The organism is Paracraurococcus ruber (genome assembly GCF_004353985.1).
Lineage (GTDB): Bacteria > Pseudomonadota > Alphaproteobacteria > Acetobacterales > Acetobacteraceae > Paracraurococcus > Paracraurococcus ruber.
In genome coordinates, this window is record NZ_SMOA01000010.1 from 1 (window position 1) to 56,882 (window position 56,882).

At 71.4% G+C, this 56,882-nt stretch carries 50 protein-coding genes and 1 pseudogene (1 of these 51 running past the window's edge); 30 read left to right on the top strand and 21 right to left on the bottom strand.

The window, feature by feature from the left end; all coding sequences use genetic code 11:
• Positions 1-292, bottom strand: a 292-nt coding sequence (locus tag E2C05_RS04090) for a hypothetical protein (RefSeq protein WP_205082710.1), incomplete at its 3' end; no start/stop codon positions are given.
• The gene (locus tag E2C05_RS04095) at positions 289-1,194 is read right to left on the bottom strand and encodes an AraC family transcriptional regulator (protein WP_133218332.1); all 906 of its coding nucleotides are present in this window, start codon (positions 1,192-1,194) and stop codon (positions 289-291) included. The genes E2C05_RS04090 and E2C05_RS04095, both read right to left, overlap by 4 nt.
• Before the next feature lie 658 nt (positions 1,195-1,852).
• Here E2C05_RS04095 and E2C05_RS04100 point away from each other — a divergent pair.
• The 4 genes from E2C05_RS04100 (at position 1,853) to dnaJ (ending at position 6,696) form a co-directional block, all read left to right on the top strand.
• Positions 1,853-2,113, top strand: coding sequence for a hypothetical protein (locus E2C05_RS04100; protein ID WP_158291939.1), 261 nt, complete (start codon positions 1,853-1,855; stop codon positions 2,111-2,113).
• Positions 2,114-2,461: 348 nt separating this feature from the next.
• A complete protein-coding gene (locus E2C05_RS04105; protein ID WP_133218334.1) occupies positions 2,462-3,043 on the top strand; it encodes a nucleotide exchange factor GrpE in 582 nt (193 codons plus the stop codon).
• A 232-nt stretch (positions 3,044-3,275) separates the two neighbouring features.
• Entirely contained in the window at positions 3,276-5,210 is a 1,935-nt protein-coding gene (gene dnaK, locus E2C05_RS04110) for a molecular chaperone DnaK (RefSeq protein ID WP_133218335.1), read from the top strand.
• A gap of 325 nt (positions 5,211-5,535) precedes the next feature.
• Positions 5,536-6,696 carry a molecular chaperone DnaJ gene (gene dnaJ, locus E2C05_RS04115; RefSeq protein ID WP_133218336.1) on the top strand — a complete coding sequence of 387 codons (1,161 nt, stop codon included), beginning with the start codon at positions 5,536-5,538 and terminating at the stop codon, positions 6,694-6,696.
• Between the two features lie 83 nt (positions 6,697-6,779).
• Here the strand turns inward: dnaJ and E2C05_RS04120 are convergent, their stop codons facing one another.
• Positions 6,780-7,868 carry a glycosyltransferase family 2 protein gene (locus E2C05_RS04120; RefSeq protein WP_158291940.1) on the bottom strand — a complete coding sequence of 363 codons (1,089 nt, stop codon included), beginning with the start codon at positions 7,866-7,868 and terminating at the stop codon, positions 6,780-6,782.
• Positions 7,869-8,085: 217 nt separating this feature from the next.
• On the opposite strand from E2C05_RS04120, the gene E2C05_RS04125 reads away from it, so the two are divergent.
• Positions 8,086-9,522 (top strand): oligosaccharide flippase family protein, encoded by a 1,437-nt coding sequence (locus E2C05_RS04125; protein WP_158291941.1) that lies wholly within the window; start codon positions 8,086-8,088, stop codon positions 9,520-9,522.
• A 7-nt stretch (positions 9,523-9,529) separates the two neighbouring features.
• Here the strand turns inward: E2C05_RS04125 and E2C05_RS04130 are convergent, their stop codons facing one another.
• The gene (locus E2C05_RS04130) at positions 9,530-10,513 is read right to left on the bottom strand and encodes a glycosyltransferase family 2 protein (RefSeq protein ID WP_133218339.1); all 984 of its coding nucleotides are present in this window, start codon (positions 10,511-10,513) and stop codon (positions 9,530-9,532) included.
• A 327-nt stretch (positions 10,514-10,840) separates the two neighbouring features.
• On the opposite strand from E2C05_RS04130, the gene E2C05_RS04135 reads away from it, so the two are divergent.
• From E2C05_RS04135 to E2C05_RS04160, 6 genes are all read left to right on the top strand, one after another.
• A complete protein-coding gene (locus E2C05_RS04135; protein WP_133218340.1) occupies positions 10,841-11,167 on the top strand; it encodes an acyl carrier protein in 327 nt (108 codons plus the stop codon).
• On the top strand, positions 11,164-12,087 hold the full coding sequence (locus E2C05_RS04140; protein ID WP_133218341.1) for an amino acid--[acyl-carrier-protein] ligase: 924 nt from the start codon (positions 11,164-11,166) through the stop codon (positions 12,085-12,087). The genes E2C05_RS04135 and E2C05_RS04140 overlap by 4 nt, the downstream gene beginning before the upstream one ends.
• Positions 12,088-12,095: 8 nt before the next feature.
• Positions 12,096-13,823, top strand: a complete 1,728-nt coding sequence (locus E2C05_RS04145) for an alpha/beta fold hydrolase (protein ID WP_133218342.1) — start codon at positions 12,096-12,098, stop codon at positions 13,821-13,823.
• A complete protein-coding gene (locus tag E2C05_RS04150; RefSeq protein ID WP_133218343.1) occupies positions 13,820-14,986 on the top strand; it encodes an acyltransferase family protein in 1,167 nt (388 codons plus the stop codon). Before E2C05_RS04145 ends, E2C05_RS04150 begins: the two co-directional genes overlap by 4 nt.
• Complete coding sequence (locus tag E2C05_RS04155; RefSeq protein ID WP_133218344.1) at positions 14,983-15,699, top strand: GNAT family N-acetyltransferase; 717 nt, start codon at positions 14,983-14,985, stop codon at positions 15,697-15,699. Before E2C05_RS04150 ends, E2C05_RS04155 begins: the two co-directional genes overlap by 4 nt.
• A gap of 653 nt (positions 15,700-16,352) precedes the next feature.
• Positions 16,353-17,576: a hypothetical protein gene (locus E2C05_RS04160; RefSeq protein ID WP_133218345.1), complete on the top strand. Its 1,224-nt coding sequence runs from the start codon at positions 16,353-16,355 to the stop codon at positions 17,574-17,576.
• A 272-nt stretch (positions 17,577-17,848) separates the two neighbouring features.
• On the opposite strand, the gene E2C05_RS04165 is transcribed toward E2C05_RS04160, so the two are convergent.
• Together E2C05_RS04165 and E2C05_RS04170 are read right to left on the bottom strand one after the other, a co-directional pair.
• Positions 17,849-18,280, bottom strand: coding sequence for an ABA4-like family protein (locus E2C05_RS04165; protein WP_133218346.1), 432 nt, complete (start codon positions 18,278-18,280; stop codon positions 17,849-17,851).
• 116 nt (positions 18,281-18,396) lie between these two features.
• Positions 18,397-19,404, bottom strand: coding sequence for a LysR family transcriptional regulator (locus E2C05_RS04170; RefSeq protein ID WP_456306472.1), 1,008 nt, complete (start codon positions 19,402-19,404; stop codon positions 18,397-18,399).
• Positions 19,405-19,469: 65 nt separating this feature from the next.
• Between E2C05_RS04170 and E2C05_RS04175 the strand changes: the two genes are divergently transcribed.
• The 10 genes from E2C05_RS04175 to E2C05_RS04220 all read left to right on the top strand — a co-directional run bounded on the left by E2C05_RS04175 (position 19,470) and on the right by E2C05_RS04220 (position 28,245).
• Positions 19,470-19,655, top strand: coding sequence for a (2Fe-2S)-binding protein (locus tag E2C05_RS04175; protein WP_133218347.1), 186 nt, complete (start codon positions 19,470-19,472; stop codon positions 19,653-19,655).
• An 11-nt stretch (positions 19,656-19,666) separates the two neighbouring features.
• Complete coding sequence (benA, locus tag E2C05_RS04180) at positions 19,667-21,016, top strand: benzoate 1,2-dioxygenase large subunit (RefSeq protein ID WP_133218348.1); 1,350 nt, start codon at positions 19,667-19,669, stop codon at positions 21,014-21,016.
• 13 nt (positions 21,017-21,029) lie between these two features.
• Positions 21,030-21,551, top strand: coding sequence for a benzoate 1,2-dioxygenase small subunit (benB, locus tag E2C05_RS04185; protein ID WP_133218349.1), 522 nt, complete (start codon positions 21,030-21,032; stop codon positions 21,549-21,551).
• 16 nt (positions 21,552-21,567) lie between these two features.
• A complete protein-coding gene (gene benC / locus E2C05_RS04190; protein WP_133218350.1) occupies positions 21,568-22,596 on the top strand; it encodes a benzoate 1,2-dioxygenase electron transfer component BenC in 1,029 nt (342 codons plus the stop codon).
• 7 nt (positions 22,597-22,603) lie between these two features.
• Positions 22,604-23,383 (top strand): 1,6-dihydroxycyclohexa-2,4-diene-1-carboxylate dehydrogenase, encoded by a 780-nt coding sequence (locus E2C05_RS04195; protein WP_133218351.1) that lies wholly within the window; start codon positions 22,604-22,606, stop codon positions 23,381-23,383.
• A 31-nt stretch (positions 23,384-23,414) separates the two neighbouring features.
• Entirely contained in the window at positions 23,415-24,341 is a 927-nt protein-coding gene (catA, locus tag E2C05_RS04200; RefSeq protein WP_240046559.1) for a catechol 1,2-dioxygenase, read from the top strand.
• Between the two features lie 103 nt (positions 24,342-24,444).
• A complete protein-coding gene (locus E2C05_RS04205) occupies positions 24,445-25,605 on the top strand; it encodes a muconate/chloromuconate family cycloisomerase (protein WP_133218352.1) in 1,161 nt (386 codons plus the stop codon).
• Positions 25,606-25,615: 10 nt separating this feature from the next.
• Positions 25,616-25,894 carry a muconolactone Delta-isomerase gene (gene catC / locus E2C05_RS04210; RefSeq protein ID WP_133218353.1) on the top strand — a complete coding sequence of 93 codons (279 nt, stop codon included), beginning with the start codon at positions 25,616-25,618 and terminating at the stop codon, positions 25,892-25,894.
• Between the two features lie 99 nt (positions 25,895-25,993).
• Positions 25,994-27,337, top strand: coding sequence for an MFS transporter (locus E2C05_RS04215; protein WP_133218354.1), 1,344 nt, complete (start codon positions 25,994-25,996; stop codon positions 27,335-27,337).
• A gap of 59 nt (positions 27,338-27,396) precedes the next feature.
• Complete coding sequence (locus E2C05_RS04220) at positions 27,397-28,245, top strand: BKACE family enzyme (protein WP_133218355.1); 849 nt, start codon at positions 27,397-27,399, stop codon at positions 28,243-28,245.
• Positions 28,246-29,149: 904 nt separating this feature from the next.
• Here E2C05_RS04220 and E2C05_RS04225 read toward each other — a convergent pair.
• Positions 29,150-29,572, bottom strand: a complete 423-nt coding sequence (locus tag E2C05_RS04225) for a septal ring lytic transglycosylase RlpA family protein (protein WP_133218356.1) — start codon at positions 29,570-29,572, stop codon at positions 29,150-29,152.
• A 177-nt stretch (positions 29,573-29,749) separates the two neighbouring features.
• Here E2C05_RS04225 and E2C05_RS04230 point away from each other — a divergent pair, with 177 nt between their 5' ends.
• Entirely contained in the window at positions 29,750-30,619 is an 870-nt protein-coding gene (locus E2C05_RS04230; RefSeq protein ID WP_133218357.1) for a DUF429 domain-containing protein, read from the top strand.
• 261 nt (positions 30,620-30,880) lie between these two features.
• On the opposite strand, the gene E2C05_RS04235 is transcribed toward E2C05_RS04230, so the two are convergent.
• Positions 30,881-32,023 carry an MDR/zinc-dependent alcohol dehydrogenase-like family protein gene (locus E2C05_RS04235; protein ID WP_133218358.1) on the bottom strand — a complete coding sequence of 381 codons (1,143 nt, stop codon included), beginning with the start codon at positions 32,021-32,023 and terminating at the stop codon, positions 30,881-30,883.
• A gap of 50 nt (positions 32,024-32,073) precedes the next feature.
• Positions 32,074-32,910, bottom strand: coding sequence for an HpcH/HpaI aldolase family protein (locus E2C05_RS32805; RefSeq protein WP_158291943.1), 837 nt, complete (start codon positions 32,908-32,910; stop codon positions 32,074-32,076).
• 216 nt (positions 32,911-33,126) lie between these two features.
• Here E2C05_RS32805 and E2C05_RS32810 point away from each other — a divergent pair, with 216 nt between their 5' ends.
• Both E2C05_RS32810 and E2C05_RS04245 read left to right on the top strand, forming a co-directional pair.
• Positions 33,127-34,242 carry a phytanoyl-CoA dioxygenase family protein gene (locus E2C05_RS32810; protein WP_158291944.1) on the top strand — a complete coding sequence of 372 codons (1,116 nt, stop codon included), beginning with the start codon at positions 33,127-33,129 and terminating at the stop codon, positions 34,240-34,242.
• Between the two features lie 307 nt (positions 34,243-34,549).
• Complete coding sequence (locus tag E2C05_RS04245; RefSeq protein ID WP_158291945.1) at positions 34,550-35,809, top strand: CinA family nicotinamide mononucleotide deamidase-related protein; 1,260 nt, start codon at positions 34,550-34,552, stop codon at positions 35,807-35,809.
• A gap of 428 nt (positions 35,810-36,237) precedes the next feature.
• Here the strand turns inward: E2C05_RS04245 and E2C05_RS04250 are convergent, their stop codons facing one another.
• From E2C05_RS04250 to E2C05_RS04260, 3 genes are all read right to left on the bottom strand, one after another.
• A complete protein-coding gene (locus E2C05_RS04250; protein ID WP_133218361.1) occupies positions 36,238-37,326 on the bottom strand; it encodes a fatty acid desaturase in 1,089 nt (362 codons plus the stop codon).
• 111 nt (positions 37,327-37,437) lie between these two features.
• A complete protein-coding gene (locus E2C05_RS04255; protein WP_133218362.1) occupies positions 37,438-38,325 on the bottom strand; it encodes a YsnF/AvaK domain-containing protein in 888 nt (295 codons plus the stop codon).
• On the bottom strand, positions 38,322-38,774 hold the full coding sequence (locus E2C05_RS04260; RefSeq protein WP_200305213.1) for a YsnF/AvaK domain-containing protein: 453 nt from the start codon (positions 38,772-38,774) through the stop codon (positions 38,322-38,324). The genes E2C05_RS04255 and E2C05_RS04260 overlap by 4 nt, the downstream gene beginning before the upstream one ends.
• Positions 38,775-38,985: 211 nt before the next feature.
• On the opposite strand from E2C05_RS04260, the gene E2C05_RS04265 reads away from it, so the two are divergent.
• From E2C05_RS04265 to E2C05_RS04285, 6 genes and pseudogenes are all read left to right on the top strand, one after another.
• Positions 38,986-39,900, top strand: coding sequence for a hypothetical protein (locus E2C05_RS04265; protein ID WP_133218363.1), 915 nt, complete (start codon positions 38,986-38,988; stop codon positions 39,898-39,900).
• A gap of 82 nt (positions 39,901-39,982) precedes the next feature.
• Entirely contained in the window at positions 39,983-40,186 is a 204-nt protein-coding gene (locus E2C05_RS04270; RefSeq protein WP_133218364.1) for a hypothetical protein, read from the top strand.
• A gap of 911 nt (positions 40,187-41,097) precedes the next feature.
• A complete protein-coding gene (locus E2C05_RS04275) occupies positions 41,098-41,934 on the top strand; it encodes a hypothetical protein (RefSeq protein WP_133218365.1) in 837 nt (278 codons plus the stop codon).
• Between the two features lie 132 nt (positions 41,935-42,066).
• A complete protein-coding gene (locus E2C05_RS04280; protein ID WP_133218366.1) occupies positions 42,067-43,398 on the top strand; it encodes a hemolysin family protein in 1,332 nt (443 codons plus the stop codon).
• Positions 43,388-43,523, top strand: a pseudogene (locus E2C05_RS34515) (IS3 family transposase); the annotation flags it as partial. The gene E2C05_RS04280 and the pseudogene E2C05_RS34515, both read left to right, overlap by 11 nt.
• 482 nt (positions 43,524-44,005) lie before the next feature.
• Complete coding sequence (locus E2C05_RS04285) at positions 44,006-48,736, top strand: FG-GAP-like repeat-containing protein (RefSeq protein WP_133218367.1); 4,731 nt, start codon at positions 44,006-44,008, stop codon at positions 48,734-48,736.
• A gap of 578 nt (positions 48,737-49,314) precedes the next feature.
• On the opposite strand, the gene E2C05_RS04290 is transcribed toward E2C05_RS04285, so the two are convergent.
• From E2C05_RS04290 to E2C05_RS04330, 9 genes are all read right to left on the bottom strand, one after another.
• Complete coding sequence (locus tag E2C05_RS04290) at positions 49,315-49,845, bottom strand: cytochrome P460 family protein (RefSeq protein WP_133218368.1); 531 nt, start codon at positions 49,843-49,845, stop codon at positions 49,315-49,317.
• A 128-nt stretch (positions 49,846-49,973) separates the two neighbouring features.
• On the bottom strand, positions 49,974-50,939 hold the full coding sequence (locus E2C05_RS04295; RefSeq protein WP_158291947.1) for a catalase family peroxidase: 966 nt from the start codon (positions 50,937-50,939) through the stop codon (positions 49,974-49,976).
• A gap of 178 nt (positions 50,940-51,117) precedes the next feature.
• Entirely contained in the window at positions 51,118-51,624 is a 507-nt protein-coding gene (locus tag E2C05_RS04300; RefSeq protein ID WP_133218370.1) for a DUF983 domain-containing protein, read from the bottom strand.
• Between the two features lie 136 nt (positions 51,625-51,760).
• Complete coding sequence (locus E2C05_RS04305) at positions 51,761-52,300, bottom strand: c-type cytochrome (RefSeq protein WP_200305211.1); 540 nt, start codon at positions 52,298-52,300, stop codon at positions 51,761-51,763.
• Positions 52,301-52,307: 7 nt separating this feature from the next.
• Positions 52,308-53,495 carry a sulfite dehydrogenase gene (gene soxC / locus E2C05_RS04310; protein ID WP_205082712.1) on the bottom strand — a complete coding sequence of 396 codons (1,188 nt, stop codon included), beginning with the start codon at positions 53,493-53,495 and terminating at the stop codon, positions 52,308-52,310.
• A gap of 124 nt (positions 53,496-53,619) precedes the next feature.
• Positions 53,620-54,012 (bottom strand): DUF302 domain-containing protein, encoded by a 393-nt coding sequence (locus E2C05_RS04315; RefSeq protein WP_200305207.1) that lies wholly within the window; start codon positions 54,010-54,012, stop codon positions 53,620-53,622.
• Between the two features lie 256 nt (positions 54,013-54,268).
• Positions 54,269-55,180: an MBL fold metallo-hydrolase gene (locus E2C05_RS04320; protein WP_200305205.1), complete on the bottom strand. Its 912-nt coding sequence runs from the start codon at positions 55,178-55,180 to the stop codon at positions 54,269-54,271.
• A 265-nt stretch (positions 55,181-55,445) separates the two neighbouring features.
• On the bottom strand, positions 55,446-56,201 hold the full coding sequence (locus E2C05_RS04325; protein WP_133218374.1) for an SDR family oxidoreductase: 756 nt from the start codon (positions 56,199-56,201) through the stop codon (positions 55,446-55,448).
• A gap of 96 nt (positions 56,202-56,297) precedes the next feature.
• On the bottom strand, positions 56,298-56,882 hold the 3' portion of the coding sequence (locus E2C05_RS04330) for an alpha/beta fold hydrolase (protein WP_133218375.1). Its footprint extends 234 nt past the window's final position; 585 of the gene's 819 nt are visible here — the last part of the coding sequence; its start codon lies off the right edge, out of view; it ends in the stop codon at positions 56,298-56,300.

Genomic DNA, 56,882 nt, shown 5'->3' on the forward strand with positions numbered 1-56,882 from the left:
CGGGCGGCGCCGGGCCGTCCGCCAGCGGCGGCCCCGGCGGGGGCGCGCCGGGCAGCGGCCAGCCTGCCATCGGCAGTTCGGGCAGTGGCCAGTCCAGCCCGGCGGGGATGCGCACAGGGCAGGCGAGTTCGGCCGCCGCGGTGGCCATGTGGCTTTCGGCGAGGAGCAGCAGGCGCAGCCGGGCGGGCCGCCAGGCCAGCCTCCAGGCCTCCGCCGCCAGGGCGGCCGCGGGCGGCTCGGCCATCGGCATCTGGGCGGCGAGGGCGCGGATGGCGGCGCCGAGCGCCGTCACAGCGCCCGGCGCCAGGCCCCGGGGGGCAGGCCGGCATGCCGCCGGAAGATGGTGGAGAAATGCGCCTGGTCGGCGAAGCCGCAGGCCTGCGCCACTTCCGACAGCGGCAAATCCCCATCCGCCAGCAGCGCCTTGGCGCGCTCGACCCGCCGCGCGGTGACGAAGGCGCGCGGGGTCCGGCCGGTGGCGGCCTTGAAGGCCCGGCTGAAATGCCAGGGCGAGAGGCCGACCACCGCCGCGAGGTCGCCGATCCCGAACGCCTCCGCCAGATGCGCGTCCACATAGGCCCGCACCCGGTCGATCCGGCCGCGCGACAGGGCCGGCCCGCGCGGGGCCGGGGCGAGGTCCGGCCGGGCATGCCGCGCCAGGGTCGCCACCACCGCCAGCAGGATGCCGTCGCCGAACAGCCGGCCCTGCGGCGTGCCGAGCGAAGGCTCGCGCCACAGCGCATCCAGCAGGGCGGTCAATTGGCCGCAACGGAACGGCCCGGCATGCAGCCGGCGGAAATCCGGCGCCGTCCCGGCCAGACCGGGCAGGCCGCCGCCGGCCAGGATGCCCGCCACCAGCCCGGCCGGCAGGGAGAGGAAGCTCTTGCGGTGCGGCGTATCGGCGGCGGCGAAGGTGGTGGCGTCGGGCGGCTTCAGCGCCAGGTCGCCCGGCCGGAAAGCCGTCTCCCACCGCCCGGCGCCCAGGTCGAGGCGCATGCGCCCGCCGCCGGCCTCGTTGATGGCCAGGGTGTAGTCGGGTGTCGGCGGGTCGGGGAACTCGCCGGCCGGCTGGGCGAACCGCACCAGCGCCGCGCCGCCGGACCCGGCGAGGGCGATGGCGCTGGCATAGGCCGCATAGGCGCCGTGCCCATAGACCTCGGCCAGGCTGCGATAGGTGTCCGCTTGCGGCTGCACCGCCCCTGACCTCGATGTCGCTTGACCCGGTTGCCGGCAGGATCGCCGGTCCTGGCGCGAACGGCAACCGTGGCGTGTGCTGGCTGCCACGGCATGGCAGAAACCGAAAAAACCGGCGCAAGCCGATCCAGGACGCACCGTCCCGGCCGCCGCAAGCTGCGCCGCGGCGGAGGGGCCGGATGCGGATCGGGGCGGGAATGACGGCCGGGATCCTGGCGGCGTCGGTGGGCCTAATCCTGGCCTGGCCTGTGCCGGAGGCGGCCGCCGGGGCGGGCGGGCAGGGCAGGACCCCGGACGGGCGGGGGCCGGGGAGCACCGCCGGACCGCGCGTCGCCACCCATGGCTGCCCGAGCGGGCCGGCCGCCTGTCCGCGTGCGCCAAGCCGGGCTGCGGCGGCATCGCTTGGCCGGGCGAAGGGCGCTGTCGCGGTGGCGGCGAGGCCTGGTGCCGCGCCGGCCGGAACCCTTGGGGGCGCCCCCCAGGCCGGCGCCGTCAGGCTGGATCCCGGCACCTGTCGCTTTCCGGCGCGCCTGGAGCCCGCGCAGGCCGGCCGGGCCGTCGCAGCTGCGCCATGCTGCCGGTGAGGCGACCGGCCCGCCTGGGCTGGGACTCGCCCGACCTTGCCCTGGCGTCCGAACCCGGGCGCTGGGAACGGTTGATGGCCCAGGCCCAGGCCGGCGACCGCGCCGCCTATGCCACGCTGCTGACCGAGTTGCTGCCGGTGCTGCGCGGCCTGGCCGGCACCACCGAGGCGGCCGAGCGGGAAGCGCGGGTGCAGGCCATGCTGCGGGTGATCCATGCGCTGCGGCATGTCTACGACCCGGCGCGCCCGCTGCTGCCCTGGGTGGCCGGCATCGGCCGGCGCTGCGCGATGGAGCGGCCGGGGGGCCTGGCGGCGCGGTTCCGCCGGCGCGGATAGGGCGGATCGCGGAGGGGGCGTGCCCGGCCTGACGCCGGGAGCCGCCCTTCGGGCGAAGGGGTGGAGCGGCTTGCCTGTCCGGCGACGGCGCGGGCCGCGCCAGGACGGTTCGCGCCTCCAACCCCAGATGCGGGCCGCTCCGGGCCGTGGTGGGGCGGGGATGCGCGCGGCCCGGCCCGCATGTCGCTCCGCGATCCGCTCCCGGTCCCGGCCTGACGCCCCGTCCTCGCGGCTGCGGCCATGGCGCCCGGCAGGTCGCGGTTGCCCTCGGCCATGCCAGCGACTACCTGACCGTGGGTCCGGCCCCTCGCCTGGGGCCGCCCGCCATTGCAAGACCCGATCGGATTGATGACCGACCCAGCCGAGACGCCGCCGGACACCGCGCCGGCGGAGCAGACCAAGACGGACCAGGCCGGCGCCACGCCGGCCCAGGACCCCACCCCGGAGGAGCGCATCGCCGCGCTGGAGGCCGAGGTGACGCAGTTCCGCGACCGCTGGCTGCGGGCGGAGGCGGAGATGCAGAACCTCCGCAGCCGCACCCAGCGGGAGGTCACCGACGCGCGGCAATACGCCATCCAGAAATTCGCCGGCGACGTGGTGGAGGCGGCGCAGAACCTGCGCCGCGGGCTGGAGGCGCTGCCGGCCAAGCAGGATGGCGAGCCTGAGCTGCTGACCAAGCTGCGCGACGGCTTCGAGGGCGTGGAGCGCAGCTTCGTCGGCATCCTGGAACGCCATGGCATCGCCCGGCAGGATGCGCAGGGGAAGCCCTTCGACCCCGAGCTGCACCAGGCGATGGCCGAGCAGCCGGCGCCGGCGGGCGTGGCACCGGGCACGGTGCTGCAGGCCTGGACTCCGGCCTGGACGCTGAATGGCCGGCTGCTGAAGCCGGCCATGGTGGTTGTGGCCGCTGGCGGGACCACTACCGCCTAAAAATTCATCACATGCGGGGCGGACCCTTGTTCCGCCCCCACCCCGCCAATACATCGGTCGCGTGGCCGCCGCGATGGCGGCCAGGATCCCATCCGAACCCGTAGGACCCCGGCAAGGGGTTCAGTTCAGGGGAAGGGCGCGGTGCCACTCAGGGGGCCCGGGCCGGACGCGCAGGCGGCCGGCATCGGCGCCGCCGGGCCGCCCCCGACCGCCGCAGAGGAGCAAGCACCGGATGAGCAAGGTTATCGGCATCGACCTCGGCACCACCAACTCCTGCGTCGCCATCATGGAAGGCAAGGACGTCAGGGTGGTCGAGAACGCCGAGGGCGCGCGCACCACGCCTTCGATGGTCGCCTTCGCCAAGAACGGGGAAAGGCTGGTGGGCCAGAGCGCCAAGCGCCAGGCCGTCACCAACCCCTCCAACACCCTCTATGCCGTGAAGCGCCTGATCGGCCGCCGCTTCGACGACCCGATGGTCAAGAAGGACATCGGCCTCGTCCCCTACCAGATCACCCGCGCCGACAACGGCGATGCCTGGGTGCAGGTGGACGGCCAGAAATACGCGCCGCAGCAGATCAGCGCCAACGTCCTGACCAAGATGAAGGAGACGGCCGAGGCCTATCTGGGCGAGAAGGTGACGCAGGCCGTCATCACCGTCCCCGCCTACTTCAACGACGCCCAGCGGCAGTCGACCAAGGAAGCCGGCGCCATCGCCGGCCTCGAGGTGCTGCGCATCATCAACGAGCCGACGGCGGCCGCGCTCGCCTACGGCATGGACCAGAAGAAGGGCGGCACCATCGCGGTCTACGACCTCGGCGGCGGCACCTTCGACATCTCTGTGCTCGAGATCGGCGACGGCGTCTTCGAGGTGAAGTCGACCAATGGCGACACCTTCCTGGGCGGCGAGGATTTCGATGCCCGCGTCATCGACTACTTGGCCGACGAGTTCCGCAAGGAGCAGGGGATCGACCTGCGCGGCGACAAGCTGGCCCTGCAGCGCCTGAAGGAAGCCGCCGAGAAGGCGAAGATTGAGCTGTCCAGCTCCAAGCAGACCGAGATCAACCTGCCCTTCATCACCGCCGACGCCTCCGGGCCGAAGCACCTGGTGATGACGCTGACGCGGGCGAAGCTCGAGAGCCTGGTGGACGACCTGATCGCCAAGACGCTCGAGCCCTGCAAGATGGCGCTCAAGGATGCCGGCCTGTCCGCCGGCGAGATCGACGAGGTGATCCTGGTCGGCGGCATGACCCGCATGCCGAAGGTCATCGACACGGTGAAGTCCTTCTTCGGCAAGGAGCCGGCCCGCAACGTCAACCCGGACGAGGTCGTGGCCATCGGCGCCGCCATCCAGGGCGGCGTCCTCAAGGGCGAGGTGAAGGACGTCCTGCTGCTCGACGTCACGCCGCTGTCGCTCGGCATCGAGACGCTGGGCGGCGTCTTCACCCGGCTGATCGATCGCAACACCACCATCCCGACCAAGAAGTCGCAGACCTTCTCCACCGCCGACGACAACCAGACCGCGGTCACCATCAAGGTGTTCCAGGGTGAGCGGGAGATGGCGGCGGACAACAAGCTGCTGGGCAATTTCGACCTTCAGGGCATCCCGCCCGCGCCGCGCGGCGTGCCGCAGATCGAGGTGACCTTCGACATCGACGCCAACGGCATCGTGTCGGTGTCGGCGAAGGACAAGGCGACGGGCAAGGAGCAGCAGATCCGCATCCAGGCCCGCTCCGGCCTGTCGGATTCCGACATCGAGCGGATGGTCAAGGACGCCGAGGCCAATGCCGAGGCGGACCGCAAGCGCCGCGAGACGGTCGAGGCCCGCAACCAGCTCGAGGCGCTGATCCACAGCACCGACAAGACGCTGAAGGAGAATGGCGAGAAGGTCGGCGCGGCGGAGAAGTCCGAGGTCGAGGCGGCCCTGACCGAGGCACGCGGCGCGCTCGAGGGCTCCGACCCCGACACCATCCGCGGCGCGGGGGAGAAGCTGTCCCAGGCCGCGATGAAGATGGGCGAGGCGCTCTACAAGGCGCAGGCGGCGAGCGAGCAGGCGGCGGGTGCTGCGGGCGCGGGCGCCGCCGGCGGCGCCGGCCCGCAGCCGGGCGGCGAGAAGGTGGTCGACGCCGACTTCGAGGAAGTGGACCCCAACAAGAAGAAGCCCGGCTGACGCCGCGCGGGGCGGGCAGGACTCCGGGGCGTGCCGCCGCGGCTGACCTCTCCGCCCCCAGGGACGCTCCGGTTGGGACAGGGCGCCCGGTGATCGCCCCCTGGCCCGGGATGGGCCGGGGCGGCGGGGCCGGGCGCCGTGTCGTCCGCGGCCCGGCGTTCCCCGGCACCGCCCCGGATCCGTCCGGGGCCTGGCTTCCGTCGCATCCCCCGCGGCCGCAGGCGCAGGCCTGGCCCGGGGGCGTTCCGTTGGGATGGACCGCCGCCGGCCCGGGGCAGCATTTGCACGGGCCTTGGCTGGCGGGTCCGTGATACAGGGCTCGGCCATGGCGAAGCGGGATTACTACGAGGTCCTGGGAGTCTCGCGCGAGGCGACCGAGGACGACCTGAAGAAGGCCTATCGCAAGCAGGCGATGAAGTACCACCCTGACCGCAACCAGGGTGACAAGGAAGCCGAGGCCAAGTTCAAGGAGCTGAACGAGGCCTATGACGTCCTGAAGGACGGCGAGAAGCGCGCCGCCTATGACCGCTTCGGCCATGCCGCCTTCGAGCAGGGCGGCGGCGGCCCGGGCGGCAACCCCTTCGGCGCCGGCGGCAATCCCTTCGGCGCGGGCTTCGAGGACATCTTCGAGGAGATGTTCGGTCGCTTCGGCGGCGGCCAGGGGCGCGGCGGCCGGCGCCAGGCCAGCGGCCGCGGCGCCGACCTGCGCACCATGATCGAGATCGGGCTGGAGGAAGCCTATCACGGCACCAAGAAGACGGTGCGCGTGCCGTCCTCGGTCGCCTGCGAGGCCTGTTCCGGCACCGGGGCGGAAGGCGGCAGCGCGTCCGCCACCACCTGCGCCACCTGCCAGGGCGCGGGCAAGGTGCGGGCGCAGCAGGGCTTCTTCCTGATCGAGCGGACCTGCCCCACCTGCGGCGGCCAGGGCCGCGTCATCAAGAACCCCTGCAAGGTCTGCCAGGGCGCCGGCCGGGTGCAGCGCGACCGAACGCTGAACGTTTCCATCCCGGCCGGCGTCGAGGACGGCACCCGCATCCGCCTGGCCGGGGAGGGGGAGGCGGGGCTCCGGAGCGCGCCGGCCGGCGACCTCTATGTCGACGTCACCATCCGCCCGCACCCGATCTTCCAGCGGGACGGGGCGAACATCTTCGTGAGAGTGCCGCTGCGCATGACGCAGGCTGCCCTGGGCGGGGCCGTGGAGGTGCCGAGCATCGATGGCGGCCGGGCGCGGGTGACCATCCCGGCCGGCACCCAGGCGGGCGACCAGTTCCGGCTGCGCGGCAAGGGCTTCTCCGTCCTGCGCAGCACGGTGCGCGGCGACATGTTCGTGCAGGTTTCGGTCGAGACGCCGCAGAACCTGACCGCGAAGCAGCGCGAGCTGCTGGAGCAGTTCGAGACCGAGGGCGCCAGCGCCGGCAAGACCAGCCCGGAGGCCGAGGGCTTCTTCGCCAAGGTGAAGGAATTCTGGGACGGGCTGGGGCGTTGAGCTTGGCGGCCCTCGGCGGCTGACGCGCCCGGGGTTCCGCAACCCCGGGCTGGTTGCCCCGACGGCGACCGGACAGGAAAGGCTCAATCCACCAGGGCGGACGACTGCGCCAGGCGCTCGGCCCGCCAGCCCGTGCTGTCGGCCATGAGCCCGAGGCGAGTGAGGTGCTCCGGACCGCCGTATCGCTGGCTGGCGGGGCCGAACAGCGTCAGGTCCGGATCGCGCGTCAGCGCGCGCAGATACTCGCGGTATTCGATCGACCCGGCATAATGCGCATTGCGCGCGACGGCATCCATCGCGCGCTCGTGGAAGTCCTGCAGGAACTTGAAATGCAGCAGCACGCCGGTGGGCTGCTGCGCGGCGCGCCGCAGGGCGGTGGTGGCGTGCGCCGACAGGAAGCGCACGCCCGCGCGCCAGCGCAGCAGCGGCACCTTGGTCAGGTTGGGCGGAAAGGGCGGGGCGAGGCGGCCGAACCACGCCGCATCCCGCAGGACGGCTAGGCGGAAGCCAAGGTTGTAGAGCTTCTCATGCAGGAAGCGAAGCGGCCGGTCGGGCTGCGTGTGCGGGAAGAAGATGCGCTGGCGTATGCCGCCATATTCCGCGACATGCGGGAAGTCCGGGATCGCTTCCCGCCGCAGCCGCGGGGGTTCGAACCAGGGCGCGGCCTGCAGCAGATCCTGCCCCGCGCGGTAGGCCACGCTGTGCAGCGGCTCCCGCGGGAAGAGGTCGAGCATGAACGCCTGCAGGCATTCGGATCCGACCCGATCGAGATGCGCGCACAGCGCCGGCAGGGACCCGGCGGCGTCGGCGCCGGGAAACACCAGCAGCTCGTCGGCATCGAACATCAGCGCCCAATGGTCGCGGGCGAAGCGGTCCAGCACGGCGTTGATCCAGGCAATGCCGAAGCCTGAGTCGGCATAGCGGCCGGAGGCCGCCACCACATGCACGCGCGGGACGCCGGCGGCGATGGCGCGCGTGCCATCGGTCGAGCCGTTGTCGAGCAGCAGGATCGGCCCGATGCCGAGCTGCCGGTAGTGCCGCAGCGCGGCGCCAAGCCGCAATTCCTCGTTCCGCGCGACGACGACGCCGACCACCTCGCCCGGCTGCACCCTGGGCGGCGGGCCGATGAGCGTCAGGCCATCTGGCAGCCGGCACAGCGGATCGGACGGCACGCGCGAGAACCCCTCAAGGTCACGGCCGCAAGCCTTATGCGCGGCGACGCGGCCTGTCTCCTCACACTCCCCTGCGGCACCGTTCCGTGTTCCGGTCACAAGGCCGCGCGGGTATTCGGTGCAGCGGCGCGCCAGGCGCGCGGCGCCCCTACAACGGCGCCAAGCTGCGGCGGCGAAGGAACGGCGCCGCGGCTCATGCATCGGAGACGTCGCCGCCTTGCGCATCCGCCTTCCCGGACCGCACGCCCCCGCCTGGGTGATTGCCGAAAGCCTCGGCGCCGCGCTGTTCTCCTTCGTCTCCATGCTGGCGATCGGCCGCGTCATCGGGCCGCAGGATGCCGGCACGGGGACGGTGGCGATCGCCGCCTTCCTGCTGCTCGACGTCTTCGGCGCCACGCTCTTCTCCGATGCGGTGGTGCAGCTGCCCGGCCTGCGGCGGCGGCATGGCGAGAGCGCGGCGACCGCCTCGGCACTGGCCGGCTGCGTGCTCGGGCTCCTCCTCGCCGGCGCCGGGCCCGTCCTGGCGGCGGGCTCCGGCGCGCCGCAGGTCGCCTGGCTGGCGCTGGCCCTTGCCCCGCTGATGCCGCTCTCGGCCGTCTGCGGCACGGCGGCGGGGCTGCTGCTGCGACGGCAGCGGTATCGCATCCTCGCGCTCCGCCTCCTGCTCGGCCAGCCGCTCGCCCTCGGCACCGGGCTGCTGCTCGGCCTGGCGGGCTGCGGGCCCTGGGCGATGATCGGCGCGCAGGCGGTGGCGACGCTGGTCACCTTCATCCTGCTGGCGACCGGCGGCGGGGTGCCGCTGCGGCCGCGCCTGCACCGCGGCGCCCTGCGCGAGTTATGGCCGGTCGCCGGGCCGCAGGTGGCCGGCGTGGCGCTGCTGGCGGGGCGCTATCGCATCTTCCTGCTGCTGCTCGGCCTCATGGTCCCGCAGGCCGTGCTGGCGCTGTCGCATTTCGCCTTCCGCCTGCTCGATGCCGCGTCCTCCGTCGTGTGGCATGCGACCGGGCGCCTGGCCTTGCCGCGGCTCTGCGCCGCCCAAGCGGATCGCGCCGCCCTGGCCGAGATCTATGGGGAGATCGCCCAGCTGCAGGCGGTGATCGGCCTGCCGCTCGCCCTCGGCCTGGCCCTGGTCGGGCCGGATCTCACGCATGTCCTGCTCGGGCCCGCCTGGGCGGGCACCGGGGACGCCGTGCGGGTCGCCAGCATGGCGGCGATTGCCGGCTTCCTCTATGGCGACCAAGTCAGCCTGTTCGTCGCCCTCGGCCGCACCCGGGTCAATTTCTGGATCGCCTGCGCCATGCTGCTGCTGCCGGTCGCGGCGCTGCTGCTGCTGCGGCCGCAGACACCCGTGGGCGCCGCCCTGGCCTGGTCCGTGCCGGGCGTGCTGCTGGCGCCCGTGATCGGCTGGACCGTGCTGCATCACCTGCAGCGCGGCCCCGGCTGGCTGCTGCGGCGCATCGCCCCGGCCCTGCTGGCCAGCCTTGCCATGGCGCTGATCGTCGCCGTCGTGCAGGCGGCGCTCACCGCCCCGCTGCTTCGCCTGGCCGGCGCTGTCCTGGCCGGCGGCGCCGGCTATGCCGTGGTGCTGTGGCTCGCGCTCGGCCGCCGGCTGCCGGCGGCGCTGGTGCAGGTCCGGCTGCCGCGGCCGGCCTGACGGCGGGTCACAGGCCGCGGCCCAGCGCCATGCGGACGAAGCCGCGCGCATAGGCCAGGCGCCAGCGCAGCCCGAGGAAGCGGGTGCTCGCCAGCGGCACGACGCCCATCGGGCGCAGCAGGATGGCGAGCAGGAGCCGCCGCGGCATGGTGCGCCAGACAAGCCGGTCGCGGCCGAGCAGCCGGTGGGTCATCACGCTGGACCCGGCCTGCCAGTAGAGCCTCTGCAGCAGCCAGGCCGGCGACAGGCGCTGCGCCTGGATGCAGTGGTAAACCGCGATGCGCGAGTCGTAGTAGACCGAGCGGCCGCGGTCCTGCAGCCGCCAGGCCAGATGCACCTCCTCGTCCGACAGCAGCAGGCCGGCATGCCGGCCCAGGCGCTCCTCGAAGCCGTCGACCGCGAGAAGGGCCTCGCGCTCGACGATGAAGTTGACGCCATAGGGCTCCAGGTGGCGCGGCACCGCGGGCGTGCGGTATTCGCCGCGGCCCTGCCATTCCTCGATCGACAGCACGCCGCGCAGGCTGGCCGGCCACCAGCCGGGCAGCGGGGCCTCCCACACCGGCAGGATGCGGCCGCTCAGCACGGCGGGGCGCCGGTGGCCTTCGCCGACCGCCTGCTGGATCCGCTCGATCCAGTCCGGGGCCGCCAGCGCGTCGTCGTCGATATACGCGATGTAGTCGCCGCGCGCCGCGGCGGCGCCGGCATTGCGCGCGTGGCTCAGCCCCGGCCGGTCCACGCGCACCAGCACGGCCCGCGACAGGCCGCGCACCAGGCGCCGGATCTCGGCAGCCGCCTCGGCCGGCGAGTTGCTGTCGACCACCACCACCTCGAAGGATTCGGAGTCCACCGTCTGCCAGCGGAGGCTGTCGAGGCAGTTGCGCAGGTAGTCCGGCCGCCCGTGGGTGCAGATGCACACGGTCACCATGGCGGTGCGACGGCCGGCGCTTGCCGGGGTGGTGATCGAGGTCGGTGTCACGCGCTGCTCCGGCATCGGCGCGTCGATGCGGCCTGCGGATGGCGCAGCGACGGTCCTGCCTGCTTGCTCGCCCGCCTCGCCGTGCGACGACAGTAACAAGCGGGTGTCATACGCGCACGTGCGGCATTGTCCTGCATCGCACAGCAAGGATATCGGCCTGTACAACTGTTAATCTTGCCGAAATCCGACAACTCGCGAGCGGGCGTGTGTTCTTTTCTGGCATGAGTCCAATGAAAGCCAGGGCGTGTCGCAGCCGGCGGTACGAGGTCTGGACGATCGGCTTCACGCTTGGCGGAGATGCTCGGTCGGCATTCTGCTTCAGCCGCTTGTTATTGGTCGGGCATGGTCCCCGTCGTGCCAAGACTGCGCACCGCAATCGCAGGGGGCACCGCCTTGGACAAGGACATCGTCAGGCAAGTGGTCGGTTCGCTGAACGACTTGTCCGCCCGCGCGGCGACGCTGCGCGACGACAGCAATCTCTACGATGCGGGCCTTTCATCCTTCGGTGCGGCCGAGCTGATGATCGAGCTGGAAGCCGCCTTCGGGATCGAATTCCCGCGCCGCATGCTGTCGCGCGACACCTTCGGCAGCATCGACGCCATCGCTGCGGCCATCGCCGAGCTGCGGGCCGCCGCGCCGGCGGATGCCGCCATGGGCGCCGGGCGATGAGCGCGGCCGTCACGCTTCGGCCGCAGGATTTCCGCGCCGAGCTGCTGGCCCGCGGCCTGCTGATCCCGACCGGGGTGGACGGCCTCTATGGCCGCAGCGAGACCTTCGAAGGCCTCGTCGCCGCCGTGGACGCGCTGATCGGCCGGCTGGCCGCCGGGGACGGCGCCGAGATCATGCGCTTCCCGCCGGTGATGACGCGCCAGGGCTTCGAGGCGAGCGGCTATTTCCGCAACTTCCCGCAGCTCAGCGCGACCATCCACTGCTTCTGCGGCGACGACCGCGAGCACCGGCGCGTGCTGTCCTGCACGGCGGAGGAGGGCGGCTGGACCGCGGCGCAGGCGCCCACCGACATCGTCATGACGCCGGCCTCCTGCTACCCGGTCTATCCGGTGGTCGCGGCGCGCGGCCGCCTGCCGGAGGATGGCTGGCTGGTCGATTCCTCCTCCTACTGCTTCCGGCGCGAACCGTCGGTCGACCCGGCGCGGATGCAGATGTTCCGCCAGCGGGAGCAAGTTTGCTTCGGGTCCCCCGAGGGCATCCGCGCCTTCCAGGCCCGCTGGATGCAGCGCGCCATGGACATGTTCGCCAGCCTGGGCCTGCCGGCGGCCACCGACCTCGCCAACGATCCCTTCTTCGGCCGGCCTGGCGAGCTGATGGCGACCGGCCAGCGCAGCCAGCGGCTGAAGTTCGAGATCCTCGTGCCCGTCTCCGACCCCGGGCGGCCGAGCGCCTGCGGCAGCTTCAACTACCATGTGCAGCATTTCGCCCAGGCCTACGGCATCCAGGACGCGGCGGGGGAGGTGGCGCATACCGGCTGCGCCGGCTTCGGGCTGGAACGCATCGCGCTCGCCCTGCTGCGGCACCACGGCTTCGTCCCCGCGGACTGGTCGGCGGCCCTGCGCCGCGTCCTCTGGCCCTGACGCCGGGCATGATTCCGGTCACCATCGGGGCGTGCCGCGGCTGGTTCCACCCGCCGCGCGGCACGCCGCTCGACCGCGGCGTGGTGCTCTGCGCGCCCTTCGGGCAGGAAGCGCTGGCCACCCATCGCGGTTGGCGCGCCCTGGCCGAGGCGCTGGCCGCGGCCGGCCTGGCGGCGCTGCGCTTCGACTATCCGGGCGCCGGCGATTCCGCCGGGGATGACGGGCAGCCCTGCCTGGACGCCTGGACGGACGCGACCCTGGCCGCCGCCGCCTGGCTGCAACGGGAAGCCGGCCTGGCGCAGGTCATGCTCTGCGGCCTCCGGCTCGGCGCCCTGCTCGCCGCCACGGCGGCGGGCCGGCAGCCGGGGCTGGTGCATGGGCTGATGCTCCTCGCCCCGCCGGCCTCCGGCCGGGTGCATGCCCGCGAACTGGCCATGGCCGCGGGCAGCGCGGCGGATGGCGCGGCCATCGGCTTCGACGGCATCGAGGTGGCCGGCTTCCGGCTGCACGAGGCCGATTGCGCCCGCCTCGCCACGGTCGACCTGGGCGAGGCGGCGGCCGCGGCCCAGGCGCAGCGGCTGTTGCTCGCCACGCCCTTCCGGGCGGCCGGGCGGGCGGACCAGGCGGCGGCGCGGCTCGGCGCCCGGCACCTGGAATTCGACCACATGCCCTTCCAGGGATGCGATGGCTTCCTGCGCCCGGCGCATGAAAGCGTGACGCCGCTGGCGGATTTCCGGGCCATGGCCCGCTGGGCCGCCTGCGGCGCGCCCCCCTGCGCGCGCGCGGTGCAGCCGGCGGCCGCGGCACGGCTCGCCCTGCCCGGCACCGGCGAGGAGACCGCCCTGCGGTTCGGACCCGGGGGCGCGCTGGCCGGCATCCTCTGCGAGCCGGGCTGGCGACGGCCGGACGCCCCCGCGCTGCTGATCCTGAATGCCGGCGCCAACCCGCATGCCGGCAATGGCCGCTTCGCGGTCCGCCTGGCGCGCCATGCCGCGGCACTGGGCATCGCATCCTTGCGGATGGATGCGCACGGCATCGGCGACAGCGACGGCGAGGATGCCGCCGCCGCGCCGCTGGAGGCCGCGCTGTTCGGCGATGCCGCCATCGCCGATGTCGCCGCCGCGCTCGACGCGCTGGAGGCGCGCGGCCATGCGCGCTGCATCGCCGTGGGCATCTGCTCGGGCGCGCACAACGCGTTCCAGGCGGCGCTGCGGGATGCGCGCATCGCCGGCCTCGCCCTGGCCAACCTGCCGGCCTTCGATCGCGCCGCCGGCGGCGCGCCGGCGCTGGATGGCGGGCCGCCGCCGGGCGAACACCCGCTGCTGCGCCGGCCGCGGATGCTGCTGCGGCGGCTGGTCGCCGAATTCGACCGGCTTGCGGCGGATCGGCTGGGCCGGGCCGGCGGCCCGGACCGCGCCCGGTCCTGGCTGCGCCGGCTGCAGCGGCGCGGCGTCACCCTGCTGCTGGCCTACAGCCGCGACGACCGGTCGCTGCGCGAGCTGCGGGCGCATTTCGGCCGGCATGGCCGAACCCTGCCGCGGGCCGCGCCGATGCGCTGCGTCATCCTCTCCGGCACCGAGCATTCGCTGACCCCGCGTGCGATGCAGGACGAGTTCATCGGCCATCTGGACGCGCAGCTTCGCCAGCATCACGGCCTGGACGCCCCGCCGCGCGACCGGGCGGAGGCGCGGCGTCCCCAGCCCGTAGCCCGCGAGATCGAGGACACCGCCGCATGACGACGCTTCAGACACCCTTCGACCAGGCGGCGTCCCAGGCCGCCCCGGCCCGTGTCAGCCGCGGGGCGGAGCTGCCGCTGACGATCGAGGTGGCGCGCGTGCTGCTGGTGATCGGCCTGGTGTTCCTGCACTACTTCGCCTACCCGAACAGCCGCACCTCGCCCTTCCTGGGCTACGACCCGGTGCACCACCCGTTCGCCACCTTCGTCAACAGCTTCGTCCTGCTGTTCTTCTTCAGCGCGGTGCCGCTGCTGAGCGCCATTTCCGGCTGGCTCTTCTTCAACCTCTCCGCCCGGCCGATGGCGACCATCGGCCGCCGCATCCGCGGCCGAGTCAGCTCCCTGCTGCTGCCCCTGGTCACCTGGAACCTGCTGACCCTGCTGGCGGGCTACCTTCTGTACCTGGCCGTGCCGACCAGCGGCCTGCGCGGCGAATTCGGCTTCGATTTCGCGGCGGCCGACGCCTTCGGCGTGCTGGATGCGGTGCTGGGGCTGACCCGCCTGCCGATCGCCTTCCAATTCTGGTTCGTGCACGACCTCTTCCTGACGGTGCTGGTCAGCCCGCTGCTCTGGCTACTGCTGCGGCACGCACCCTTGCTCGGCGCCGTCGGGCTCTGCGCCGCCTGGCTGGCCGAGGCGACCTTCGGCATCTTCATCCGCACCGACGTGCTGTTCTTCTTCTATCTCGGCGGCCTGGCGCGGGTGCGCGGCACCGACCTGCGGATCGCCTGGCGGACGGCGCGCTGGCTCCTGCTCGGCTACGCGCTGCTGATGGCGGCGCGGGCGCTGGCGCCGGCCTGGTTCGACCTGACGGATCCGCAGCAGCGGGAGATGCTGGACCTGGCCACGCGGCTCGCCCGGCCGCTCGGCGTGGTGGCCTGCTGGGGCGCCTGCCTGCGCCTGGCGGAAACGCCGCTCGGTGAGGCGGTCGGCCGCTATGGCGGCTTCGCCTTCTTCCTGCACGCGGCGCATTTCCCGACCATCGCCTTCGCCAAATTCGCCCTCTGGCGGCTGGTGCCGGTCGAGACCGATGGCTGGATGATCGCGCATTACGTGGCGAGCGTGGCCCTGACCATCGGCATCGTCGGCGCCGGCGCCGTCCTGGTCTTCCGCCTCTCGCCCACGCTCTATGCCTTCCTCGCCGGCGGGCGGCGCCTCGCATGATCGGCGCCGCCGCCTCCGCGCCCCGGGATGCCGCGCCGGCCTGGCCGCAGGCGGGCGACCCGGTGGATGCCACGCCCCGGCCGCGGCCGGGGCGACAGGTGCTGGCGGGCCGCAGCGTCACGCTCGAACCGTTGCGGGCCGAGCATGCGGCAGCGCTCTGGCAGCCTGCCAGCGACGCGCCGGACAGCTGGGCCTGGCTGCCCCATGGGCCCTTCGCGCGGCAGGCGGCCTTCGCCGGCCTCGTCCGGTTGATGGCGGCCAGCGAGGACGAGATCGTCTGGGCGGTGCGGCCGCATGACCGGCAGGGCGTCGCCGGGGCGCCCGCCGGCTGGATCGCGCTGCTCGACATCCGGCCGGGGGATGCGGCCATCGAGCTCGGCAATGTCTGGTTCCCGCCTGGCCTGGCCCGCACGCGGGCGGCGACCGAGGCGATGTTCCTGCTGCTCCGGCAGGCCTTCGACCTGGGCTATCTGCGGGTCGGCTGGAAATGCAACGCGCTCAACCTGGCGTCGCGGCGCGCGGCGGAGCGGCTCGGCTTCCGCCTGGAAGGCATCCTGCGGGCCCACATGATCATCCGCGGCCACCGGCGCGACACTGCCTATTTCGGGCTGCTCGCATCGGAATGGCCGCTGCGGCGGGCGGCGATCGCAACCTGGCTCGAGGACGGCAATTTCGATCCGGCCGGACAGGCCATCGCCAGGCTGCAGCGCTGAGGCGTCGCAGCGGCCCGGGTCCGGTCGCTGGCCGGTGCGGCGAAACCGCCACCGGCCGGCCGAGGCACCAGGGCGTCGCGCGGGCGACGCTTCGGCCGGGCGGCGCCGGTCGTCGCCCGGGGACGCGCCCCGGCCCGGTCGCGCGGCCAGCGGTCATCGGGGGCAGGGCGAGGTCCGTGGCGTAAAGCCCGGGCGCCAGGGTCGCCGCCGGCCGGGATGCCGGCAAGGCACGAAACCGCGGCGGTCGCGCCCCGGATGCGGGACGGGCGTGGCCCGCATCCTGGGCTCATCGTGCCCCCGCACCCGCCCTTGCCGGCCGATCGGCGGTGGGGAGGCCCGGCTTCGCCACGGTGCCGGCCCGTGCTGCCGGGCCGGGACGCGGCCCCGACGGCGAGCGTGGACGGTTTTCCCTGACCATGACCTTGCAACCTCCCAGGTTGGACGGCCAACCGGCCCATGGTCGTCGGGGCGGCAATCCCGTGGCTGAGTTCTCCGTCCCCGGAATGATTGGAAAAATGGTTAATTTCTCATTTTCAAGATTGCGTCTTGTAATCCAGGAAATTAAACGGGCGTTAAGGCCGAGCGCTGGCAGGGGCGCCTAACCGCCAAAGCCGACGCGACGAGCCGATCGACAAAGTCGGGAAGTGCAATTCATGTCCAATGTCCGCTTCGAACTCGTCCAGAACAGCCTGACGGTCCGCGCGACCTCCTACACCGATATCGACGGCGACAACCTGCTCGACGCCAATGAGCGTGGCTCCGCCAGGTTCGACGATTTCCGCGCCGGCCAGAACGGCGACATTGATCAGGGCTGGACGAGCCTGGTGCGCTTCGGCGTGGTAAATAGCTGCGACGCCGGGACCGGCCGCTGGGCCACCTATACCGACCGCTTCTTCGTCGACCAGGGCGAGGGCATCGGCGTGCGCGACGGCCAGGACGAGGCGCGCAATTCGGCCGACCGCAAGCGGCTCGACAGCGATGAGCGGATGTTCGTCGGGCTCGGCGCGCAGGACGACCTGATCCGCGAAGGCAAGCTGGTGCTGGACCGCGTCGCCTCGCTCGACGGCAGCACGGCCAAGGTCACGCTGCACGCCTACGACACCAACGCGGAGGGGGAGCAGGTCATCGTCGCGTCCAAGACCTTCGACCTTGGCCTCGTGAATGGCCGGGTCGTGCTGGACTTCACCGCCGCCGATTTCGGCTGGAAGGTCTTCGACGGCATCCAGATCCAGGCTGGCGACAACGACACGCGCTTCACCTTCCGCTCGGTGGATTTCGATTCGGATGCGCTGGATGGCGATTCCCTCGGCGGCATCGCGGCCGGCGCCGTGGATGTCGTGCGCAGCGGGCTGACCTTCACCGTCAAGGCCATGGACGGCAACAGGGTGATCGCATCGGAGACGCTGCGCGCGTCCCAGAACGGCACGCTGCCGGATGGCAACATCGTCAGCATCTCGGCGGTGGACAGCCCGGATGGGCGCTTCGATGGTCGCCTCGACCGCTTCACGAGCACGGCGGACCGGACCTGGGCCGATTTTGGCGAGGGCCTGGGCATCATGGATGGTGCCGACGACCGCGCGAACTCCATGCTGCGCAAGCGCATCGACGGCGATGAGACGCTGCTGATGTCGCTGGACAAGGGCTTGGCCACCAAGGGCTCCGTCAGCTTCAGCCGCATCGAGAACACCGGCGCCGGCGACGACGTGCTGATCCGCCTGCTCAAGGACGGGAAAGAGGTCTTCGCCGACGGCTACGACCTCGACGGCGCGGACAAGACCCCGGATTTCGGCGGCGTCATCTTCGACACCATCGAGATCTCGGCGATCGGCGGGACGGCCATGGCCTTCAACGGCGCGTCTTTCGCCGACCTGCTCTGACCGGCGGCGCGCAACGGCGCGGGGGAGCGATCCCCCGCCCTTTCGCCGTCGCGCGCATCGGCCCCGACGGCCAGGATCGCCGCCGAGAACAGCCCGCCCTGCGCGTGCGGTGAGACGCGCCAGACCGGCGTGACCGGGTGCCGCACCGCAGGCTGCATCTCGCCGGCGTCGCCCGGAAATCGGCGTCGCAGGCACCCAGTCGCCCACCAGCGGAGAGACCCGTGGCGGCACAGGCCATCGCCGCGGGCGCAAGGACGCGCCCGGCGCATGCCTCACCGCCTTGCCTGCACGCCCGCCAGCCCGGCACGCGTCGCCAGCACGGCCTGGAACAGCAGGAAGCCGATCGGCCCGACCAGGAAGGTCGCCGCCAGGATGGGCGCCTGCAACATGCGATGCAGCGCGATCGCGTCGGCGCGATGCGCGATCCACAGCCCGACCAGCAGATCGAAGGCCAGGTAGTGGACCCAGCCCGCCAGCGCCACGCCGGGCGAGGCGAACAGCGCCTGCACCTCGGCCAGCGAGGAGAAGCCGTCCTCCGCACGGAAGAAGACGGCGATCAGCACCGCGTAGAGCAGCGACAGCGTCGTTGCCACGCCCCAGCGGATGCCGAGCAGTACCCAGGGATGGCGCGGCAGCAGGATCAGCGCCGCCCAGCCCAGCATCGCAGCCAGGTTCGCGGCGCGGAACGCCTCATCGAAGGGCATCGGTCGTTCCCATCCCCCTGCGCCCTTGCGCCACCAGGGTGGCGGCGACCCTGGGATCCTGCGCCCTGCGCCGACCAAAAGGGTCAGCGTGTCGATAGGCCGGCCCGACCGGGCCGTCAGACCCCGAACTCGATCCTCTCCTTCCTGTACATCTCCTTCACCAGCCGCAGGATCAGGTCGATCTCCGGCGAGGGATCGCCCCGCCGCGTGCTCATGATGATGGGGGAGACCGCGTCGGGCTCATCGAGCGGCCGGTACACGACGTTGTCGCGCCGCAGCCTCTCGACCGAGCCGGGGACGATGCAGATCCCGGTCTCCGCCGCGACGAGGCCGAGTGCCGTCTGCAGCTCCCGCACCTCCTGCACCGCGGCCGGCGTCACGTCGCGGTCGCGGAACAGCGCCAGCACCTGGTCGGCGAAGCTCGGCCGCGGCAGCCGCGGATAGACCACCAGCGTGTCGCCGGCGAGCTCTGCGAGCCCGAGGGCGCCGGTGCGCGAGGAGAGCGGATGCGTCAGCGGCAGCGCGACGCAGAGCTTCTCGTTGCGCAGCAGCGTGCGCTCGATGGCCGCGTCGTTGAAGGAGATGCGGCCGAAGCCGACATCGATGCGCCCCTCCTTCAGCGCCGCCAGCTGTTCGATCGTCGTCATCTCCTGCAGGCTCAGCTCGACGTCCGGGCGCACCGCACGGTAGCGGCGGATCACTTCCGGCAGGTAGCCGTAGAGCGTGGAGGCGACGAAGCCGACGCCGAGACGCTGGCGCTCCGCCTCACGCAGGCGCGCCACCATGGCGCGCATCTCCTCCATGCGGTCGAGCACCTGCACCGCCTGCTCGAACAGCAGCTTGCCGGCATCGGTCAGCGACAGCGGCCGGCTGGCGCGGTCGAACAGCGGCAGGCCGCACTCCTCCTCCAGCTGCTGGATGGCGCGGCTGAGCGGCGGCTGGGCGATGCGCAGCGTCTCCGCCGCGCGGGTGAAGTTCCGCTCGCGCGCCACGGCGACGAAGTAGCGCAGCTGCCGCGAGTCCAGGTCGATACCTCCCGGGTATGGTTGCCACCTATTTAGTCTTGGATCGCAAGCGAAGAAAGATGCGACCAGGGGCCATCGGAGGAAACAGATGGTCCCCAACCCAGCGCGCGACGCAACAGGACGAACGCCGTCGGCCCCGGGCCAGGCCGGTTGAGGCGGCCGCCATGTATCTCTGCTTCTGCAACGGCCTGAGCGACCGGCAACTCGACCAGGCGATCCGCGGCGGCGCCCGCCGCCCGGCCGAGGTCTACGCCGCCTGCGGCTGCCGCGCGCAATGCGGCCGCTGCGCCGGGACCGTCCTCGCCCTCATCCGCGGCGCCAGCGCCGCCCAGCAAGATCCCGAAGCCTGAGGAACGCCACCATGCTCGAGACCGTCCAGACCACGATCGAAACCGCGCTGGAGGACGACGCCGCGAAGGGCGTCTTCCGCGTCGCCCGCGACATCTTCACCGATCCCGCGCTCTTCGAGCTGGAGATGAAGCATATCTTCGAAGGCAACTGGATCTACCTGGCGCACGAAAGCCAGGTGCCGAATGCCAACGACTACTTCACCAGCTGGATGGGGCGGCAGCCCATCGTCATCGCCCGCAACCGCCAGGGCGAGCTGAACGCCTTCATCAATGCCTGCAGCCACCGTGGCGCCATGCTGTGCCGCCACAAGCGCGGCAACAAATCCACCTATACCTGTCCCTTCCATGGCTGGACCTTCGCCAACAGCGGCAAGCTGCTGAAGGTGAAGGACCCGGAGGGCGCCGGCTACCCGGACCAGTTCAACAAGGCCGGCAGCCACGACCTGACGAAGGTCGCCCGGTTCGAGAGCTATCGCGGCTTCCTGTTCGGCAGCCTGAACCCGGACGTCGCCCCGCTGCGCGAGCATCTGGGCGAGGCGGCGAAGATCATCGACATGATCGTGGACCAGTCGCCGGAGGGGCTGGAGGTGCTGCGCGGCTCCTCGACCTATGTCTATGACGGCAACTGGAAGCTGCAGACCGAGAATGGCGCGGACGGGTACCACGTCACCGCCGTGCACTGGAACTACGCCGCCACGACCAGCCGCCGCAAGGAAGCCCAGCGCGAGGACACCACCCGGGCGATGAGCGCCGGCGGCTGGGCCAAGCAGGGCGGCGGCTTCTACAGCTTCGAGAATGGCCACCTGCTGCTCTGGACCAACTGGGCGAACCCGGAGGACCGGCCGAACTGGGACCGGCGCGCGGAGCTGGCGGCGCAGTTCGGCCAGCCGACCGCCGACTGGATGGTGGGGCGCAGCCGCAACCTCTGCCTTTATCCGAATGTCTACCTGATGGACCAGTTCTCCTCGCAGATCCGCACCTACCGGCCGATCTCCGTGGATAAGACCGAGGTCACCATCTACTGCATCGCGCCGAAAGGCGAGGCCCCGGAGGCGCGGGCACGCCGCATCCGCCAGTACGAGGATTTCTTCAATGCCTCCGGGATGGCGACGCCGGACGACCTCGAGGAATTCCGCGCCTGCCAGTTCTCCATGGCCGCCGGCGCCGCGCGCTGGAACGACCTCTCGCGCGGGGCGAAGCACTGGATCGACGGACCGGATGCGGCCGCCGATGCGATCGGCCTGAAGCCGCTGATGAGCGGCGTGAAGACCGAGGACGAGGGCCTCTTCGTCGTCCAGCACAAATACTGGCAGGAGGCGATGCAGTGCGCGCTGGCCGCCGAGGCCAAGGCCCGGGTCTGAGGAGGAACGCAGCATGTCCACCACCATCGAAGCGCCCGTGCACAGCGGCTTCACCCGCCAGGACGCCGAGGCCTTCCTCTACCGCGAGGCCCGCGCGCTGGACGACAAGGACTGGGACGCCTGGCTGGCGCTCTATGCCGAGGATGCCGAGTTCTGGATGCCGGCCTGGGACGACGACGACCGGCTGACGGAGGATCCGCAGACCGAGATCTCGCTGATCTGGTACGGCAACCGCGGCGGGCTGGAGGACCGCGTCTTCCGTATCCGCACGGAGCGCAGCAGCGCGACGTCGCTGCCGGAACCGCGCACCAGCCACGCCATCTCGAATGTCGAGATCCTGGAACAGGCAGCCGGCCTGGTGAGGCTGCGCTGCAACTGGGTAACCCTCAGCTACCGCTATCGGACGACCGACACCTATTTCGGCACCAGCTTCTACACGCTGGACACCACCGGCGGGCAGCCGCTGATCCGGGCGAAGAAGGTGGTGCTGAAGAACGACTACATCCACCACGTCGTCGACATCTACCACGTCTGAGCGGGAGGAGACGCACATGTCGCATCGCATCGCGCTCAGCTTCGAGGATGGCGTCACGCGCTTCGTCGAGGCGCGGCAGGGCGAGACCATTGCCGATGCCGCCTACCGCGCCGGCATCAACGTCCCGCTGGACTGCCGCGACGGCGCCTGCGGCACCTGCAAGTGCCGCGTGGAAGCCGGCCGCTACGACGGTGGCGACTACATCGAGGATGCGTTGACCGAGGCGGAGGCCGCCGAGGGCTTCGCCCTGGCCTGCCAGGCACGTCCGCGGACCGACCTGGTGGTCGCCATCCCGACCACCTCGGCAGCCTGCAAGACCAAGCCGCAGGACTTCGCGGTGGCGCTGCGCGGCGTGGAGCGGCTGTCCGATACCAGCATGGCCTTCTCGCTGGAGGCGCCGGCCGGCCTCCATTTCCTGCCTGGCCAGTATGTCTCCCTGCGCGTGCCCGGCACCGACCAGCGCCGCGCCTATTCCTTCAGCTCCGGCCCGGGGGCGGAGGCGCTGTCCTTCCTGGTGCGCGACATCCCGCAGGGCCTGATGAGCGGTTGGCTGCGGGAGCAGGCCAGGCCTGGCGCCGCGATGGAGTTCTCCGGCCCCTCCGGCAGCTTCTACCTGCGCACCGTGACGCGGCCGCTGCTGTTCCTGGCCGGCGGCACTGGCCTCGCGCCCTTCCTGTCCATGCTCGGCAGGCTCGCGGCGGAAGGCTGCGACCAGCCGATCCACCTGGTCTACGGCGTGACCAACGATGCCGACCTCGTCGCGGTCGAGGCGCTGGAGGACTACGCGGCGCGGCTCGACAGCTTCAGCTTCAGCACGGTGGTGGCGAACGAGGCCAGCGGGCACCCGCGCAAGGGCTATGTCACGGCGCATATCGCGCCCGAGCACCTGCATGGCGGGGAGGTCGACGTCTATCTCTGCGGCCCGCCGCCGATGGTGGACGCCGTGCGTGGCTGGCTGCAGGCGCAGGGCGTGACCCCGGCCAGCTTCCACTACGAGAAATTCTCGCCGAGCGGCCCGGCCGACGGCGCGAAGCTGGCGGCGTGAGGCGGCGATGAATACCTTCCAGGGCCGGTTCGCCGGCAAGACCGCCCTCGTCACCGGCGCCGCCCAGGGCATCGGGCGGGAGGTGGCATTGCGCCTGGCCCGCGAGGGCGCGCGGGTCGCCCTCGTGGACCGCGCGCCACTGGTGGAGGAGGTCCGGTTCGAGGCCGGCGCCGAGGCGATCGCGGTGCAGGCCGACCTCGAGACCTTCGCCGGGGCCCAGGCTGCGGTGGCGACGGCGCAGGGCGCCTTCGGCCGCATCGACATCCTGGTGAACAATGTCGGCGGCACGATCTGGGCCAGGCCCTATGCCGAATATGCACCGGATCAGGTGGAAGCGGAGATCCGCCGCTCGCTCTACCCCACGCTCTGGTGCTGCCGCGCGGTGCTGCCGGCGATGCTCGCCGCTGGCGGGGGCGTCATCGTCAACGTCTCCTCGGTCGCCACGCGCGGGCTGAACCGCTTGCCCTATGCGGCGGCGAAGGGCGGGGTGAACGCGATCACCGCCTGTCTCGCCTGGGAATATGCCGAGTACGGCATCCGCGTCTGCGGCACGGCGCCGGGCGGGACGGAGGCGCCGCCGCGCCGCATCCCGCGCAACGCCGCGCCGCCGAGTGCGGGGGAACAGGGCTGGTGGCAGCAGGTGGTCGATCAGACCACCGCCTCCAGCCTGCTGAAGCGCTACGGCACCATCGCGGAGCAGGCGGCGGCGATCCTGTTCCTGGCCTCGGACGAGGCCGCCTACATCACCGGGGTCACCCTGCCCGTCGCGGGCGGCGATCTCGGGTGAGCAACCGCAACGCCTGAAGGAGGAACGCGTGATGACTGACAGCCTGATGGAGACCAAGGACGTCAAGGACCTGCTGATGAAGGTCAGCGGCCTCGGCGACGGCAGCGGCGATCTCCGCCTGAAGCGGATCGTCCACCGTGTGGTGTCCGATCTTTTCCGCACCATCGAGGAATTCGACATCCAGCCGGACGAGTTCTGGACCGCGATGAGCTATCTGACCCGCCTCGGCCAGGCGAACGAGGTCGGGTTGCTGGTGCCGGGGCTCGGCCTCGAGACCTTCCTCGACATGCGCCTCGACCAGGCGGAGCGGATGGCCGGGATCGAAGGCGGCACGCCGCGCACGATCGAGGGCCCGCTCTGGCTGGCCGGGGCACCGCTCTCGACGGGCGAGGCGCGGCTGGACGACGGCACCGAGGAAGGCGAGGTGCTGTTCATGCAGGGCCAGGTGCGTGACGTGGATGGCAGGCCGGTCGCCGGCGCCGTCATCGATGTCTGGCACGCCAATGCCAAGGGCGGCTATTCGGGCTTCGACCCGTCGCAGTCGAAGTACAACCTGCGCCGCCGGATCGAGACGGATGCCGAGGGCCGCTACCGCTTCCGTTCCATCCTGCCGAACGGCTATGCCTGCCCGCCGGACGGCGTGACCCAGCAGCTGCTGGACGCGCTCGGCCGCCACGGCCACCGGCCCGCGCATATCCATTTCTTCGTCGTCGCCGCCGGCTTCCGCAAGCTGACGACGCAGATCAACATCGACGGCGACGAATACCTGCACGACGACTTCGCCTTCGCCACCCGCGACGGGCTGATCCCCGAGGTGAGGCGCGTGACGGATGCGGCGGCGATCCACGCCCGGGGCCTGAACGCGCCCTATGCCGAGATCGACTTCGACTTCGTCCTGCATGCCGAGACCGCGGCCGCGCCGACCACGCTGGTGAACCGCGAGCACGCGCCGGCCTGACGCCAGGCCACTCCCACCCACGCTGCCCCGCCCCGGCGGGAGACCAGGCGGCGCGCCCTCGCGCGCCGTCCACCCCTTCTGCGTCCTTCTCGGAAGCCCAGCGATGCCCGACAGCACCATCACCATCCCCGCGGATCTCCGGCGCGACCTCGCGGTCCACTCCATCCGCAGCACGATCGTGGATGTGCCGACGGTGCGCCGCCACAAGCTCTCCAATACCTCGGTCACGGCGCAGAGCTACGTCATCGTCGAGCTGCGCCTGGCCAATGGCGCAACCGGCATCGGGGAGGCTGCGACGCTCGGCGGCCCGCGCTGGAGCGAGGAGAGCGTCGAGGCGATCAAGGCCAATATCGATACCTATCTCGCCCCCGCCCTCATCGGCCTGCCGGCCGACCGGTTCGGGGTGGCGGGCGCCCGCATGGATGCGGCGGCGAAGCGCAACAACGCCGCCAAGGCGGCGATCGAGACCGCGCTGTTCGATGCGGTCGGCAAGACCCTGGGCGTACCGGTCGCCCTGCTGCTGGGCGGCAAGGTGCGGGACAGCGTGCCGGTGCTCTGGACCCTCGCTTCCGGCGACCCGGTTCAGGAGATCGAGGAGGCAGAGTGCAAGCTCGCAGCGCGGCTGCACGACACCTTCAAGGTGAAGATCGGCGCGCAGGCGCCGGCGGCCGACCTGGCCCGGCTGCGCCGCCTTGCGGCAGCGCTGGGCGGCCGAGCGACGCTGATCGTCGATGCCAACCAGGCATGGGACGAGACGACCGCGGCCCGCTGCCTGCCGCAGCTCGCCGAGATCGGGATCGCGCTGGTCGAGCAGCCGGTACCGGCCTGGAACATCGCGGCCATGGCGCGCCTGCGGGCGCGACCCGGAACTCCGCCGCTGCTGGCCGACGAATGCGTCTTCGACGCGCATGACATGCTGGCGGTGGCGAACGTCGCCGCTGCCGACGCGGTGTCGCTCAAGCTGGTCAAGCATGCGGGCCTGCTCGGCCTGAAGAAGGTCGCCGCGGTGGCCGAGGCGGCGGGCATTGCGCTCTATGGGGGCTGCCTGCTGGAAAGTTCGGTCGGCGCCGCCGCCCATCTGCAGGCCTTCGCCGGCTTCCGCGAGCTGGCCTGGGGCTGCGAGCATTTCGGCCCGCAGATCCTGGTCGGCGATCTGGTGGAGGAGCCGCTGCGCTTCGCCGACTTCCAGGTCCATCTGCCGGAGGGCCCGGGCATCGGCGTGCGGCTCGATCACGCCAAGCTGCGCCGCTACGCGCGGGCCTGAGGAGGGAACGATGCTCTACCATGTCCGGATGGATGTGCGCGTGCCGCACGACCTCGACCCCGCCCGCTTCGAGGCACTGAAGGTCGCGGAGAAGGCGCGCGCCGAGGCGCTGCAGCGGGAGGGCACCTGGCGCCACCTGTGGCGCATCGCCGGCGAGTACGCCAATGTCAGCATCTTCGACGTGCCGAACCACGATGCGCTGCACGCCATCCTGTCCACCCTGCCGCTCTTCCCCTTCATGGCGATCACCGTGACGCCGCTGGCGCGGCATCCTTCCGCCATCGGCTGAGCCTGCCCCCACCCATCCGTCGTTTCGGGCCGCCCCTCGTCCGGCAGGGGCGGGCGGCCTTCCGCATGCCTGCCGGCAACCGACCGAGGGAGACCCACGATGCCATCACCGCGCAGCGTCGACATCCAGGAGATCATCGACAGCCAACCCGTCTCGCGCTTCCAGGGGCTCGTCATCGCGCTCTGCTTCCTGGTGGTGGCGATCGACGGCTTCGACACCGCCGCCATCGGCTTCATCGCCCCGGCACTGCGGGCCGAATGGGGCGTGACGCCGGCGCAGCTTGCGCCGCTCTTCGCCGCCGGGCTGTTCGGCCTGATGGTCGGCGCCTTCGTCTTCGGCCCCCTGGCCGACAAGGCCGGACGCAAGCCGGTGCTGATCGCCACCACGGCCTTCTTCGGCGCCGCCACCATCGCCTCGGCCTTCGCGCCGAACATCGAATGGCTGGTCGCGCTGCGCTTCGTCACCGGCATCGGCCTCGGCGGCGCCATGCCGGCGGCCATCACCCTCACCGCCGAATTCTGCCCGGAGCGCAGGCGGTCCAGCCTGGTGACGCTGATGTTCTGCGGCTTCACCATCGGTTCCGCCGCCGCCGGCCTCGCCGCTTCCCATATCGTCGGGGCGTTCGGCTGGCACGGGCTGCTGGTGCTGGGGGGCGTGCTGCCGCTGCTGCTGGTGCCGGCGCTGCTCGTCCTGCTGCCGGAAAGCCCGCGCTACCTCGCGCTGCGCGACGCGCCGGCGGACCGGATCGCCGCCGTGCTGCGCCGCGTCGCACCGGCAGCGCCGCTCGAAGGCGTGCGCTTCACCGGCGTGCGGAAGGCGAAGGGGTCGCCGATGCTGCAGCTCTTCCAGGGCGGCTTGGCCACCGGCACGCTGCTGATCTGGACGACCTTCTTCATGAGCCTGCTGGTCTTCTACCTGCTGTCCAGCTGGCTGCCGACGCTGATCACCACCGCGGGCTTCTCGCTGAAGCACGCCTCGCTGATGGCGGCCACGCTGGCCACCGGCGGCACCATCGGCGCCGTCGTCATCGGCCGGCTGATGGACCGCTTCGACCCGCACCGGGTCCTGGCCGGCGCCTATCTGCTCGCCGGCGGCTTCGTCGTCCTGCTCGGCGGCGCCACGGCGCAGCCCTGGCTGCTGGTCTTCGCCATCTTCGGCGCGGGCTTCGGCGTCGCCGGCGCGCAGGTCGGGGTGAATGCCCTGGCCGCGGCCTACTACCCGACCGCCAGCCGTGCCACCGGCGTCTCCTGGGCCAATGCGGTGGGCCGCACCGGCTCGGTGCTAGGCTCGATGGTCGGCGGCGTGCTGCTCTCGCTGGGCTGGGACCTTTCCACCGTCTTCACGGTGGCCGCCGTGCCGGCCTTCCTCGCTGCGCTGGCGATGCTCGCCAAGGGCTTCGTGCGCGGGCCATTGCCCGCCGCGGTGCCCGTGGCGGCGGAATAACGACGCAGCAACGGGGCACGGGCGCCGCCCGTGCCCCATCGAGCCCAAGGGAGAACAGCATGGCAGACCCCTGCATCATCGCGGTTGCGATCACCGGCTCCGTGCCGCGCAAGAAGGACAACCCCGCCCTGCCGGTCACCGTGGCGGAGCAGGTCGAGAGCACCCACGCCGCCTGCGAGGCCGGCGCCAGCCTGGTGCATGTCCATGTCCGCAACGCGGACGAGACGCCGAGCAGCGACTCCGACAAGTTCGCCGCCTTCCTGGACGGGATCCGCCGGCACTGTCCCGGCATCATCGTCCAGTTCTCGACCGGCGGTCGTGGCCGGGCGCTGGAGCAGCGCGGCGCGATGCTGCATCTGCGGCCCGACATGGCGAGCCTGGCGACGGGCAGCGTCAACTTCCCGACCACCGTCTACGAGAACCCGCCAGACTTCGTCCGCAGCCTGGCCGGCAGCATGCGCGACCTTGGCATCAAGCCGGAGATCGAGATCTTCGACCTGGCGATGCTGACCAATACCCGCATCCTGGTCGAGGAAGGGCTGATCCTGCCGCCGCCGCATGTGCAGTTCGTCTTCGGCGTGAAGCATGCCTTGCCATCGCGCGAGGACATCCTCGACTTCGAGTTGAAGCTGATGCGCGAGATCCTGCCCGGCGCCACCTGGACGGCAGCGGGCATCGGCCGGGATCAGTTCTCCGTCGCCCGTGCGGCACTGGCCAGGGGCGGCCATGTCCGGACCGGGCTCGAGGACAACATCCGCCTGGATCGGCATACCCTGGCGCCGTCCAACGCCGCGCTGGTGCGTCGCACGGCGGAACTGGTTGCCGAGGCTGGGCGGCGTGTCGCCGATGTGGCCACGGCGCGCCGCATCCTTGGCCTACCGCCCGTGGCGGCTCGGATGGCGGCGTGATGTTGCGGCCCGGGTGGCGGCGCAGCGCCCAGGCCCTGGCGGCGTGCCTTTCTGGCCGCCGAACCATATTGGGCGGCATCAAGGTGCCCGGGGAGCCACGCGTGCCGGCTCGACTGTTGTTCCGCCATCCCGGGGCGACGGTGGAGATCGTGGCGCAGCACCATGATACGCATGGTCCAATCCGCCCAGAAGGGCTTGCCAGGCGGCGAGACGGGCGGGGCGCGATGCATGCTTGCCGAAGCGGCCAAGCGTCGAAGCACGACATGGCAGCCAGCCGGGATCTGGCGGCAGGCGCGACCATGTACCCAAGTGCCGAGCGGGCATACGGAATGCAGCCGAAGCGCCTCGCCTCGGCGAGGTCACCGAGGATAGTTGGGGCCGTGGGGCCCAGGTCGGTGATGCCGGCCAACGAGGCCTCATGGTCGGGCGAACGACGCGCCGCCGCATGACCGCACTACCGCCTTCTGCGCCGTGAGCCGGTCAGGGGTCAGCCGGGACGCGTACTGCATATTGGTTCGCCCCGCTTGCCGGGTTTGTCGAAGCGAGTCGCGGAAACCAGAGTGTTCGTTACCTTGGCAAGATTCATCGCGGACATGGCAGCCTCGGCTGCGCGCCCATACGGCCACCGGCACCTTCGGGACGCGCAGGTCCAACATAAGTATGCTGACGGCCGCCGCCTGGGCCAGCCGGGGTCGGGCGGGTTGCAGGCCCTGTGCCTTGGCGCTGGCATCTCGCACGCTCGTGGGCGGGACTGCGCTCATCGTCCAGATCACGAGCCGCATCCGGTGAAGGGCGTCGGGGGTGACAGGCTGGGCGTGCTTGTCCCAGCCAGCGGTCTCCGGTCTCGTGCGGTCCGCAAGGCGGGAGGCTTGCGACCAGGTGCGCAGCGGAGAGAACGCGCGCGCTATTCTGTCCCAGCCTTGCCATCCCGTGCCTTGTTGGGAAGCTGGCCGACCGGCTTCACCTCGACCGGTGCCACACCGTCGTGGCGCATGCCAAGCTCATCGGCCGTCCTGGGCGAAAGGTCGATGACCCGGCCCTGGACATAGGGACCTCGGTCCTCGATCACGACACGGCGGGTTTCACCGGTTTCCCGGTTCGTCACATCCGCCACGGTGCCGAGCGGCAGGGTCTTGCTGGCGGCCGCGTTGGACTGCGGGTCGAAGCGGTCGCCATTCGCCATGGGGCGGCCTTCAAACCGGTCTGCGTCGTAGTAGGAGCCTTTCCCGCGCTGCACCTGGGGTTCGGCCTGCACTGCCAACGGCAAGCAGGAACCCGCAATCAGACCCACAGCCATGATTACTGCATGCTTCGGCATGCGTGTCATGTCTCGCCTCCGCCATCGCTGATCGCGGCAGAAGACGCGATCACGCCAACATCGTTGCAGCGACCCGCAATGTCGTGAGGACAACCTCTTCACCACCGACCAATGGTCGCTGGTGGACAGTGGATGCCAGCCGGTGGCGTGACGGCGTTTCCCGGGAACCTTCGAGGCGAAGGTGGCATGGACACATACATTGGCTTCGATTCGGCCTGGACCGACAACCAGAAGGCACCCGGCGCCATATGCGCCGTCACCATGGCAAAGGGCCGGGAGGTCGCCTTCGAAAGCCCGCGCCTCGTGTCGTTCGACGGCGCGCGCTCGGCGTTCGAGCGCCTCCGATCGCCTGGCGGCGTGACGCTTCTTGCGATCGATCAGCCGACGATCGTACCCAATGCCACTGGCATGCGGCCGGTCGAGCGCGCGGCCGCCTCATTGGTCAGTTGGCTTGGCGGAGGTGTCCAGCCGTCGAACAGGACGCGAAAGGGCATGTTCTGCGATGCCGCCCCGATCTGGCCATTCCTCGCATCGCTCGGCGCCGTCGAGGACCCGGAGGCCGCCCGGACCGCAACCGCGGGCCACTACGTCATGGAAGTCTTTCCGGCTCTTGCCGTTGCTTCGTTCGACGCCGGCTTCTTTGGGCGCCTCGCCGGCCCCCGATACAACCCAAGCCGCAGGCGGACCTTCCGCCTGAACGACTGGGTCCGCGTTGCCGAAGCGGCCGCGAGAGGCTTTCAGCGTCTTGGTTGCGCCCAGGCGGCGCGCTGGTGCAGCAGCACGGCGCGGCTTCCGGAACCTCGCAAGGCCGATCAGGACCGACTGGATGCGGCGCTTTGCACCCTGATCGCCCTCCATTGGCGCCGACGGCCGCGGGAGGAGTCCATTCTCCTCGGTGATCTGGTGAATGGCTACATGGTTCTACCCGCAAGCACCGAGCTGCGCGACCGTATCGCCGCCGCGGCTGGGCGGATCGGAGTGCCGATCGATCGGGGGGCAAGCTCGGGCCCGGAGAGAGGAAGCGCCCGCGCCGATCCATCGCCAGGGCCAGGCTGATGCCAGGACCCGCGCGACGGGCGTGCGGACCGACGCCTGCCGCACCCCGCGTCGTCGCCATGCCCCGCGCCGTCAGCGCCGGCCCGACTGTCGCCTGGCCGCTGACGCCATTGGCCCGCAGCGAGCTTCGGATGTGAGCACGCGTTCTGCGGACAAGGGATTTCCGATGACGGTGCGCTTGAAAGCGGGGAGGCGGGCCAGCCCAAGGGCGGTGCTGCGCCCGTCGGCGGCGCAGGCGATGCAGCCCTGAAGGATCGAGCGTCAGCCCAGTCCCTGCTGCGGCAGGATGAGGAACTTCTCCCCCGTAGACCGCCGGCAATAGGCTCGCATGATCTCCGGCTGCAGCGCTTCGGCGAGTGAGACTTCGGCGGTGTAGTGGCTGGCGAAGGTCGTCTTCAGCTCGGCGGCGACGCGGGCGCGCAGCCTTGCCTCCGTGGTCGCGCCCAGCTTCTTGAGCGTGGGCATCAGAAGCCAACCCCCCAGTCCCCAGGCGAAGCCGATCGGTCCGCGCTCGAAGGTGGTGGGTCCGGGATCGAGGCGGCCATAGAGATAGACCTGCTTGTGCCGGTCCGAGCCGTAGTGGTTGTAGCCGCTCGCGGCCTGCCGTGCCGCCGCCTCCATCGCCGCCAGGATCTGCCCGGCCAGTGGTCCGCCGCCCACGGCGTCGAAACCCATGGTGGCGCCGGTTTCCGCCAGGGCCGCGGTCAGCGCCGCGGCGAAGTCCGGTGCGCTGCTGTCCACGACATGGGGGGCGCCCTGGCCGCGCAGCAGCGCCGCCTGCTGTGGGCTGCGCACGATGTTCACCAGGCCAATGCCGTCCGCCAGGCAGATGCGGTTCAACATCTGGCCGAGGTTGGAGGCCGCGGCGGTGTGTACGAGGGCCGTGTGAGCCTCCTGACGCATGGTCTCGACGAAGCCGAGCGCCGTCATGGGATTGACGTACCAGGAAGCACCGTCGCGCGGCCTGGTCCCCGCGGGCAGCACCAGGCAGTCCGCCGCCTTGGCACGGCGGTACTGCGCCCACATCGCCCCGCCAAACACCGCGACCTGTCGCCCGAGCAGATGCGTGGCCTCGGCGCCGGCGCGCAGCACGGTGCCGGCGCCTTCATTGCCCACGGGAAGCGAGGCATCGAGCCGGGCGGCGATGGCCGACAGCGCCGCCGCCGGCACGTGCGCGCGCACCACCGGCCGTGCCGCTGTCCCGGCAAACTCGGCCGTGTCGAGCGCGGCCGGGCCGAGCAGCACGCCGATGTCCGAGGGATTGATCGGCGTCGCCTCGACCCGCACGACGATCTCGTCGGGCGCAGGTTCGGGCACTGCGGCTTCCTGCAGGGAGAGTTCCAGCACGCCATCCCCGCCGATGCGCGAGCGCAGTTCCAGCCCGCGCAGTCCGTTGCCGTCCATGTCGCCTTCCCCGTGATGCGCCGATGATTCCGCCCGCCATGGCCGGAGCGTCAGTAGGTGCCAGCCTTCACCGGCTGCGGCGCGGGCGGCACCGCCGCCTCACCCGTCAGCATCGCCCGCATGCCCGCGCCGTTGGTGCGCCACCAGTTGTAGAGGATCCGCACGTCCCAGCCGATGCAGAAATGCTTCACCCCCATCTCCAGGTAGGGTTTCGCGCCGGCGATGTCGGCCAGTTCCACGCGCGGGTGCTTGCCCATCCGCAGCGCCGTCTCGATGGTCCGGCGTTCGGCCTGCACCACGTCGGGATGCGAGCGCTGGCCGGTAAGCCCGAGGCTCATCGAGTAGTCGGAGGATCCGAACTGCACCATGTCGATGCCCGGGGCCGACAGAATCGCCTCCAGGTCCTCCACGCATTCGCGCTTCTCGACCATGATGGCGATCACCACCTCGTTCAGGGCATCGACATAGGCCGGCGAGCCGCCCTCCAGCACCGTGCCGACATCGCGCCGCATGCCGACGCCCAGCCGGCCGCCGGTGCCGGGCGTTTCGGCGCGCACCGCGGCGACGCAGGCCTCGGCATCCGCCACCGTCCGGATATCGGCGAAGAGCACGCTCTGGAACCCGGAGCCGATCGCCCGCATCGCCTGGTGCGTGTACTGCTTCTGCTCGACCTTGATCATGCCGCCGAGATTCTTCAGCTCGAAGGCGCGGCCGAGGTTGTCGAGGTCGTGCATGGTGAAGGGCGCGTACTCGGCGGTGAACTCGACATAGTCGTAGTTCGCGGCATCGCCGATCAGCTCCACCAGGGTGGGCCAGCACGACAGGATATGCGTGCCGATCGTCGGCTCACCGGCATCCAGCTTCTGGCGCAGGCGGTTGGGGCGCATGGTCTCGTTTCCTCCGGCGAAAGGCCTGGTTGGCTGGAGTGTCGTCCGGCCCGCGGGTTGGCGCAACCGCGGCGGCGCCCGGCAAAGCTTGCTTGTGGGGGACGGGGCCGGTCGCCCATGATGGCAGGACCAAGGGGAGCGAGATGCGCCATGAACGAAATGGCCCGGCCGGCGACGGCTGCAACAGGCCTCTCCCGCGCGGAGCATGCCGCGGGAATGGCCGCCTACCAGGCTGCGGGTGAGCGGTTGGCGGCGGAGTTCGGCAATCGCGGGCCGCTGCGGCTGGCCGAGGACGGGTCGCTGCATCCCGACATCCAGGCCGCGTATTGGCGCCACGGCTACTACATCTTCGAAGGCGTGATCGACGCCGCCGAGGTCGAGGCCTTGCGCGCCGACGCGCAGGCGATGCTGGCGCGCGCGCCGGTGGGGCCGGAGGCGAAGGTCGACGCGCAGGGGCGTCCCGCGCTTGGCCTGGACTATGCGCGCTTCCCCTATCGCTACACCAGGCCGCTGGCGGATCCTTGGGGCGGCACGCAGCTGCTCGGCGGGCGCCATCCCGCGCAGATGAGCCAGCCGGTGCCGGATGCGGACGCGCCGGAGCACGTCGTGTTCCTGATGTATGCCATGTGCCAGGCGATGCCCTCCGGCCTGCGGCTGTATGGGCACCCGAAGCTGCTTGCCGCGGCGCAGTCGATCAACGGGCCCGACTTCGTGCCCTTCAACGATGCCATCTTCGTCAAGCAGCCCGGACTGGGCGGATCCGTCGCCTGGCACCAGGACGGCGTGACGCACTGGAATTCACCCGACTGGGATGAGGGCATCCACGGCTTCAACTACCAGGTGCAGCTCTACCCGACGACGCCGGCCAATGGCCTCTGGGTGATCCCGGGCTCCCACAAGCTGGGCAAGGCGGACATCAAGGCCATGGTGGCGGCCAATGGCGGCAGCGAGCAGCTGCCGGGCGCGGTGCCGTTGGTCTGCAAGGCGGGCGACGTGACCATGGTGAACCGCCAGGCCGTGCACGGGTCCTTTGCGAACAGCTCGCCCGATATCCGCATCTCGCTGACCTTCGGCTTCCATCGGCGCCGATCCGTGCTGGGCCAGAAGGCGGCGCTGTCGATCGCGGAGACACATGCGGTCTACGACGAGCAGCGCATCTTCGACCGTGCCGCGGTGATCCAGGTTGCCATCGACGCACGGCACCAGGCATTCCCCGCCGAGCCGGTGTTCCGATACCAGCCTTTCATCGGGCTCGAGGATCGGTTCCGCTTCACGCCGGAGACATTCGAGCGGGTGATCCGCGACTACAACACAAAGGATCTCGCCATCTGACGCAGGCGACATCCAGCCGGACTGCCGCATCGGTGCCGCGGCGTCTCCCTTGCTGCCTAGGCCAGCCCCGGGCGGCGCCGGCAGACGATGCGCCTGCCGGCGGCCGGCCGACTTCGCCGGCGGCTGGCTCCAGCCGCGCCCGTGCGTTCGACAGGCGCAAGGCCCGGACATGCGGAAGCATTCGCGCAACGGCATTCGCTTGCGGCCGGGATGGGCTTGGGCACCATGGCAGGCCAGGCGAGCGGCACCAGCGATCGGCGGCAGGCCAGGCGGCTGCGCCAAGGCCGGCAAGCCCCGGGGAGACACGATGCGCATCGAGATACTCTGCACCGGCGACGAGATCCTGACCGGCAAGACGATCAACACGAATTACAGCCATATCGCCCAGCGCCTGGGCGATGCCGGGCTGGAGGTATGCTGGGGCACCACGGTCGGCGACGACCGCGCCAGCCTCCTGTCGGCCTTCCGCCTGGCGGCCACGCGGGCCGATGCGGTGATCGTCAATGGCGGCCTCGGCCCGACGGTCGATGACCTGTCGCAGCAGGTGGCGGCGGAGGCAGCCGGCGTGCCTCTTGTGCTGAACGAGCCATGGCTGGCGCGCATGGAGGCGTTCTATGCGCGCCGCAACCGGCCGATGCCGCCGAACAACCGCAAGCAGGCGATGCTGCCGGCGGGCGCCGAGTTCGTCGACAACCCGATCGGCACGGCCTGCGGCTTCGCTGTCATCATAGCGGGCACCCGCTTCTACTTCACCCCCGGCGTGCCGCGCGAGATGCGGCGGATGCTGGACGAGCAGGTCCTGCCGCGGCTCCTGGCCAGCGCCGGCCTGCAAGGGGTGACCCGCCTGAAGCGCTTTCACTCCTTCGGCATCGGCGAATCGCGTGCCGACGAGATGCTGGCGGGCATCGAGGCCCTGGCGCCCGGCGGAGGCGTCAAGCTGGGCTTCCAGGCCCACTACCCCGAGCTTGAGACCAAGCTCGCGGTGCGCGCCGCCGACAGGGATGACCTCGACCGCAAGCTGGCACCCATCGAAGCCGAGGTCCGACGGCGGCTGGGCAGCTTCATCGTGGCCGAGGATGACCAGACCCTTGAGGCGGTGGTGCTGGGCGCGTTGCGCGCGCGCGGCGGATCGCTGGCGCTCGCCGAGACCTTCACCGGCGGCGCTATCGCCTCTCGATTGCTGCAGGTGGAGGGCGCGGACGACATCGTCCGACGAGGCCTGGTCAGCCGCGACGCCGCGGCGCTGGCGGCCGCCGTCGATGGCGCGGCGCGGGAGGCCTCGCCGGCGACGGCTCTGGAGGTCTGCCTGGCCTTGCAGCAGCAGAGCGGCGCGACGCATGTCCTTGCCGTGCTGGTCACGATGGAGGGGGGCAGGGAAGCCGGGGATATCGGCGGCGCCATCACCATTGGCCTGGTCGGCCCCGAGGCCAGGATCATGCGGGAGGCACGGCTGGTCGGAGGCCGTGAATGGGTGCGCCTCGGTGCTGGCGAGATGGCGCTCGATACCTTGCGCCGCCACCTGCTCGGCCTCCCGACCGACGAGCGGCTGGACTTCGAGCGGCGTTGAGGGCTGCTGGGCTCGAAGACACCGGCCTTCGGTCCCGGCCCTGGCGGGCGACGGGCATGCGGCACCGTCGCCCCCTTGGGGCCGGTGGGAAGGTTCCCCTGCACCCGCGGATCGGCAGGGCCGTCGATTCACTCAGTCGAGGGCGCCGCACGGGCACAAAGGCCGTGCCAGAACCGCTAGCCGCGCCCTGACGGCGAAATCAGCCGACCCTCAAGATCCGGCATCTTTCGTGCGTTACGGAAAGATGGTCAGGCCTGCGTTCCGTCCCTGCACCGTCAGGATCGCGGCGGAGAGCGGCCGGGAGGATCGGCTTCCGCACACTGCGCCGACCCGGAGAGACAGATCTTGAGCGGTCCCACCGGCGCCGCGGTGGGAACCCGGGAACGAAAGCTCTAAACGATTTCCCTGTCCGACCGCGATGGCTGACCTCACGCGGTGGCTGAGGACGTCGGCAAGGGAATGCGATCGGCGTCCTTGATGGTCACCATGCGGCCGGCCTCCTCGTCCCACAGCAGGTGGTCGGGCGCCGAGAAGGCTTCGCGCAGCGTGACGACGCGCACGGTGGCGAAGGCTGGGTGCGCCTCGTGGCAGGCCTCCAGCAGGTAGTTCGGGATCCGCGGCGCGAGGTGGTGCACGTGGTGGAAGCCGAGGCTCGCCGTCACCCACCGCAGCACCGCCGGCAGTTGCAGGTAGGAACTGCCGGCGAGCGACGCGGCCACCCGGTCCCAGGCGGCATGGCGCGCCCAGTGCACGCCCTCGAAGCGATGCTGCACCGAGAAGAGCCAGACGCCGGTGATGCTCGCCGGCACCATCACGGCGACCACGCCGGCGACCACCGGCCCGACCCCCAGCACCGTTGCCAGCCCGCCATAGAGGATGACGAGGGACAGGTTGGTCAGGTGCACGCTGCGGTGCTCCCGCCCCCAGCCGAGCGGCGCGTCATAGGGCAGGCGATAGAGCAGGAGGAAGACCAGCGGCGGGAACACCAGCAGCATGAGCAGCGGGTGGCGCAGGATGCGGTAGAGTCGTCGCCGCCCGGGTCCCATTGCGCGGTACTCGGCGACGGTCTCGCAGGTGGAGTAGATGTCGGTGCCACGGTCGCGGCGGTCGAGGTCGTTCCAGACCGCGTGGTGCCCCGCATGCTGCCGCCGCCAGTGCCCGTAGGGCGTGAAGGTGAAGAGCGAGCAGAGCCGCCCCACGAGGTCGTTGGCGCGCGGCGTCGCGAAGAGCGACCCATGCCCGGCGTCATGCTGCAGGGCGAAGACGCGCACGGTCAGCGCTGCCGCCGGCAACGCCAGCGCCAGGGCCCACCACCAGCCCAGGGCGAGGCCGGCCTGCATCGCCGCGAGCACGGCCAGGAGCGGTAGGAAAGTGGTGGCGAGCTGCCATGCGGCGGTGCGCGGCACCGCCCTCTGGAAGCGCTGGGTGACCACCCTCAGCTCCCGCAGGCCGAAGGCGGGACGGGTGGCGTCCGGCGCGGCGTCTGCCGGGCTGGCGGTGCTGGTCGTCTCAGGCATAGGGTCGGCTCTCGAACGGGGTGGGCGTTGCGGCTGCGCCGGGTGGCGGAGACGGGGCGGCCCATCCTGGTGCCGCCCCCTTCCTACCCTGTCTTGGCCAGCCTTCGACGGTCAGCGGCGCGGCGCGGGATCCACTTTGCCGAGCTTCGGCGCCGCGGCGATGCCACCAGCAGCGGCCCTGCGGGTATCATCCACCTCGAGCTCGGTGCGCCGGACCGTGTCGCGCACGGTCTCGACCCGCTCCTCGGTGTCCTTGCGCAGGGTGATTTCCTCGGTGACGCGGGCCTCCTTGGCGATGACCGCTTCCTCGCCCGTCTCGGTCGCCTCGATCACGCGCTCGCCGAACAACCCAGCATCGGCCGCGGTCGGGGCGCGGTCAACCGGCCGCCGCTCGATGCCCACATGTTCCTCGCGCAGCGACACCTGCTCCTCGACCGGCGTCTCCACCACGTAGCTGCGCACGCGCACGCGGCCACCGTTCACCTCCCGCTTGCCGACCCGCAGCCTCTCCTCGACGAGGTCCATCGTCTCCGCCTCGCCGCCGGCGACGGCACGCCCGGCCGGGGCCGCCAGCGCGGCCGAGGGGGATGGCGTGGAGATGGGCTCGCGGGCGAAGGGCGCCGGTGCCGCTGCGACGCCAGGCAGCGCGCCTTCGGCGGCCGACTCCGTCGTCCGCCAGGCCTGCCGGCGCTGGTCGAGGTCGACGGCGCCGTGCTCTTCGATGATGTCCATGGCCTGCTCGGCGCTGTGCTGCTCCGCCCGCACGGTCAGCAGGAATCCGCCGCGGCGAAGCGCCTCGGCATAGGTGCCGCGGTCCTGATCGGGCATGAACAGGTCCTTCAGGGAGGCCAGGAAGCCGCCTTCCTTCGCCGCGCCCGCTTCCTGCGCGATGACGGTGATGTCGGACTGGCCGAGCCCGGCTTCCGCCACCAGCCGCTCGGCCGCGGTGTCGGCGTCGCCGCGCGTGTCGTACAGGGCGGTCAGGGTCGTCTGGGTCATGCTGGGTCTCCGGTGCCGTCCTCGGGACGGGCTTGATCTTCGGGGCTGCGTGCGGCGGCTCCGGGCAGGCGTTCCACGCTCGCCACCTGGCGGCGCAGCGGGACGGTCTCCTCGACCGTCTCGGTCGTGGCGATGCGGCGGATCCGCAGCTCCTCCTTCAGGACGAGCCGGCGTTCCACCACCAGGATCTCCTCCAGCACGGGCACGACGAGGACCGCACCGTCCTCCTCCTCCCGCACCGCCGGGGCCGTTGCGACCTCGAGGCCGAGCGTGACGCGCTCGACCTCCATGCGCTCGCCGCGCAACGTCTCCTGCACCAGCGCATCCTCGGTCGCGGTCGAGAGATGGATGCGGACGCGGCCGGTCTCGACCGCGCGCCGCGCGACGGCCAGGCGCTCCTCGACCAGCGGGATCGCCGCCCCGGTATCGGCTCTCGGGTCATCCGCCACGCTGGGACATCTCCGGTTCAGGCGCGGCGCCGCTGGGTCGACGGGAAGGCCAGGGGCCCCTCCGGTTCGGCGTCCGGTCTTGGAGGTGGTGACCAACCGGTCCCCCCGGCAGGCGACAAAGCCGGTTAGCCCCTATGCGGAAATGCAGCGTCCCGCCTTCGATCCATGCGGCGTTGGCTGCGCGACCAAACCACTCCGCGAGGCGTCCCCCATGCCATCCGACACGACCGGCACCGTCCAGGCCACCGCCGCCCTGCCCACAGGCGGGCCAGCCCTGCCGTCCCGCATCTCCTGGGGCGCCGTCATTGCCGGCAGCCTCATCGCCGCGGTGATCGCCGCCACGCTCAACATCCTCGGCGCCGCGATCGGCGCCACCACGGTGGATGCCGTCGCGCAGGCCACGCCGGGCGCCGCCCACATGGGCATCGGCGCCGCGATCTGGCTCGTCGTCGCCAACACCCTCGCCCTCGCGGCGGGCGGCTATACGGCGGCGCGGCTGTCCGGCACGGCCGACGACACGGACGGCATCCTGCACGGCCTCGCGGTCTGGGCCGTCGCCTTCCTGGTCTCCGCCGTGCTGATCGGCAACCTGCTCGCGGGCCTCGCCTCCACGGCCACCAGCGCCGCCGGCAGCGTGGTCGGGGGTGCTGCCTCGGCGGTCTCCGGCGTCGCCAGCCAGGTCGTGCCGGATGTCTCGCCGACGGCGCTGGTTGATCGCGCGCGGGACACGCTCCGCGGCACCGGCGGCGATCCGCAGGCGATGAACACCCAGCAGCGCAGCGCCGAGATCACGTCCCTGCTCGGCCGCCGCATCGCGCGCGGCGGCTTCGCCGGCGATGAGCGTGCCCGGCTGGACGCGCTGGTCGCGGCCGAGTTCGGCATCCCGCCGGCCGAAGCCTCGCGCCGTGTTCAGGCGATGGAGACCGAGGCGCAGCGCACCGCGACGGAAGCCGCCGCCCGCGCCCGCCAGGCGGCCGACGCGGCGGCGCGCGCCACTTCGATCGGCGCCTTCGGCACCGTCGCGGCGCTGCTGCTCGGGGCGATTGCGGCGGTGCTCGGCGCCCGCCGCGCCACCCGCGACCGGGTCGCCTTCCTGGCGCCTGGCCTGGTCCGTCGCCCGGCCTGACCGCCTGCCAAGCCGCGGCCTCCTTCGGGGCCGCGGCCGGTGCCGCCTGCACGCCGCCGAACCCGAGCGAGGACTGTGACCGATGGAATTCGATGACAAGGACGCGGCCCTGATCGCGCGGCTGGCGCCCCCGTTGCGCGCCCTGCACGAGGCAAATGGCGGCGACTGGGCGGGTACCCTGCGGGACACCCTGGCCTTGATGCGGGAGACGCACCGGGTCGAGCCGCGCGACGGCTCCGATGCCGGTGACTCCGACACGCCCGACACCCCGCGCGAGGACGACTGACGCGGCTGGCCGACCAGGCCCGGATGTGCCCCCGCCCCGTTGCTTCCCTGTCCTGCCCCTGGCCGGCAATCAGGGCGGCGGGGACGGGCCGTTGCTGGATTGAGACGCTATCCGCTTTTGGCCTGGCCGTCGTCCGCACGGCAGCCTCTCGGCTGTCGTGCGAGAGCGGCGCGTTACCCGGTCCACCCTCGGCCGCCGCCTCTCGCCTCGTTCCAGGGCGGCCTCGGCGCCCGGCTGCTGCACCGCAGGCCGGCAGGACGCCGCAGATCCGGTTGGTGCCGGGCGCCACGGCCAGCGCTGTCCACGGACCGTGTCGGCGAGCTGGACCCGGCGGAGAGAGCGTCCCTGCCACCGGGCCGCCGGAGGCTGAGTGCCCCGTGCTGCCGCGGGGCCGACGCTGCGTTCCGTCATGCGGCGTGTTGGCGACCCGGCGCGTGCAGGCTCGCCCGCGCGACCGGCGCCGCCCGCGGGGCATCGGCCGCGACAGTGTGACGCCGCGTGTCGCCGCCATGGCCCGGATGCCGATGGCGAGATCGGAGCCGAGCTTGGCAAGCAGGGCGCGCTGCGGCGCCGCCATGCCGCGGGTCTCGTCGCATCGGCCCGGCCCGCCTGATCATCCGGCACGACCGGCTTGGGCACCATGCCAAACGCGCCGTCGCTTGCAGCCTGGCTGGAGCGCATCGACGCCGCATCGCCGGCATGCCCGGCGATCGGCAGCGCCGCGAGACCCGGATGGGCGACGCGCCATCGCGGCTGGGACGCTGGACAAGGAAAGCGTCGAGCGAAATGCTGCATCGGGATACAGGCGGGGCCGCGGCGATCCGGTTGCGGGCCATACCGGGCCGCATCGCGGCTTCGCCAGTCTCGACCTTGGGACGACGCAACCTCCGCGCCCGTCGCGTCCTCTCGTCATGGCGAACGCGAAGGACACCACCGTGACCATCATCGTTTCCGTCAAGATCAACGACGGCATCGTCATGGCGGCCGACAGCGCCGGCACCATGGGAAGCGGGCAGGTCTACACCCATGCGAACAAGATCACGAATCTCTGCGAAGGGCTTCCCATCGGGGCCATGTCCACGGGGGCAGGCGGCATCGGCAATGAGTCCGTCGAAACTCTCCTGAAGGATCTGCGGCGGCGCTTCGCCGGGCGCGACCCGGCGCATCCCGACTGGAGCCTCGAAGCCGAGCGCTACACGATGGAGCAGGTGGCCGGACGGCTGCGGACCTTCCTCTTCGAGGAGAAGGCCATGCCCTGCCCGGAGCCGACCAACCTGCAGCTCCGGCTTTGCGGCTACTCCGCCGGCCGGCCGCTCGCCGAGGTCTGGGAGGTCAGCATGAGCGGGCAGGCCTGCCCGCCGCCGCGGCGGATCATGGACGAGACCAGCTTCGGGGTGATGTGGGACGGCCAGTACGAGGCGCTCAACCGGCTGATCCTCGGCCTCGGCTTCGACATCGGCGATGCGCTGGTGAAGCATGGCATGCCGGCGGAGAAAGCCGGCACGCTGCAGGAGGAGCTGGTCCGGGAGCTCTATGCGACGCTCTCGGTCCCCGCCATGCCGATCCAGGACGCGATCGACCTGGCGCGCTACCTGGTCGAGACCACGATCGGCTTCGTCCGCTTCGCCGTCTTCCTGCCGAAGAGCGTCGGCGGCGCGGTCGAGATCGCCGCCATCACCAAGCATGAGGGCTTCCGCTGGGTGCAGCGGAAGAGCTTCCACCCTGCCGGAATTCCTCAGGCGGACTGAGGCTGCCCTGGGTCGGCGACGCGGGCGCCCATGCCGCCCTTGCCCGCCGGCCCGCAATGCGTTGCCCGCAGGCGCCACTATGTCCCACATGCTGGCCGCCGCCCGCCCTGGCGGTCCATCCGTGGAGGCCGAATGTTCGATCTTGCCGTCGTCCTGGTTCTGGTGGTGCTGAATGGCGTCTTCGCGCTCTCGGAGCTCGCGGTCGTCTCCTCCCGGCGGAGCCGGCTGCGCGCCATGGCCGAGGCGGGACGCCCCGGCGCCCAGGCGGCCCTGGCGCTCGCCGAGGATCCGGGGCGCTTCCTCTCCACGGTCCAGATCGGCATCACGCTGGTCGGCATCCTCGCCGGCGCCTTCTCGGGCGCGGCGCTCGGCGGGCGCCTCGGCGCCTGGATGACGGCGTTCGGGGTGCCCTCGGGTGTGGCGGAGCCGTTGGGCTTCGGCCTCGTCGTCGCCTTCGTCACCTATCTCTCGATCGTGATAGGCGAGCTGGCGCCCAAGCGCCTCGCGCTCCGCCATGCCGAGACGCTGGCCTGCGCCGTCGCTCCGGCCATGACCGTCGTCTCGCGCGTCGCCACGCCCGCCGGCTGGCTGCTCGATGCCTCGACCGACCTCGTCTTCCGCCTGCTCGGTCGCGCCGAGGCGCCGGAGGAGCGGGTGACCGAGGATGACGTGCGCGCGCTGGTCGCGGAAGCCGAGCGGACCGGGGCCATCGAGGCCGCCGAGCGGCACATGATCGCCGGCGTCCTCAGGCTCGGCAACCGGCCGGTGCGCGGGGTGATGACACCCCGCGGCGAGGTGGATTGGCTCGATGCCGGCGCCGACGACGAGGCGATACGTGCCGTGCTGATGCGGACCGCGCATTCCCGCCTGCCGGTCGGCGAGGGATCGACCGAGGTCATGCTCGGCGTCGCCCAGTCGCGCGAGTTGCTTGCGGCGCTGCTCGCCGGGCGGCGGCTCGACCTCCGGGCCGCGGCGCGCCGAGCCCCGGTGGTGCCCGACACGGCGGATGCGCTCGAGGTGCTCGCCACACTGCGCGCGGCCGAAGTGCCGATGGCGCTCGTCCATGACGAGCATGGCCATTTCGAAGGCATCGTGACGCCGACCGACCTGACCGAGGCGATCATCGGCGCCCTCCGGTCGGACGCGGAGCCGGGCGAGGAGCCGGCTGCGGTGCGCCGCGAGGACGGGTCCTGGCTCCTGGCCGGGTGGATGCCCGCGGACGAAATGGCCGAGCTGGTCGGGATCGCGCTGCCGAAGGAGCGCAGCTACCACACCGCTGCCGGCTTCGTGCTGGCAGCGGCGGGCCACCTGCCGCCGGTCGGCGAGGTGGTGGAGGCGCAAGGCTGGCGCTTCGAGGTGGTGGATCTCGATGGCCGGCGGATCGACAAGCTGTTGGCAACCCCGGTGCGTGCCGCGGTTGCTCTTGTCACGCGGCGGGTCGGCAGCGGCTCACCAGCAGCATGAGCGGCACGGCGGCGAGCGAGCCGGGCCGACGAGCGAGGGGCGGGATCAAGGCGCTGGAGCGGGCGAAGCGCGCGCTGCGCCAGGCCAACGAGATCCAGCGGAAGGCGTCGGCACATCTCGGTCCGCGTGCTGATTGGTGACGCGCCCAGATCCTGATTGAGCTGAGCTGAGCGGCGCGGTTCGGCAGGCCGCGTCATCGGACCACGTCCCTGCTGGCCATGCCCGCACTGGGGAGAGACCCTCCATGCCTCGGAGAGGGCGCGGGCGGGTTCGCCTGGCGGCTGACGGACAGCCCCATGGCCGACAAGACCGCCTTGCCCAAGAATTGGGGGGCATTGAGCGGCAGCTTGGCGGGCGCTGCCGGATGACGGGGAAGGCCGGATGCCGTGATCCGTCTCGTGGGCAATCCGGTGCGGACCGTGCCTGTCCGCGAAGGCGCACCGGACCCGAGGCAAGGCTGGCCGGATGGCCATGGCCTTGCCCTTTCCCCAATCCCAAGGCCGCGCGCTGCCAGCCGCAGCGCAGCATGTCGTTGCTTGTATGAAAAGGAGACATTAAGTATTTTTTACGCTGCCGGTGCGGACCGGATCCACGCCACGGGGGCAGCATGGCGATCAGTCTCACCGGCCTGGCCGGGTCCGTCACCTTCGCGGAGAACACGGTCAACGCCGCGCCGCAGGTGATCGATGGCAGCATTGCCGTCACCTACACCGGCGCCTCGCGCGCCACCGGCCTCATCATCTCCGGCCTGCTGGCGGAGGACCGCGTCGCCCTGCAGCACCAGGGCGCCGGGGCGGGGCAGGTCGGGCTGGCAGTCGTAGGCGGCGTCACCTTCGTCAGCCTCGGCGGCGCACTCGTCGGCACCGCCAGCGGCGGCGTCGGCGCCACCTTCACCGTGAACCTGGGCGCCGGCGTCACCGCCGCGCAACTGGACGCCGTGGTGCAGGCGCTGACCTACGCGAATATCTCGAACGCCCCGGCCGCCACGCGCAGCCTGACCCTGAGCGTCGTCGATCCCGCGGCTGCCGACTTCAGCCAGGCCGTGACGGTGAGCGTGACGGCGGAGAACGACCCGCCCGCCATCACCTCTCCCGCCACGGCGACGGTCGCCGAGACCATTACCGGCATCGCCTATCAGGCGACCGCGGTGGACCCGGATGCGTCGCCCGTCTTCGCCTGGTCGCTCTCCGGCCCCGATGCGGCGCTGTTCACCATCGACGCGACCGGCGCGGTCCGCTTCCGCACGCCGCCGAATTTCGAGGCGCCGGCCGACGCCTTCGCCGACAATCTCTACAAGATCTCCGTCACGGTCAGCGATAGCACGGCCACCGATTCCCTGCCCGTGGACATCATTGTCACCGATGTCCGCGAGCTTCCGGCGCTGACCGGCCTGCCGACCGCGCCGGCCTTCGGGGAGAACACGGTCAACGCGGCGCCGCAACCATTGCTGCCGAATGCCATCCTCGGCGCCGGCGACGGCATGGCCGGCGGGCGGCTGAACATCGCGGGGCTGCTGCCGGAGGACCGGATCTCCCTCCTCAACCAGGGCAACGGTGCCGGGCAGGTCGGCTTCGACGGCAGCGCCGTCCGCTTCGGCGGCACGGTGATCGGCAGCGCGACAGGCGGCGTCGGGCTGCCCTTCATCCTGTCCTTCAACGACAAGGCGACGCCGGCGGCGGCGCAGGCGGTGCTGCGCGCGCTGACCTATGCCGATGTCAGCGACACGCCGGCGCCGACGCGCAGCCTGACGCTGGTGGTGACCGACACGAAGGGCCAGAAGACCGGCGCGCCCGTCACGCCGGCCTTCGGCACGCCAGTCAGCACCCTTGCGCTGTTCGGGTTCAGCGCGCCGGCGCTGCAGGATATCGACGGCGACGGCAGGCCCGACCTCGTCGCCGGCAACAGCGGCGGCGGGGTGACCTACCTTCGCAATACCGGCGCCGGCTTCGCGGCCGTCACGCCCGATCCCTTCGCCGCCGTCAGCGGGCCCTTGAACAGCACGCCGGCCTTCGGCGACCTCGACGGCGACGGACGGCCGGACCTCGTCCTCGGCAACCGGGACGGGACGCTGGCGGCTTGGCGCAACACGGTCGAGGGCTTCCGCCTCTTCCCCACCAACCCCTTCGCCACGATCAATGTCGGCGCCAACAGCGTGCCGGCGCTCGGCGACATCGACGGCGATGGCCGGGTCGACCTCGTCCTCGGCAGGAATGACGGCACGCTGGATGTCTGGCGCAACACCGGCGCGGGCTTCGCCGCCCTCAGTCCCAACCCGCTCGCCGGCATCGATGTCGGCCTCTTCAGCGCGCCGGCGCTCGGCGATCTCGATGGCGATGGCCGGCTGGACCTGGTCGTCGGCGCCCGGGACGGGTCGCTGGCGGCCTGGCGCAACACCGGCACCAGCTTCATCCCCTTCACCACGAACCCTGTCGCCGGCATCGGCAATGGCGAGGGCTTCGCCACCGTGGCGCTGGGCGACGTGGATGGGGACGGGCAATCGGACCTGCTGGTCGGCAGCCCTTCCGGCGCGACGTCGATCCGGCGTGGCACCGCCGCCCTTCCGACCCTCACCGTCACCGTCACGCCGCAGAACGACCCGCCGGTCATCACCTCCGGCGCCGCCGCGCCATTCACTGAGAACGACACCGGCATCGCCTACCAGGCCATAGCCACCGACCCGGACGGGACGACGAGCTTCGCCTGGTCGCTCGGCGGGCCCGATGCGGCGCGTTTCACCATCGACTCCCAGGGTGCCGTCCGCTTCCGGGCGGCGCCGGACTACGAGGCGCCGCAGGACCAGGGCGGCGACAATGTCTACGACATCACCGTCATCGCGTCGGACGGCGTCGCCACCGGGTCCAAGGCGTTGGCGATCGCGGTCGGGAACCTGCCGGAGGTGCCGGTCCTGACCGGCTTCGGTCTCTTCGCCGCCTTCGCCGAAGCGGAGGTCAACGCCGCGCCGCGCCTGCTCGACCCCGCCGTGACCTTCACCCGGGGCGATACGCTGGCCGGCGCGCGGGTGACCATCGCCGGCCTGCTGCCGGAGGACCGGGTGACGATCCTGCCCGAGGGCAGCGGGCCCGGGCAGATCGGCTTCGACGGCGCCGCCATCCGCTACGGCGACACGGTGATCGGGAACGCCGCGGGCGGCATCGGCGCGCCCTTCTCTGTGCTGCTGAACGGCGCGGCGACGGCGCCGGCGGTGAAGGCGCTGCTCGGCCGCCTCGCCTTCGCCGATGCCAGCGACACGCCAACCCTGTTCCGCACCCTGACGCTCGACCTGGTGCAGGCGAATGGCGGCGCGCTGGGTGGGCCAGGGCGGTTGGCCTTCGGTGCCCTCACCGGCGCCCCCGGCCTCCCGGCGCCGCTGGCCGCCATCAGCCTGCGCACCGCGGGCACGCCGGCGATCGTGGACCTCGACGCGGATGGCCGCGCGGATTTGGTGGTGGGCGGGCTGAGCGGGACGCTGACCGCCTACCGCAACACCGAGATCGGCTTCCGGATCCTGTCCGATGACCTGGTGCCCGGGCTCGGCGACGTCAGGAACAGCGCCCCCGCCTTCGGCGATATCGACGGCGACGGGCTGCCCGACCTGGTAGTGGGCTCGAAGACCGGCGACCTCTTGGCCTGGCGCAACACCGGCGCTGGCTATCAGCCCTTCGCCGGCAACCCCTTCGCCACGATCACGACGCCATTCTCCGTCAAGCCGGCGCTGGCCGACCTCAATGGCGACGGGCTGGCGGACCTGGTGGTCGGCGGCCCGGACGGCAAGCTCGCGGTCTATCGCAACTACGGCCCGGCCGTCGGCTTCGCCAGCGACTTCGCGCTGGATGCATTGTTCGCTGGGATCGATGCCGGCGACAACAGTGCGCCGGCGCTGGCCGATCTGGACGGCGATGGGCGGGTTGACCTCGTCATCGGCAATGCCGCGGGCGCGCTCGCCGCCTTCCGCAACACCGGCACCGCCTTCCAGCCTTTCAATCCCGATCCGTTGGTCTCGATCAATCAGGCCCGCGCCGTCATCTTCCTCCCGAATGCCACGCCGGCGCTGGGGGACATCGATGGCGACGGCCGGCCGGATCTGGTGATCGGCGCGGGCAACGGCCTGGTGTCCGGCTTCCGCAACGCCACCCCGCCGGCGACCAGCATCACCGTCGCCGTCGCGCCGTCCAACGACGCGCCGGTCGGTCCCGTGGCGCAGGCACTGGCCGCCGCGCCGGCCAACCTGGCGGTCCGAATCACCGCGGCGGACCTCCTCTCCGGCTGGGCCGATCCGGAGGCCGATGCGGTGTCCGTCCTCGGGCTCGGTCTCGCGCCCGGAAGCAAGGGGAGCCTGGCGCAGCAGGCTGGCGGCTGGCTGTACCAGCCGGAGCGCGGCGACCAGACCGGCGCGAGCTTCCTTCTGGTGTTGACCGACGGGCAGGCCCAGGCGAGCGGCATTGTCTCACTGGACCTGCTGTCCCCGCGGGCGGTCGCCGACGACTTCGCCGGCGACGGTACCGGCGATATCCTGTTCCGCGGCCAGGGCGGCGAGGCGGTGCTGTGGCGGATCGATCACGGCGCGCCGGCCGGCGGCGCCCTGCTCGGCACGCCCGGGCGGGACTGGCAGGTCGCTGGCACAGGCGATGTCGATGGCGATGGCCGGGCCGACATCCTCTGGCGCGGCAGCGACGGCAGCCTGGCCGTCTGGCGCATGGAGGGCTTCACGGTGCTGGGGGTCGATCGCCTGCCGCCGGTCGATGCATCCTGGACGGTGGCCGCCCTTGCCGACCTGACCGGCGATGGCCGCGCCGACATCCTCTGGCGCGCCGCCGATGGCACGGTGGCGGCCTGGCTGCGGGACGGGGCAGCCTTCACCCTGGCGGTGATCGGCAGCGTGGATCCGGCTTGGTCCATCCGCGGCACCGGCGACATCGACGGCGATGGCCGCGCCGACATCCTGTGGCGGACGCCGCTGACCGACACCGTGCTGGCCTGGCGGATGGACGGGGCGACGTTGCTCGGCGCCGACGTGCTGGGGCAGGTGGGGCCGGAGTGGACGCTGGCCGGCACGGGCGACCTGAATGGGGATGGCCGCGCCGACCTGCTCTGGCGCAGCCCGCAGGGCGCGGTGGTGGCCTGGCTGCTGGACGGGCCGGCGGTGACCAGCGCCGGCCTGGTCGGGCAACCCGGCGCGGCTTGGCAGGTGGCGGCGGTCAGCGACTATGACGGCGACGCACGCGCCGACATCCTGTTCCGCAGCGATGTCGGGGCGCTGGCGATCTGGCTGATGGACGGCATCGCGGTTCGCAGCGTCGTCTCACTGCCGGATCCGGGCGCCTACTGGACGGTGGCGTGACGGCGGCGTGTTCGGCAGCACCGGCGGACCAGCCGAAGGGGGTGGCCGGCACGGGCAGGTATGGCCGCGGTCCGTCCCGTTGCCCTGGCGCGGCCTTGGAGCGCCTTGCGGAGGGCGGCCGGGTGAGAACCGGCGATCCTCACCCCGCCATAGGGCAGCATTCCGGTAGCGGCATCTCGCACTCGGTGCGGCGTCTGACACGCGATCCTGGCCTGTCCGCCCCGGTGGCGCGGACGCCGGCGACGCTGGCCGCCTTTGCTACCGAATGGACCGGCTTCGTGGCCTGGTGCCGGGAGCGGGACGTCGCCGCCCTGCCGCCCAACCCGGCGACCGTCGCTGCCTGTCTCGCCGCCACCCAGGCCTGCGGCACGCTGCGCCGCCGGCTGGCCGCCATCAGCCGCGCCCATCGCATGGCCGGCCAGCCTTCGCCGGGCTCGCACCCGGCGACACGCGACAGCCGCGTCGGCATCGCTCGCCGGCTGGGGACGCCGCGTCGCCATCTGACGCGACGGTCCCACCGGCGCCCGCGACCGCGCCCTGCTGCTGGGCTTCGCTGCGGCGGAGCGCCTTGGTCGCAGTCAAGGCGCGTAGCGCGTGAAGACGAAGTCGGCCTGGGCCGGCGCGCGGCTGTGGCATGGGAAGCAGGTATTGAGCAGCGCTTCATCGCGGTTTGGCCGGCCACCTTCGAACTGGCCGAACCCCCAGCCTCCGGTGCCGGCGTATTTCGTCGAATCCTTCACGCTGAATTGGACGTTGGTGGCGGGTCCAGCGACGAAGGACTGGGCTTGTCCGAAGGCTGCATTGTTCTCGGCCGACGGCACGTGCCGCCAGGCCAGCCTTGCGATGATCGCCCCATCCGGGAAGGGCTTCGTGCCCTCCCGGAAGGCCCTCGCCGCGATGTCGTTCCCGAGAATGGCCCGCAGGTCGTCGAGGCCACCCGCCTCATGCGCGACGCTGATCAGGTGCCAACTGCGATAGCCAGCCGGGAGGGTGACGCCGAAGACCGCCGAGGCATCGTCGTCGGCACCGCCTGCCATGGGCGGCATCAATGCGACGGTGACGCAGGTTGCCGCTGCGATTGCCAGCCCGCGCGACGATGTCCATGCCATTCAGCGGCCCTCCCATTCGCTGGCGCAGCCCGACCTGTCGACTCCCACGGATCCTGGCTTGGTGCGCGTTCTTCGCTTCGGCCACGATCCACATCATGCCGGGCTTCGCGCCCAGCGCTGCCCGGTCATCAGGGATTCCGGTTCCGAAACGCCACCGCATACACGGCGGCGCGGGCGGCAAAGAACGGATCGCTCCCAGGCTCCAGGCCAGGGAGCGCCTTGCCCGGCAGAAAGCCAAGCGGCTTCTCGGCCTCGGCGGAATTCGCCACCGCCGATGTCACCAGGATCTGCCCGAGGTCGACGACCCGGCGGCTGTCGGGCCAGGCAATGGTGGCGTTGTCGGTGCGGTCGCCGGGTTCTGCCACCTGGACCTGCAGGCGGAACGCCACCGGGCCGCGGGCCAGCCGATCATGCATCTCCTCGAACAGGGCATTCGGCGGGCTTGCGGCGGCATCTTCGGGTCTGCGGGTAAGCTCGCCAGCTTCCGGCACGATGCGCCAGCGGACGTCATGCGTCTCGCCGGCCGCATTGGTCATGCGGTAGGCATGAATGGCGAAGTAGCTTGCGGTGCCGAACCCCTGCGGCATCGGTTTCAGCAGGGCCAGGAAGCGCTGCGTCTCCGGATGGGCCGCGACAAACCGCTGGATCGCCGTGGGCGAGGCACTGCCGGGCGGACTGGCCTGCAGCGCTTCGTTGAAGGTGATGAACTCCTCCGGTGTTGCCGTCACGAACACCGGCACGTTGATGCACATGAGGTCGGTGGAACTGCCATCCGGCAGCAGGAAGGTCATGGCCATGCCGTGGACCGGCTCGTCCCGGTCAGGAACGGCCGGGAACCCGCCGCTGTCGGAGAAGCGGATCACCATCGGAACCGCGGCACCCTGCAGGTGCGGCGCCGTGCTGAGCCCGGCGGCGTCCGGGCCGGCGGTGAAGGTGCCGCGGAACACCTCTCCCTTCACATGGTTGACACGCCGGCCCGGCGGCAATGCCGGGTTGTTGCGCGACATCACGTCGAAGAGCCGCTGCCCAAGCTGGGCGTTGTCCTGGGCGTCCGCCGGCCAACCACCCGCGCTGGCCGCCATCAGCAAGGCCAAGGCAAGACTGCGACCTATCATCGTGCTGCTCCGAAGGTTGTACGGTGCGTTCGGCCTGTGGGGTGGACAGCGTGCCAGCCGCGTCCACGCTGCCTGCGGTATCGGCACCCGGGCGGCCGCCGGTGGCCGTTGAAGCATCCAGGGCCGCTTCGCCGGGACTTGCCAGGGCGAAGGCCGCTCAAGCGGAGTTCGAGAAGGCGACCGGCTTGCGAGTCACCCCGCGCGACCATGCGAAGCCGATCACGGCCCCCTTGGCGAAGGGCAAAAGACCCAGTGTGGAGAAGGCAAAGAGCGGAAGCGCGATGGCCATCTCGACGCCCATCGGCATGGACCAGGCCCGGTCGACAGCGAGCAGGACCGGCACCATCAGGTGCAGCACCAGGAACATCGTCACGTAGGGTGCAAAATCGTCGGAGGGGTACTGCTCATTGTCGTTGGCGCATACCGGGCAAGTGGGGATCACCGCGAGATAACCGCGGAACAGCCTTCCCTCCCCACAGGCCGGGCAGGCCCGCGACCCGCCACGACGCAGCCCGAGCCAGAGATTCGGCGCGGATCGCCTGGCAAGCTGCGCATCCGTGGCTGTTGCGGCGCCTTCAGGCGTTGCAGCTGCCGGCATGGCGGCATCCCTCCTCATATCGGCCGACCCGGGCCCGGCCTCCACATCATCCAGCTTCCCGTCCATCCGGCGCGTCTGCCTGCATCGCCGAAACCCACGGGCCTGCCTGCCAGGTCATGGGGCCGCGCCGAAACCTGCTGGAGAGCGATCCCGCGCGACGGCATCACCAACCTCCCGACGGTGCCGATGGCGTCGAGGTTCGTCATGGCGTGCGGGGCGGGCTCTGGCGGGCGTTGTGGATCACACTGAATTCCTTGTCCGGAACGAAGCCGTCCCGATTCGGCATCCGGATCGAAGGCAGCGTCGAGCGGCTCAGGGTTGCGTCACCCGGCACGATCCCGTTGAGGCTCAGGATGTAGGCAACGACAGCATAGGTATCGTCATCGCTGAGCGTCTGCGGCGCCGGGTACGGCATCGCGCGCCGCACATAGTCGAAGAGGCTCGTGGCATAGGGCCAGAAGCTGCCGACCGTCTTGACGGGCTGTGCCGAGCCGAGACTGCCCTGTCCGCCGACCAGGCGGTCGGCGATGCCACCCTGGCCCCGATCCCCGTGGCAGGCGGCGCAGGTCTCCTCGAACACCTGAAGGCCCCGGGCAACACTGCCGCTGCCGGGTGGCAGCCCCGTGCCGTCCGGCGGGATGTCGATGTCCCACAACGCGATCTCGTCCTGGCTGGCTGGCCGGCCGAACTCGGCGGCAGTCGCGGCCAGGCCGCCGGCGAGCGCCGCCAGCAGACCGAGCACGCCGGGCCTAGGCCAGGACATTGCGCACCCTCCCTTCGGCATCCACCGCCCAGGTTTGCTGGGCATTGTAGTGGAACAGGGCATTCGTTCCGGTCTGCGCGATGAAGCGTGCCCGGTCGGGCTGCAGGTTGCCTTTCTCGTCGGTCGCGCGGCTGACGAGCCTGGCCGGGGTGCCGTCCCACACCCAGTCCGCCTGGAAGCGCGCCTGTGCCTTGGGCAGTGCTGGCCCGGCAATCGCCGCGTCCCGCCAGGTGCGGGCGCCATCGGTGCTGACCTCGACGCGGGTGATGCGGCCGTGGCCGCTCCAGGCGAGGCCGGTGACACGGTTGAAGCCGGGACGGATCTGCATCATGCCGGACGGCGCCGTGATGACCGAGTTCACCTCCTGTCGCAGCTGGAACTGCCGGGCCGAGCCGTCGGCCTGGAGCTGCGTGTAGCGCGCGGTCTCCCACCGCGTCATGAAGGGCCGGTCGCCGAATTTCAGCCGCCGCAGCCACTTGATGTTCAGGTTGCCCTCGAGGCCGGGCAGGAAGAGCCGCAGCGGAAAGCCATGCGCCGGCCGCAGCGGCTCACCGTTCTGGCCATGGGCCAACATGCCTTCAGCGATGATCTCGTCGGTGAGCGGGATGCTGCGGGCCACCGCCGCGCCGTCGCCGCCCTCGGCCAGCATCCAGGTGGCGGCAGGGTCGGCGCCGACAAGGTCGAGCACATAGGCGAGCGGCACGCCGGTCCACTCGCTGGTGCTGACCAGCCCATGGGTATTCTGCACCGTCACGTCCGGCGGGGCCGTCTTCCAGTTCTCCCAGCCATTGCCGGTGCATTCCAGGAAGGCGATGCGCGAGGTGGTGGGCATGGCGCGGATATCGTCCATGGTGAAGACGCGCTCACGCGTTGCCATGCCATGGACCAGCAGCCGGTGCAGGGCGGGATCGATGTCAGGCACGCCGGCATGGCTGCGCTCGTAATGCAGGTCGGCGGGCGTGATCGTTCCGACGAGCTGGCCAAGCGGCGTCTTCGAGTTGATTGCCTCGCCCGGGTCCACGGGACGTCGGCCGGGTGTCGATTCCGGGATCCGCCCGAGATGCACGTACCCGGAGCGCTCGCTGGTCGCGGAGAGCGGCGCGCCGGGGCCGCGCGGTGGAACCTCGGCCAGGGTATCGGCGGCAGCAGGCGCGGCCATGGTGGCGCCTGCCATGCCGGCAAGCATGCGGCGGCGTGACGGCCGAGTGCGCGTCGGCGCAGATCCAGCCCCCGCGGCGGTCGGCGTCATGCTGCGGGTTACCTGGCCGGCTGGCGGCAAACGGGGCATGGGCGGCCGCTCAATCGGCTGCCGCACCGATGGCAGCCACCATCAGCGGCTCGGCGCCCGCGAGCTTCGTGGCGAGGCCCGCAGGGAGACCATGCCGGCCTTCGAGGGCTTGCGCAGGTGTGTAGACGACGAGGACCCGCCCCCCAGCCTCCTCCCGGACCAGGAGCTTGAGCGGCAGCTCGATCCCGAAATCCGGTGCGGCCAGCATCAGCGGCGTGCCGCCCATCGGATTGCCGTAGATGACAAGCGTGGTGGGCGGCATGTCGAGGCCGGCCGAGCGAGCGGCCTCCCGCTGGTCGATGACAGCGAAGATCGTGAAGCCCTTGCCCTCCAGCGCGGACCGGAGCTTCTGAAGAGTGTCGGCGAAGGGATAGGCACTTTGCAGCCGCTTGACCGGGACCATCGCCGTCTCCGCCGCCTTTGCCGGCATTGTCCATGCCGCCGTGATGATGCAACCGCACGCCACCATGCGCCTCCACAGAACGCGCGGCCTCGTCATGGTGGAAGTTCCGTCGGCCAGGCATAACGGCCGCCATGCGCGGAGCGTGTCCCCCGGCCTGCCTGCCAGGCCCCGCAGCGATGGATGGCTCAGGCGTTCCGTGGCTTGCCCGGACGGAGCGATGGCATCGCCCGAGCGCGGTATGGCTCTGGCGGGTGCTTCACGCATCTGAGACACCATGCGCCACGAGCCGCGTGAAGAAGGCAGGATCGATGACGAAGCCGCCCCAATTCGCGTCCCAGTCCGCCGTCGGCTTCGCCGCCACGATCTCCGTGACGGACATGCCCTGCCGCTTCAGCGCCGCCACCCTGTCGCGGATGCCGACCAACATGTCGCGGTAGGCCAGAAGCCCGGCGCGGTTGCTGACAGGTGCGCCATGTCCCGCGATGACGACGGTCCTGTCGTTCGTCGCCGCCAGGTTCGCCTCGGCCGCCCGGATGGAGCCGTCGATGCTGCCACCGGTGGAATAGTCGATGAAGGGGTACACGCCGTTCCAGAAGGTGTCGCCGACGTGCAGGATATCGGCCTCGACCAGGCGCACCGCGATGTCGCTGTCCGTATGTGCCGGACCGTAGTGGCGCATCGAGATGGTGTTGCCCTTCAGGGTGAGGGTGTGCTCTGCCGCGAACACCTCGCCCGGCAGGGCCGCGGGCGGCAGAGGCGCGAAGTCGAAATCCCAGTCCTCGACGCGCTGCATGCTGGAGAGATGCCGCCGCGTGTTCTCGTGCGCGATGATGGTCGGGGAGAAGCGGCTGAGCCATTCGTTGCCGTTGGCATGGTCGAAATGCCAGTGGGTGTTGATGACATGCGTGACCGGCTGGGGGCCCAGCGCTGCCAGCGCCGCGCCGAGCTGCCGTTGCGAGACGCTGATGCCGGCATCCACCAGCAGCTTTCCGTCCGGTCGAAGAAGGACCACGATGTTGCCGCCAGATCCTTCGAGCACCGCGACGTCGCCGCGCAGCCGGTGCACCGTGATGGGGGCCTCCGCGGCGGCGGCCTTGATGCGGTCGACGATGCCCTGAGCCGCGGCAAAGGCCTGGCTTGGCGTCAGCCAGACGCCGGTGGCGGCCAAGGCCGGCGCCGCCAGGCAACAAAGGCAGAAGCCGCGGCGGGACGGCGGGTGGTGGGGCCTGCGGGTCATTGGCATCTCCTGCCGGTGGGGCGAGGTGCCTCGTCCGGACGCCGGGCGCGGCGCGGGCCATCAAGATCGGTCGGTCGGGTGGCTCGGGATGCGATCGCGCCACCAGGCATCGATGGCGGCACCATCCGAAGGCGTGATGCGGCCCCTGGGGATGGCTCGGGTAAGGGGCGGAGCATGCTGGTTCGGATGCTGGCCGTCATATCTGGGCTGCGCCGCCATCGACGAAGAGTTCCGAGCCGGTGACGAAACTCGCATGATCGGACGCCAGAAAGAGTGCTGCCTTGGCGATCTCATCCGGCTCGCCGACACGACCCAGCGGGACCTGCGCCGCCATCTGGTCCAGCAGCCCCTGCTGCTCCACGGCGCCGGGCCCCACGAGACCGACGAGGCCGGGCGTCCGCGTCGGGCCGGGGCTCAGCACGTTGACGCGGATGCCGCGGCCTTGCAGGTCGAGGATCCAGTTGCGCGCGAAGGCGCGGATCGCCGCCTTCGACGCGGCATAGACGCTGAATGCAGGTGTGCCGCCGGACGCCGCGGTGGAGCCGGTCAAGATGACCGACGCGCCGTCGGCGAGCAGCGGCAGCGCCTTCTGCACGGTGAACAAGGTCCCCTTCACGTTGCGGCTGAAGGTGTCCTCGTACTGCTCCTCGGTGATCTCGCCGAGCGGCAGGAACGAGCCGCCGCCCGCATTCGCAAACAGGACATCGATGCGACCGGCTTCGGTCCTGACGCGCGCGTAGAGATTGTCGAGATCGGCCAGATCGGCGGAGTTGGCCTGGATGCCCGTCGCACCCGGTCCTATCGCGGCGACGGCATCGGCCAGTTCCGCCGCCCGGCGGCCAGTGACGAAGACCCTGGCACCTTCGGACGCGAAGCACTTGGCGGTGGCGAGGCCGATGCCCGTCGAGCCTCCCGTGACGATGGCGATCTTTCCGGCAAGCATGCCCGGCATGGCTGCAATCCTCGCTGTGTCGAAAAGCCGGTTCCCTGCGCCGGGCACCCGCAGCGCCGGTCGCGGAAGGCCGGTGGCGGAGACCGCTGACCGAGGTCAGGCGATGAACTCCAGCAGGTCTGCATTCACGCGATCCTTCAGCGTCGTGCACATGCCGTGTGGCGCGCCGTCGTAGACCTTGAGCGTGGCATTCCTGATGATCTTCGAGGACAGCATGGCGGAAGCGGCGATCGGGACGATCTGATCGTCGCTGCCGTGCAGGATGAGGGTCGGGATGTCGAACCTAGCGAGGTCGCCCGTCAGGTCGGTTTCGGAGAAGGCCTTGATGCAGAAGTAGGATGCGGGGAAGCCGGCCATCATGCCCTGTCGCCAGAAATCCTCGCGGACGGCCTCCGAGACATGCGCTCCCTCGCGGTTGTAGCCGTAGAAGGGCAGGCTCAGCTCTTTCCAGAATGCTGAACGATCTGCCTGCACGCCGGCGCGCAACTGATCGAACACCTCCATCGGGGTGCCGACGGGATTGCCCGGGGTCTTCAGCATCAGCGGCGGAATGGCGCCGATCAGCACGGCCTTGCCGACCCGGTCGGTTCCATGGCGCCCGATATAGCGGGCGACCTCGCCACCGCCGGTGGAATGGCCGACATGCACGGCATCCCGCAGGTCGAGCGCCTGCACCAGCGC

Excerpts from the sequence above, each read along its gene's own strand:
- E2C05_RS04195 (WP_133218351.1), top strand. The coding sequence starts at position 22,604 with ATGAATACCTTCCAGGGCCGGTTCGCCGGCAAGACCGCCCTCGTCACC.
- E2C05_RS32805 (WP_158291943.1), bottom strand. The coding sequence starts at position 32,910 with ATGCGCCCCAACCGCCTGCGCCAGAAGCTGGATGCCGGTGAGCCGACG.
- E2C05_RS04135 (WP_133218340.1), top strand. The coding sequence starts at position 10,841 with ATGGTCCCCGTCGTGCCAAGACTGCGCACCGCAATCGCAGGGGGCACC.
- E2C05_RS04315 (WP_200305207.1), bottom strand. The coding sequence starts at position 54,012 with ATGGTCCCGGTCAAGCGGCTGCAAAGTGCCTATCCCTTCGCCGACACT.
- soxC (WP_205082712.1), bottom strand. The coding sequence starts at position 53,495 with ATGGCAGGCGCCACCATGGCCGCGCCTGCTGCCGCCGATACCCTGGCC.
- E2C05_RS04245 (WP_158291945.1), top strand. The coding sequence starts at position 34,550 with ATGCGCATCGAGATACTCTGCACCGGCGACGAGATCCTGACCGGCAAG.
- E2C05_RS04175 (WP_133218347.1), top strand. The coding sequence starts at position 19,470 with ATGTATCTCTGCTTCTGCAACGGCCTGAGCGACCGGCAACTCGACCAG.
- dnaJ (WP_133218336.1), top strand. The coding sequence starts at position 5,536 with ATGGCGAAGCGGGATTACTACGAGGTCCTGGGAGTCTCGCGCGAGGCG.
- E2C05_RS04215 (WP_133218354.1), top strand. The coding sequence starts at position 25,994 with ATGCCATCACCGCGCAGCGTCGACATCCAGGAGATCATCGACAGCCAA.
- E2C05_RS04280 (WP_133218366.1), top strand. The coding sequence starts at position 42,067 with ATGTTCGATCTTGCCGTCGTCCTGGTTCTGGTGGTGCTGAATGGCGTC.
- E2C05_RS04220 (WP_133218355.1), top strand. The coding sequence starts at position 27,397 with ATGGCAGACCCCTGCATCATCGCGGTTGCGATCACCGGCTCCGTGCCG.
- E2C05_RS04255 (WP_133218362.1), bottom strand. The coding sequence starts at position 38,325 with ATGACCCAGACGACCCTGACCGCCCTGTACGACACGCGCGGCGACGCC.
- E2C05_RS04225 (WP_133218356.1), bottom strand. The coding sequence starts at position 29,572 with ATGACACGCATGCCGAAGCATGCAGTAATCATGGCTGTGGGTCTGATT.
- E2C05_RS04325 (WP_133218374.1), bottom strand. The coding sequence starts at position 56,201 with ATGCCGGGCATGCTTGCCGGAAAGATCGCCATCGTCACGGGAGGCTCG.
- E2C05_RS04145 (WP_133218342.1), top strand. The coding sequence starts at position 12,096 with ATGATTCCGGTCACCATCGGGGCGTGCCGCGGCTGGTTCCACCCGCCG.
- E2C05_RS04100 (WP_158291939.1), top strand. The coding sequence starts at position 1,853 with ATGGCCCAGGCCCAGGCCGGCGACCGCGCCGCCTATGCCACGCTGCTG.
- dnaK (WP_133218335.1), top strand. The coding sequence starts at position 3,276 with ATGAGCAAGGTTATCGGCATCGACCTCGGCACCACCAACTCCTGCGTC.
- E2C05_RS04285 (WP_133218367.1), top strand. The coding sequence starts at position 44,006 with ATGGCGATCAGTCTCACCGGCCTGGCCGGGTCCGTCACCTTCGCGGAG.
- E2C05_RS04160 (WP_133218345.1), top strand. The coding sequence starts at position 16,353 with ATGTCCAATGTCCGCTTCGAACTCGTCCAGAACAGCCTGACGGTCCGC.
- E2C05_RS04205 (WP_133218352.1), top strand. The coding sequence starts at position 24,445 with ATGCCCGACAGCACCATCACCATCCCCGCGGATCTCCGGCGCGACCTC.
- E2C05_RS04265 (WP_133218363.1), top strand. The coding sequence starts at position 38,986 with ATGCCATCCGACACGACCGGCACCGTCCAGGCCACCGCCGCCCTGCCC.
- E2C05_RS04290 (WP_133218368.1), bottom strand. The coding sequence starts at position 49,845 with ATGGCATGGACATCGTCGCGCGGGCTGGCAATCGCAGCGGCAACCTGC.
- benC (WP_133218350.1), top strand. The coding sequence starts at position 21,568 with ATGTCGCATCGCATCGCGCTCAGCTTCGAGGATGGCGTCACGCGCTTC.
- E2C05_RS04155 (WP_133218344.1), top strand. The coding sequence starts at position 14,983 with ATGATCGGCGCCGCCGCCTCCGCGCCCCGGGATGCCGCGCCGGCCTGG.
- E2C05_RS04150 (WP_133218343.1), top strand. The coding sequence starts at position 13,820 with ATGACGACGCTTCAGACACCCTTCGACCAGGCGGCGTCCCAGGCCGCC.
- benB (WP_133218349.1), top strand. The coding sequence starts at position 21,030 with ATGTCCACCACCATCGAAGCGCCCGTGCACAGCGGCTTCACCCGCCAG.
- catC (WP_133218353.1), top strand. The coding sequence starts at position 25,616 with ATGCTCTACCATGTCCGGATGGATGTGCGCGTGCCGCACGACCTCGAC.
- E2C05_RS04140 (WP_133218341.1), top strand. The coding sequence starts at position 11,164 with ATGAGCGCGGCCGTCACGCTTCGGCCGCAGGATTTCCGCGCCGAGCTG.
- benA (WP_133218348.1), top strand. The coding sequence starts at position 19,667 with ATGCTCGAGACCGTCCAGACCACGATCGAAACCGCGCTGGAGGACGAC.
- E2C05_RS04105 (WP_133218334.1), top strand. The coding sequence starts at position 2,462 with ATGACCGACCCAGCCGAGACGCCGCCGGACACCGCGCCGGCGGAGCAG.
- E2C05_RS04250 (WP_133218361.1), bottom strand. The coding sequence starts at position 37,326 with ATGCCTGAGACGACCAGCACCGCCAGCCCGGCAGACGCCGCGCCGGAC.
- E2C05_RS04130 (WP_133218339.1), bottom strand. The coding sequence starts at position 10,513 with ATGCCGGAGCAGCGCGTGACACCGACCTCGATCACCACCCCGGCAAGC.
- E2C05_RS04300 (WP_133218370.1), bottom strand. The coding sequence starts at position 51,624 with ATGGACGGGAAGCTGGATGATGTGGAGGCCGGGCCCGGGTCGGCCGAT.
- E2C05_RS04230 (WP_133218357.1), top strand. The coding sequence starts at position 29,750 with ATGGACACATACATTGGCTTCGATTCGGCCTGGACCGACAACCAGAAG.
- E2C05_RS04165 (WP_133218346.1), bottom strand. The coding sequence starts at position 18,280 with ATGCCCTTCGATGAGGCGTTCCGCGCCGCGAACCTGGCTGCGATGCTG.
- E2C05_RS04270 (WP_133218364.1), top strand. The coding sequence starts at position 39,983 with ATGGAATTCGATGACAAGGACGCGGCCCTGATCGCGCGGCTGGCGCCC.
- E2C05_RS04235 (WP_133218358.1), bottom strand. The coding sequence starts at position 32,023 with ATGGACGGCAACGGACTGCGCGGGCTGGAACTGCGCTCGCGCATCGGC.
- E2C05_RS04275 (WP_133218365.1), top strand. The coding sequence starts at position 41,098 with ATGGCGAACGCGAAGGACACCACCGTGACCATCATCGTTTCCGTCAAG.
- catA (WP_240046559.1), top strand. The coding sequence starts at position 23,415 with ATGACTGACAGCCTGATGGAGACCAAGGACGTCAAGGACCTGCTGATG.
- E2C05_RS32810 (WP_158291944.1), top strand. The coding sequence starts at position 33,127 with ATGGCCGCCTACCAGGCTGCGGGTGAGCGGTTGGCGGCGGAGTTCGGC.